Consider the following 56871-nt stretch of genomic DNA (forward strand, 5'->3'; position numbering starts at 1 on the left):
CACCACCGGCGAGCTCGACCGGATCTGCCATGACTACATCGTCAACGAGCAGCAGGCCACGCCCGCACCGCTGAACTACCGCGGGTTCCCCAAATCGGTGTGCACCTCGGTCAACCACGTGGTCTGCCACGGGATCCCCGGGGATCGCACACTCAAGAACGGCGATATCGTCAACATCGACGTCACGGTGATCAAGGACGGGTTCCACGGCGACACCAGCCGCATGTTCACCGTCGGCAAGCCGAGCATCCAGGCGCAGCGGGTGATCGACGTCGCCCGCACCGGGATGTACCTGGGCATCCAGCAGGTGCGCCCCGGCGCGACCCTGGGCGACATCGGCCACGCGATCCAGAGTTACGCCGAGAAGCAGCGCTGCTCGGTGGTGCGCGAGTTCTGCGGCCACGGCATCGGGCGCGGCTTCCACGAGGATCCGCAGGTGCTGCACTACGGCAAGCCCGGGACCGGGATGGTGCTGGAGCCCGGCATGTGCTTCACCATCGAACCCATGGTCAACGCCGGCAAGCGCCACACGAAAGTCCTGGCCGACGGCTGGACCGCGGTCACCAAGGACCGCAGTCCCTCGGCCCAGTGGGAACACACCCTGCTGGTGACCGAGGACGGCTACGAGATCCTGACCCTGCGCAAGGATGAGACCCCGCCGCAGGAAGTGGCCGCCTGACATCCATCCCGACACCGCCCCGGAGGCGCGCATGGCCAACACGGAACCCGCCCTGACCGACAGCAGCGCGGACTACCGGGAGCTCAGCCGCCACCCCGGTGACATCGCGCGGTTCCGCGAATATCGCCGCGGGATCGTGGAACAGCAGTACCGGGGCTTCCATGAAGGGGTGGCGATCGAGGATCTGATCTTCGGCCACGCCCGCCGGATCGACGACCTCCTGCGCCTGATCTGGGCCCAGTTCGGCCTCGCCGCCGATCCGAACCTGTGTCTGGTGGCGGTCGGCGGCTACGGCCGGGGCGAACTGCACCCGGCCTCCGACATCGACATCCAGATCCTGGTGACGGGCGAACATGACGCCACGCGCTCCGAACGCATCGGCGAGTTCGTCACCTTCCTCTGGGACATCGGCATCGAGGTCGGCCACAGCGTACGCAGCATCGAGGACTGCACCCGCGAGGCCCGCGACGACATCACGGTGGTCACCAACCTGATCGAATCGCGCTATTTGAGCGGAAGCCTGACCCTTTTCAACGATTTTCGCGCCGCGATCGAAGCCGATCGCGTATGGGATTCGCGCAGCTTCTACGCCGCCAAGCTGGCCGAACAGCAGGCCCGCCATCGCCGCTTCGGCGAAACCGCCTATCGTCTGGAACCCAACGTCAAGGAAGGCCCCGGAGGACTGCGCGACATCCAGATGATCGGCTGGGTGACCAAGCGCCACTTCGGCGCGGAACGGATCGAGGAGCTGGTCTCGCTCGGCTTTCTGCGCGAGGGCGAGTTCCAGGAAATGGTGGAGGGGCAGAACTTCCTGTGGCGGGTGCGGTTTGCCCTGCACATGCTCACCGGCCGGCGCGAGGACCGCCTGCTGTTCGACCTGCAGCGTCAGCTCGCCAGCACCTTCGGCTTCGTCGACCAGAACCACAACCGGGCGGTCGAGCAGTTCATGCAGCGCTACTTCCGCACGATCAACGACCTGGAGCGCCTGAACGAACTGCTGCTGCAGCATTTCAACGAGGCGATCCTGGATGACCCGGAACAGCTCCAGCAGCCCGAACGCATCCATCCCCGCTTTCAGGTCCGCGGCGGCTATCTGGAGGTCGCCCACGACCAGGTCTTCATGATCTACCCGCCGGCCCTGCTGGAAGTCTTCCGTATCCTCCAGCAGCACCCGGAGATCCAGGGCATCCGCGCCTCCACGGTGCGCCTGATCCGCGCCCACCGGCACCTGATTGACGGCCACTTCCGCCGCAACCGCCTCAACCGCGAGCTGTTCATGGCGATCCTGCGCGCCCCGCGCGGCATCACCAGCCAGCTCCGGCGCATGAACCGCTACGGCGTGCTGGGCAACTACCTGCCCGCCTTCGGCCGCATCATCGGGCGCATGCAGTACGACCTGTTCCACGTCTACACGGTCGACGAACACACCCTGAACGTGGTGCGCAACGCACGCCGCCTGGCGCTGCCCGAATTCGCCCACGAACACCCGCTGGCCAGCGAGATCCACTCCGGCCTGGAACGCCCCGAACGCCTGGTGCTGGCCGCGCTGTTCCACGACATCGCCAAGGGCCGCGGCGGCGATCACTCGGAGCTGGGCGCACAGGACGCGCTGCACTTCTGCCAGCAGCACGGGCTGTCGGACGAGGACGCCGCGCTGGTCGCCTGGCTGGTGCGCTCGCACCTGCTGATGTCCCTGACCGCCCAGCGCCGCGACATCTCCGACCCCGACGTGGTGATGGAATTCGCCCGCGAGGTGCGCTCGCCGGAGCGCCTCGATTTCCTCTATCTGCTGACCATCGCCGACATCCGCGGGACCAACCCGGAGATGTGGAACAGCTGGAAGGATTCCCTGCTGCAGACCCTGTACCACGCCACCCGCAACGTCCTCGACCGCGGGCTGGACCGGCCGCCGGACATGGAGGAACAGATCCGCCAGACCCGCCGCGAGACCCTGGAACTGCTGGCGCCGCAGGGCATTGGCGGGGAAGATGCCGCGGTGCTGTGGGGCCGCCTGGACGACGAATACTTCCTGCGCCATTCGCCCGACGAGATCGCCTGGCACACCCAGGCCCTGCTGAACAACGACCTCGAGGACCTGCCCCTGGTGCTGGTGCGCCCGCGCACCTCGCGCGGCAGCACCGAGGTCTTCGTCTATGCCGAGGACCACCCGCGCCTGTTCGCGCGGACCACCGCCGCCCTCGCCCAGCTGGGGCTGGACATCGTCGACGCCCGCATCATCAGTACCGCCGACGGTCACACCCTGGACACCTTCCTGGTGCTGGAGAACGCCGGGCAGACCGTCGAATCCGGCTACCGCACCCAGGAGATCTGCGCGACCCTCAACCGGGCGCTGCGCGAAGGCGCGGGCGGCGCAGCCCCGGTGCAGCGCCAGCTGCCGCGGCGGCTGAAGCATTTCGACGTCGACACCCGGGTGGAATTCGAGGAAGGTTCGCCGGGCGGTGCCACACGCATGCGCATCCGCGCGCTGGACCGCCCCGGCCTGCTGTCCACCGTCGGCCATGTGCTGGCCGAGCACGACACCGACATCCGCACCGCGCGCATCGCCACCGCCGGGGAACAGGTCGAGGACAGCTTCACCCTCACCGGCAGCGACCGCCGGCCGCTCACCGCGGCCGAACGCGAGCGCCTGCGCGCGGCCCTGCTGGAAGCTATCCGGGAGTCGGAGCCCCCGGGTCCGAATGCGGGCCCGAATGCAGCGGACGCGGGACCGGCATGACCCCCGCCTCCGCGGCGCCCGCCTCGCCCAGCAGGCGCGACTCGAAATCCGTCAGCACGCTGAACTCCACCCGCCGCGAGGCCTCGCGGTCCTCGCGTCCGCGCTCATCCAGCACCCGGCGCGAGGACGACATGCCGACCGCCGCGACGCGCTCGCGGAACCAGTCCTCGCCGCGCACGCGCTCCAGCCCCCAGGCGTATTCCAGCACCGAACGCGTACGCCGCTGACTCAGGTCCATGTTGGCGAAGTAGGCCTCGCGCGCGTCCTCCGCCCCGGCCCATTCGCTGGACGTATGGCCCTCGATGCGCACCTCGCGGATGACCCCGGCGAACGGCCGCAGGCGCTCGGCGTAGCGCGGCATGAAATCCTCCAGGATGACCTCGAAGCGCGGCCGGATCGCCGCCGAACTCTGCTCGAACAGCACCTCCGGCTCGCGGAAGCTGAGCGTCAGATCCTCGCGGTCCAGCTCCGCGTTCCAGCGCTCCAGGTCCTCCTCGAATTCGTCCAGCAACGCGGCGTGGATCGCATCGCGCAGGGCCAGCGCCTCGCTGCGGGTTTCTTCGTGGGCCGCCTGCGAACGCTCCACCTGCACCATGTGCAGCACCGCAATGAACAGGAAGATCATCATCAGTGCGGCCATCAGATCGGCCACCGCCAGCCATTGCGAACCCTGCTCGGAAGGCGTTTCCCCCGCAGCCCGCGCCCGCCGCGCAAACAGCCGCCGCAGGATCACGAGCGCCCCCCGGCGGCCGCCATGCTGCGCCCTTCGGTCGCGGACCAGCGCGCCTGCGCGGCCTGTCCCGCCTCAATCGCGTTCTCCAGGCTCTCCAGCATGCCCTCCAGACGCGCGTCCATCGCCGGGAAGGCCTCGGTCGCACGATCCCGCAGTGCCGCGATGGATCCCAGCAGGGCCTCCAGCTCCACCGTCTCGCGGCGCAGGCTGGACAGCGTCGCATCCTGGTCCTCCACGTGCCGCGTGATGCGGAAGGCCTGATCGGTCAGCTTCTCCAGACTGGCGCCGGAGTGCTCCATGCCCTCGCGTGCCTGATCAAACGCCCGCCGCAGTTCCTCCATCTGGTCGCGGTACTGCCCCTGCCATTCCAGCAGGCGACCCACCGAGGCATCCAGGCGGCGGAAATTCTCGCCGAACTGTTCGCCCAGGCGCGTGTTGAAGTCGCGGATTACCTGCTCCAGCGCCGCCACCAGATGGCCGCTGCTCATCTCGCTCATGCGCTCCGCCAGCCCGTCCAGTGCCTCCAGGGTCTCGCGATGCTGGCGCTGCTGACGTTCCTCCAGGCCGCGGTCCATGGCCTCCAGGCGCTGTGCCACCGCCTGCATCGCATCGCGCTGTTCGCGCAACAGATCCGGCACCAGGGCCGGCTCCTGCGGCAACCCATTGCCACCCGCGGCGGCCGCGCCCCCGGCCGCGTCCGGATCATCCGCGGCGGCGGGCTCGGGCCGCAGCACCTGCAGCAGGCGCAACAGGGCCGCCAGCGCAATGCCAACGATGCTGGTAACGAACGCCAGCTTCAGCCCTTCCAGCAGCGCCGGCACCGAGGCCTCGACCCGCGCCGCATCGAAGTCCAGCAACCCGATCGCCACCCCGAGGAAGGTCCCGAGGATCCCCAGCGTGGTCAGCAGTGCCGGGGCCGCCGCCTGCAGCCGCGTCATCCGGCCCAGCGCCATGCCCGCCAGCGCCAGGCCGGCGAGGACCAGCAGGCCGAGGGAAAACGCTCCGATCACGGTCATCGGCGTCAGCGCCTCCAGCGTCCCCAGCAGGGCGCTCGCCAGTCCGTTCAACCACTGTGTCATGCTTGCTCCTGTCCGGGTGTCGGCGCCCGGGAAACGCCCGCGGCGCCATGGCCATGCCGACTCCCCGGATCAGGAAGCAATATCAGGGCCACCCGTCGCAGGCCCCGCGCGCACGGACGTCGTCCCGACAAACGTCGACCTTCCGACACCGTCGGAGGCGCCCGCGGCTCCATCCCGAGCCCGCACCGTCAACAATCCGTCATGCCGTGGGGAGCCGATCGCCGGCGGACGGCAAAGCGCCGCCAGAAACGCTACCCTGAGGACAGATTTGCCCCGAGAGGGCCCCATGCCAGGCCGCACCAACCTGCCCCTGATCCTGACCCTGGTCCTGCTGCTCGGGAGCATGGCCGCCGCACTCCCCGCAACCGCGCAGACGGCGGAGGGCCCCGCGGCGGATGCCGAACCCGTGACCCTGGGCATCCTTCCGTTCGCCAGTCCCAAGAGCCTGTTTCAGCGCTATGCACCGTTGCGGGACTGGCTGTCGCAGACCCTCGACCGCGAAGTGCGCATCGAGACCGCACGCAATTTCGAAACCTTCCTCGGGCGAACCGATGCGGGCCGTTACGATCTGGTGCTCACCGGGTCCCACCTGGCCCGGCGCGCCCGCACGCACGGCGACTACCGCCCGCTGGTCGCGGCCACCCACCGCCTCTCCGCGCGGATCGTGACGCCGGTCGATTCCCCGATCGACTCCGTGCAGGACCTGGCCGGGCACACCATCGCCGCCCCGCCGCGCCTGAGCATGGGCACCGTGGCCGTGCGTTATCTGCTGGATCTGCCACTGGCGGACAATCCGCCGGAGTACCTCTATTATTCCCATCACGAGACCGCCCTGGATGCGCTGCAGCGCGGGCTTGCGGATGCTGCGATCATGGTGGTGGATGACGAGGCGGGTTCCGCGCGTCCTGAAACGCGTGACCCGGACCGGGAACGCCTGATCTCCCTGCGGGACGGGCAGCTGGTGCGCATGCTGATGCGCACGCCGCGTTTCCCGGGTGCGGTCATCCTGGCGCGCGAGGACCGCCTGCCGGCCACCGTTGACCTGGCCGGACAGCTGACCGCGCTGAGCGACACGCCGGAGGGGCGCGAGCGCCTGGGGCGCATCGGCCATCGGGGCTTTGAAGCCTTCGACACGGACGCCATCCCGGACATGATGCCGCTGCCGGATCCGGGCTTTGTCCTTCCCGACAGCGACGACCCGGCGGTTACGGACCACTGAATCCGCCACCACTCGAACCACAACGGGGGACACCATGGACAGCATGCTCGACGACACCGGAAAACTGGTCCTGCGCCTCGCGCTGGGGATCCTCATCCTGCTGCACGGGATCGACAAGATCCTCGGCGAGATCGGCGGCATCGAATCCATGGTCGTGGACGCCGGCCTGCCCGCGTTCGTGGCCTGGGGCGTCTACATCGGCGAAGTCCTGGCCCCGGTGCTGGTGATCCTCGGGCTGTATTCGCGCATCGGCGCGCTGCTGATCGCGATCAACATGGTGGTCGCCATCGCCCTGGCCCATGCCCACGAACTGACCGACCTGACCGCCCACGGCGGCTGGGCCCTGGAACTGCAGGGCATGTTCCTGTTCGCGGCGGTCGCCCTGGCGCTGACCGGCCCCGGGCGCTACTCGGTCAACCGGAGCTGAGACCTCTTGGCGGGCGGCCTGCTCTGCACGCGTGATCGGGCATGATGCCATGCGCCTGAATTTCGCCGCGCAGATCGCCATCGGCACGGTCGCCATCCAGGCCGTGATGGTCATCGTGCTGATGGCCAGCGGAACCTCGCTTATCCGCGACAACCAGGCCGAGGTGCTGGAACGCTTCGCCGACCAGCAGGGCCGTCTGCTGAGTTCGGCCGTCGGGCCCGGTCTGGCCTACGCCGACCCCGGCATGCTGCAGGAGCTGCTGGACGACCTGGAGCAGGACACGACCCTGCGTTACGCGGTGGTCGAAGACGCGGACGGCCGACGCATGGCCGATGTGGGTTCGGTGCCCGCCAGCCTTCCCGAACACGACGGCCTGCGCCAGCAACCCGGCACCCTGGAAATGGGCATCCCGGTGGATCTGGCCGGGCAGCACCTCGGGACGATCCACGTCGAGTACTCCACCGACGATATCGACGCCCTCGCCACCGACCTGCTGCACCGCAACATCGCCCTGGCCCTGGGCGTGCTGGCCCTGTCCATGGCCGCGGGGACCCTCTTCGCGCTGATCGTGACCCGCCGGCTGCGGCTGCTCAACCTGGGTGGCCAGGCCCTGCAGCGCGGCAATCTCGAATATCGCCTGAAGGTCACCTCCAACGACGAATTCGGCGATCTCGCCCGCACGTTCAACAACGTCGCCGCCCACCTGGAAAACACCCAGAGCGAGATCCAGCAGCAGAACCTCCGGCTCAACCGTTCGGTGGCGCGCCTGGAGTCCATGCTGGGCGGCGCCGACGCCATCCTGTGGGAATCGCACCCGGATACCGGATACTGGGAGTTCGTCGCCGGCGACACCCGCGAACTGCTGGGCTACCCGGTCGAGCGCCTGGCCCGGCCGGGGCTGCGGGTCCGCCGCATCCATCCGGAGGACCTGCCCCGCGTCCGGGAGGCCACGCGCGACCCCGCGGAACGGCCGCGGCCGGTGGACTACCGCTTCCGCCACCGCAACGGCCACTGGATGTGGCTGCGCGACATCCTGTCCTGGGCGGCCGACGACCGCGGCGAGCCGGTACTGCGCGGCCTGACCCTCAACATCACCGCCCATCGCCAGGCCGCCGACGCCCTGCACGAGACCGAGTCGCGCTACGAGGAGGTCGTCAACAACATCTCGGAGGTGATCTTCCGCACCGACGCCGAGGGCCGCTGGACCCTGCTCAACCCGGCCTGGGAGAAGCTGACCGGCTTCAGCGTGGACGAGAGCCTCGGCCGCAGCCTGTGCGAATTCGTGGCCACCGAGCACCAAGCGGAGGCCGACCAGGTCTGCCGCACCCTGATGCAGGGCGAGCAGGACCGCGACTTTGCCGAAGAGATCCGCCTGCGCACCCGCGAAGGCAATGCCCGCTGGGTCAGCGTGTTCGCCAGCACCCGGCGGGACGAACGTGGTCGCGTGATCGCGCTGTTCGGCACCATCATGGACATCAGTGACCGCAAGCGGGCCGAAGAAGAAGTGCGGCGCCTCGCCTTCTTCGACAACCTCACCCACCTGCCGAACCGCACGCTGCTGCACGACCGTCTGCGTCAGTCCCTGGCGCATGCGCACCGGACCGGCCTGCACGGCGCGGCACTGTTCCTCGACCTCGACAACTTCAAGGACATCAACGACACCCTCGGCCACGCGGTGGGCGACGAACTGCTGCAGCAGGTCGCCGCCCGCCTGAGCACCATCACCCGCGAGGCCGACACGCTGGCACGCCTGGGCGGCGACGAATTCGTCCTCGTGCTCAACGACCTCAACGCCGACCAGGATCGCGCTGCCACCCAGGCCGAGGCGGTGGGGCGCAAGCTGATCGAGCTGATGCGCGAGCCGTTCCCGATCGGCGGTCAGGACCGCCACGTGAGCCCCAGCATCGGCGCGACCCTGTTCAGCGGCGACCACCTCGGCGTGCAGGAGGTACTCAAGCAGGCGGACCTGGCGATGTACCGGGCCAAGAACGCCGGGCGCAACACCGTGCGCTTCTACGACCCCGAGCTGCACCGCGCGGTGGAAGCCCGTTTCCAGCTCGAGACCGAGCTGCGCGAAGCCCTGCGCAGGGACGAGTTCGAGGTCCACTGCCAGCTGCAGGTCAACAGCGACGACCGCCCGGTCGGGGCCGAACTGCTGCTGCGCTGGGCGCACCCGGAACGCGGCTGGGTCTCGCCCGGCGAGTTCATCCCGGTCGCGGAGCAGACCGGGCTGATCGTGCCCATCGGCCAGCGCGTGCTGGAGGAGGCCTGCCGGCGCCTGGCGCAGTGGAAACACGACCCCGCCCTGCGCGACCTGACCCTGTCGGTGAACGTGAGCGCGCGCCAGTTCCGCCACGGTACGTTCGTCGCCGAACTCGCCGGCCTGCTGGAGGCCACCGGCGCGCCGGGCCCCCGGCTGAAGCTCGAGATCACCGAGAGCATGCTGCTGGAAGACATCGACCACGCGATCGACAACATGCAGCGGCTGCGCGAGCTGGGCATCGGCTTCGCCCTGGACGACTTCGGCACCGGCTACTCGTCGCTGGCCTATCTCAAGCAACTGCCGCTGTCCCAGCTCAAGATCGACCAGTCCTTCGTGCGCGACGTCCTCGACGACCCCAATGACGCCGCCATCGCCGAGATGGTGGTCAACCTCGCCCACACCCTCCGCCTGGACGTGATCGCCGAAGGCGTGGAGACCGAAGACCAGCGCGCGTTCCTGATGCACCTGGGCTGCTGGCACTTCCAGGGCTTTCTGTACGGGCGTCCCGCAACCATCGAAACCGTCGAGGCCCTCGCCGGCACCGGCGAGCCGCTGGCCCCGGCCTCCGGCGAAAACGATTCGTAAAAATCGAACAATCAATCGCCAAAATGGCGATTTTCATTCGGCTGGTCAGGATCTAACCTTGGGCAAATATCCCGCAAGAAAGGACCCGCCATGACCACCCGAGTACTCGTGCTGTACTACTCCACCTGGGGCCACATCGAGCAGATGGCCGAAGCCGAGGCGCGGGGCGCCCGCGGCGTCGCCGACACCGAGGTCACCATCAAGCGCGTGCCCGAACTGATGCCCGAGGATGTCGCCCGCAACGCCGGCGCCCGGCTCGACCAGCCGGCCCCCGTGGCCCGTCCCGAGGAGCTGGCCGACTGCGACGCCATCATCATCGGCACACCCACGCGCTACGGCCGCATGGCCGCCCAGATGGCGAACTTCCTGGATCAGACCGGCTCGCTGTGGTTCAACGACCGCCTGGTGGGCAAGATCGGCAGCGTGTTCAGCTCCACCGCCAGCCAGCACGGCGGCCAGGAGACCACCCTGATCTCCACCATCGTAAACCTGATGCACTTCGGCATGACCATCGTCGGCCTGCCGTACACCGAAAAGCGCCTGCTGGAAATGGGCCAGATCAGCGGCGGCACCCCCTACGGCGCCACCACCCTGGCCGACGGCGACGGCAGCCGCCAGCCCACCGAGGCCGAACTCGGCATGGCCGAATCCCAGGGCCGCCACGTCGCCGAAGTCGCCCGCGCCCAGAAACTGGGCCAGTCCGCCGGCTGACCCCCCTCTGGCCGACCCGGCACCAGACCGGGCCCGGCCCGTAGGAGGCCAGCCCCCTGGCCGATCGGGCCCCGACAACCCACCAGGCCAGAATCGGCCGGAGGGCCGGCCTCCTACACCACGCGACTGTATTTCACCGGGGCGGCCTCCGGCCGGTCCAGCCAGGCATCGAAGGCCATGGCCACGTTGCGCAGCAGCATGCGCCCGCGTGGCAGCACGTCGAGCTCGCGCTCGCCCACGCGCACCAGCTCGTCCTGTTCCATCTCGGCCAGCCGTTCCAGCTCGGCGGAGAAATAGTCGCGGAAATCAATCCCGTGGCGGGCCTCCACCCGGCCGAAATCCAGATGCGAATGACACATGATGTCGGTGATCACCTCGCGCCGCAGGCGGTCGTCATCCGACAGCACGATGCCGCGGAACACCGGCAGGCGACCGGCGTCAAGGCGCGCGTAGTACTGCTCCAGCTCGCGCACGTTCTGGCTGTAGGTATCACCGATGCGCCCGATCGCGGTCGGCCCCATCGCCACCAGGTCGCAGTCGGCACGCGTGGAGTAGCCCTGGAAATTGCGCTGCAGCGTGCCGGCGCGCTGGGCGCGGGCCAGCTCGTCGTCCGGCAGGGCAAAATGATCCATGCCGATGTACACATAACCGGCATCGGTCAGCATGCCGATGGTCGTCTCCAGGATCGCCAGCTTCTCTGCCGCCGAGGGCAGCTCGTCCTCGTTGATCTGGCGCTGCACCTTGAAGCGCTCCGGCAGATGCGCGTAGTTGTAGATCGCCAGCCGCTCCGGCCGCAGCTCGAGGGTTTGCTCCAGGGTCCGCCGCGTGGTCTCCACCGTCTGCTTCGGCAGCCCGTAGATCAGGTCCACGTTGGTCGAGCCGAAGCCGCAGGCCCGCGCCTGTTCGATCGCCCCGGCGGTCACCTCGAATGGCTGGACGCGGTTGACCGCCTGCTGCACATCGGGGTCGAAGTCCTGCACCCCCAGGCTGATGCGGTTGAAGCCGCGCTCGGCCAGCAGCGGCAGCGTGCCTTCGCGCAGCGCCCGCGGGTCGATCTCGATGGAGAACTCGCGCTCCGGCCCGTCCGAGAGGTTGAAGTTGCGACCCAGCGAATCCATCACCCGATCCAGATCGGCATCGCTCAGGTAGGTGGGCGTGCCACCACCGAAATGCAGCTGTTCCACCGGGCGCTCCGGGTGGAACAGCCTCCCCTGCAGCGCAATTTCCTGATCCAGATAGTCCAGATAGCTGCGCGCCCGCTCGTAATTGCCGGTCACCACCTTGTTGCAGGCGCAGTAGAAACACACCGTGTCGCAGAACGGCACGTGCACATACAGCGACAGCGGGCGCGTGACACCATCGGCCTGCGAACGCTCGGCCTGCACCGCATAGGTGGTGTCGTCGAACCCCTCGTGGAACTGCGGCGCGGTGGGATAGGACGTGTAGCGCGGGCCACTGACGTCGTAGCGTTGCAGCATCTCGCGGTCGAAGATCAGGCTCTGTTCCATCGGGGGCTCCTGTGGGCGAACGTTCCCATGATACCCCCGAGCCGCACGGCGGGGCTTGAGGCAGGTCACCCAACCCGCCTTATGCTAGCCTCTGCGCGCACATCCGGCCCGGCCCCGAGAAACCATGTCACCCGACGAATACTGCGAAGAAAAGGCCGCAAAGAGCGGCTCCTCGTTCTACTACGCCTTCCGCTTCCTCGAAGACGACCGCCGTCGCGCGATCACCGCGCTGTACGCCTTCTGCCGCGAGGTGGACGACGTGGTCGACGAGACCAGCGAGGAGGCCGTGGCCCGCGCCAAGCTGGACTGGTGGCGCGGCGAGATCGAACGGCTGTACGACGGCGACCCGCAGCACCCCATCACCCGCGCGCTGCAGCCGCATCTGGCCCCGTTCGATCTGGGTCGCGAGTACTTCGACGAGATCATCGACGGCATGCAGATGGATCTCGACTACGACAGCTACCCCGATTTCACCACGCTGTCGCTGTACTGCTACCGCGTGGCCAGCGTGGTCGGCATCCTCTCCGCGCACATCTTCGGCTTCACCGAGCGCGGCACGCTCAAGTACGCCCATGACCTCGGCATGGCCCTGCAGCTGACCAACATCCTGCGTGACGTGCACGAGGACGCGATGCGCGGGCGGGTGTACATCCCGATGGACGAACTGCAGAAACACGGCGTGCGCCCGGAGGAGTTCCAGCGCAACCTCACCGACGACCGCCACCGCGCGCTGTTCGCGGAGCAGGCCGAACGCGCCCGGCGCTATTACGACAAGGCCGAGGCCGAACTGCCGGCAGCGGACCGCTACGCCCAGCGCCCGGGCCTGATCATGGCCGCGATCTACCGCCGCCTGCTGGACGAGATCGCCGATGACGGCTACCGCGTGCTGGAGCACCGGGTTCACCTGACCCCGCTGCGCAAGCTGTGGATCGCCTGGCGCACCTACCGCCGCCTGCGCCGCGAACGCCGGCGCGGCTGAGCCCGCGTGTCCGTCGCGTCCGACGCCCGTCCGGTGGCGGTGGTCGGGGCCGGCTGGGCCGGCCTCACCGCCGCGCTCGCGCTGGCGCGCGCCGGCCACCCGGTGCACCTGCTGGACAGCGCAGCGGTGGCCGGCGGCCGCGCCCGCAGCCTGACCCTGGACGGGACTACACTGGACAACGGCCAGCACATCCTGGTGGGCGCCTGCGAAGCGGCGCTGGCACAGATCCGCTCGGTGGGCGTCGACCCGGAGCAGGCCTTCCACGCCCTGCCCTTCGGTCTGGAACTGCGCGCCGCCGACGGCACCGAGGCCCTGCGCCTGAACCCCGCCTCGCCGCGCCTGCCGGCGCTGGGTCGCGCGCTGTACGCCACCCTGAAAACCGAACCGCTGCGCGTACGGCTGCGCGCCACCCTGGGTGCGGTCGGCCTGCTGCACGGCCCGCTGCATCAGGACCGACCGGTACGCGCCTGGCTGCAGTACCACCACCAGCCGCCCGCGCTGATCGAACGCCTGTGGGAGCCGCTGTGCCTGGCGATCATGAACACCCCGCTGCGCAGCGCCTCGGCGCAGCTGTTCCGCGAGGTGCTGCGTCAGGCCCTGACCCACGGGCCGGAGGCCGCACGCCTGATGCTGCCGGCGCAGCCGCTGGGCACGATCTACCCGGAGCCGGCGCTGGCCGAACTGCGGGAACGCGGCGCCAGCATCGACCTCGGACGGCGCATCCGACGAATCGAACTGCCCGGCGCCCCCGGGTCGGGGGCTTCGCCGGTCATGCTGGAGGATCGCGGTGGCCGGCGCATCGAGGCACGCGCCGTGATCCTGGCCACCGCCCCGGCCGCCGCCGCCGGGCTGCTCCCCGAGGCCGCCGACCCGGGCGATCTGCGCAAGCGCATCCGCGGCATGGGCGGGCACAGCATCTGCACCGTGTACCTGCGCTACCCGCGTGCGGTGGATGAACTGCCGCCCCTGCTGGGGCTGCTGGGGCAGTATGGCCAGTGGGCGGTGCCGCGCCGGGTCGCCGGGCATCCGGAATGGGTGGCCGTGGTTACCTCGGCCGCCGACGATGCCGCACCGATGGACGCCGACACCCGCTGCGCGACGGTGGCCGACGAACTCGCACGCTGCGTGCCCGGACTGGACACCCCGGTCGCGCGTCACGCGGTCTGCGAACGCCGCGCCACCTTCGACGCGCGCTGCGGGGTCGACGCCCGCCGCCCACAGCCACGCACGCCCCGCCCGGGCGTGGTCCTGGCCGGGGACTATCTGATCCCCGGCCTGCCATCCACCCTCGAAGCCGCGGTGCGCTCCGGTTTAGAATCGGCGCATCTGCTCATGGAGGACCTCTCTTGACCGACACCCCGCTCGACATCCCGAAGCTGATCGACTATCGGCCCGAACCCGGCGCCTTTGCCGACCGCGTGATCCTGGTGACCGGCGCGGCCGACGGCACCGGGCGCCAGATCGCCGAGGCCTGCGCCGCCGCCGGTGCCGTGGTGGTCCTGCTGGACAAGGACATCAAGGGCCTGGAGCGCGTGTACGATGCCATCGAGGCCGCCGGACACCCGCAGCCGGCGATCTACCCGCTCAACCACGAGGGGGCCACGGTCAAGGATTACGGCGAGATGGCCGAGAGCATCCGCGACTCGCTCGGCCGGCTCGACGGCGTGGTCCTCAATGCCGGGTGGGCCGGCACCCTCACCCCGCTGAAGCAGTACGACCCGGAACTGTGGTTCAAGGTCGTCAACGCCAACCTGAACGGGCCGTTCTTCCTGGTGCAGGCCGTCATTCCCCTGCTGGAAGCCAGCCCGACCGGCAGTCTGGTGATCTCCACCCAGGACGCCAGCCGCGCCTACTGGGGCGCCTTCGGCATGGCCAAGGCGGCGCAGGACAGCCTGCTGGAGATCCTGCACCGCGAACACCGTCACGAAGGCGGCTTCATCCACGTCAACGGCGTGGACACCGGCCCGGTGCGCACCCGCTTCCGCCGCGCGCACTACCCCGGCGAAGACCCGGCCAGCCTGCCGGCGCCCGAGGACACCGTGGGCCCGTATCTCTACTTCCTCGACCCCGGCGACCCGGCCGTCACCGGCCACAACCTGCGCCTCGAAGGCCACCTCCCGATCCGCCCCCTGCCCCCGGATTACGACGGCTGATTCCGGCCCCCATCGGCCGGAGGGCCGGCCTCCTACCGCTCCCCAACCCGCCCGTAGGAGGCCAGCCCCCTGGCCGACCCAGCACCAGACCCGGCCCGTAGGAGGCCAGCCCCCTGGCCGATCCGGCACCAGACCCGGCCCGTAGGAGGCCAGCCCCCTGGCCGATCCGGCACCAGACCCGGCCCGTGGGAGGCCAGCCCCCTGGCCGATCCGGCACCAGACCCGGCCCAATCGGCCGGGTGGCCGGCCTCCTACCGTTTGCCCGGCCCCTTCTTCGGGCCGCCCTTGCGGCCCGGCTTGCGGCCGGTCGGGGCCGGCCGTGCAGCCTTCTCCACGCCCAGGTGCTGGGTACGCACCTCGCCGCCGCGCTGCCGGAGCGCCTTGCCGCCGCGGGTCACGCGCCCGCCGGCGGCCGGTCGCGCCCCGCCGCCCTTGCTGCCCCCCTTGCCCGCGGTACCCGCCGGCTGCCAGGTGGGGATCAGGTGGTGCTTGCCGTTGCCGATCAGGTCGCGCCGACCCATGCGCTTCAGCGCATCACGCAGCAGCGGCCAGTTATCCGGGTCGTGATAGCGCAAAAACGCCTTGTGCAGCCGCCGCGCCCGCGCCCCGCGGGCCACGGAAAGCCGTGAATCCGCCCGGCGCCGCACACCCCGCAGCGGGTTGCGCCCGGTGTGCCACATCGCGGTGGCCAGGGCCATGGGGCTGGGCAGGAAGGCCTGCACCTGGTCGGCACGGAAGCCATTGCGCTTGAGCCACAGCGCGAGGTTGAGCATGTCCTCGTCGGTGGTGCCCGGATGCGCAGCGATGAAGTACGGGATCAGGTACTGCTCCTTGCCCGCCGCCTTCGAATACTTGTCGAACATCGCCTTGAAGCGGTCGTAGGTACCCATCCCCGGCTTCATCATGTGACCGAGCGGGCCCTCCTCGGTGTGCTCCGGGGCGATCTTCAGATACCCGCCGACATGGTGCGTCACCAGCTCCTTCACGTACTCCGGCGACTCGATCGCCAGGTCGTAGCGCAGGCCCGAGGCGATCAGCACCTTCTTCACCCCCGGCAGCTCGCGCGCCTTGCGATACAGACGGATCAGCGGGGCATGGTCGGTGTTCAGATTGGAGCAGATCCCGGGATACACGCAGGACAGGCGCCGGCAGTTCTTCTCGATCTCCGGATCCTTGCAGGCCAGGCGGTACATGTTCGCGGTGGGTCCGCCCAGATCCGAGACCACGCCGGTAAAGCCCTCCACGCGATCGCGCATCTCCTCGATCTCGCGCAGGATGCTGTCCTCCGAGCGGCTCTGGATGATGCGCCCCTCGTGCTCGGTGATGGAACAGAAGGTGCAGCCGCCAAAGCAGCCGCGCATGATGTTCACCGAGAAGCGGATCATCTCCCAGGCCGGGATGCGCGCATCGCCGTAGGACGGATGCGGGGCGCGGGCGTAGGGCAGATCGAACACCGCGTCCATCTCCGGGGTCGACAGCGGCACCGGCGGCGGGTTGAGCCACAGCTCCTTGTCGCCGTGGCGCTGCACCAGCGCCCGCGCGTTGCCCGGGTTGGTCTCCAGGTGCATCACCCGCGAGGCATGGGCGTACAGCACCGCGTCGCCCTTCACCTGCTCGAAGGCCGGCAGGCGGATCACGGTGCGGCTGCGCGGCGTGCCCTTCGGGATCTCGCGGTGGAAGCGCACGACCTGCGCTTCGGCATCGCTCCCGGATCCCGTGCCCGATTCCTGCCCGCTCGCACAGGCCTGCGCCGAAGTCTCCGCATAAGGATCCGGGTTCGCATCCACCGGCCCCGGGGTATCCACCTCGGAGGAGTCCAGCACCACGTGATCGCCCGGCACCCGGTCGCGCAGGAACGCGGTACCGCGCAGGTCGTTGATCTCGCGCGGATGCTCGCCCCCGGCCACGCGATGCGCCAGCTCCACCAGCGCGCGCTCGGCGTTGCCGAACAGCAGGATGTCCGCGCGCGAATCCAGCAGCACCGAGCGGCGCACCTTGTCCTGCCAGTAGTCGTAATGGGCGATGCGCCGCAGGCTCGCCTCGATCCCGCCGATCACCACCGGCACGTCGCGGAAGGCCTCGCGCACCCGCTGGCTGTACACGATCACCGCGCGGTCGGGGCGCCTGCCGTGCACGTCACCGGGGGTATAGGCGTCGTTGGAGCGCTTCTTCCGTTCCGCGGTGTAGTGGTTGACCATCGAGTCCATGTTCCCGGCGGTCACGCCGAAGAACAGATTCGGCCGCCCCAGCGCGCGGAACGGCTCGGCCGAGGTCCAGTCGGGCTGGGCGATGATGCCGACGCGAAAGCCCTGCGCCTCCAGCAGCCGGCCGATGATGGCCATGCCGAAGCTGGGATGGTCGACATAGGCATCCCCGGTGACCAGCACGATGTCGCAGGAATCCCAGCCGAGCTGGTCCATCTCCTCGCGCGTGGTCGGCAGGAACGGCGCCGTGCCGAAGCGTTTGGCCCAGTACGGACGGCGGTCGAACAGACCGGGCACGGTCTCGTCGGCGATAACGGGTACGGAAGCGGACATGCGGCCTCGTTCCGGGGATTCCGGAGCACTGCGATCGGGTAATTACCCATTACACGCGCGCGCGGCCCGGGCTTCAACCCGACCCGCGCGCGGCAGGGGCTTCAGACGTGCTGCGCGTCGCGCACGCCGGCGTACTGCACCCCGGCCAGACGGGCCAGATCGCGATCGAAGGTCGACAGATCGTTGGGGCCGAAATCCTCCAGCCGCGCATGACCGCAGGCCCGCGCCAGCACCCGCGCCAGTTCGGTGCCATCGGTCAGGAACCGGCCCAGACGCGCCGCCCCGGTCTCCACATCCAGGCGCGCACGCAGCCGCGGATCCTGGGTGGCCACGCCGGTCGGGCACTGGTTGGTGTGGCAGATGCGCGCCCCCACACAGCCGATCGCCTGCAGCGCGGCGTTGCCCAGGGCCACGCCGTCGGCGCCCAGCGCCAGGGCCTTGACCCAGTCCGCCGGGGTGCGCAGCCCGCCGGTCACCAGCAGCGTCACGCGGCCCGAGGCCCCGGTGGCATCCATGTGCCGGCGTGCACGCGCCACCGCCGGGATGGTTGGCACCCCCATGTGGTCGCGCAGCAGCGCCGGCGCGGCGCCGGTGCCCCCGCCGCGACCATCGAGGATGATGTAGTCGGCACCGGCCTCCAGGGCAAAATCGATGTCCGCCTCGATGTGGTGCGCGGCCAGCTTGAACCCGACCGGGATGCCGCCGGAGCGCTGGCGCACGTCGTCCGCGAAGCGGCGGAAATCTTCCGGCGTGCGCAGCCCCGGATCGGCGGGTGGCGACACCGCGTCCCGTCCGGCCTCGATCCCGCGCGCGGCCGCGATCTCGTCGGTCACCTTGGAACCGGGGAGCACGCCGCCCACGCCGGTCTTGGCCGCCTGCCCGGCCTTGAAATGGAAGGCCTGCACCCGCTCGGGCACCGTGTCGTCGTAGCCGAAATGCGCCGGACCCAGCTCGAACAGATAGCGCGAGGCGGCCTCCGCCTCCTCCGGCAGCATGCCGCCCTCGCCGGAACACACCCCGGTGCCGGCGAGCTCCGCGCCGCGTGCCAGCGCCAGACGCGCCTCGCGCGACAGCGAGCCGTAGCTCATGTCGGTCACCAGCCAGGGCATGGACAGCCGCAGCGGCCGCTGCGCCTGCGGCCCGATCACCAGCTCGGTGGCCACCTCCGCCCCGGCCTCCAGCGGCCGGCTCGCCAGCTGGGCCGCCAGCAGCTGCAGCGCATCCCAGCCCGGCAGGTCGTCGCGCGGCACGCCCATCGCCACCGTCGGTCCGTGGGCACCCAGCCCGTCCAGGCCGTCGCGCGCCAGCGCATGGATGAACTCGACATGCGGCTCGGTCGCGGTCGCGCGCGGATCGGGCGGCGCGTCGGATCCGCCGTTCCCGGCGTTCCCGCCCGGCTCCGACGCCGGTTCCGACGCCGGTTCCGGCGCCTCCCCGACCTGCGCGTCCAGGCCGGCGTGCGTACCGTCACAATAGGGCAGATTGCCCGACTGCTTGCACTGGCACAGAAACGCCTCGCCATCCTCCTGCGCGGTAAACGCCAGCGGGCCCAGGCCCGTCCCCGCGTGGGAACCGTCACAGAACGGCTGGTTCGCCGAACGCCCGCAGCGGCAGAAGTAGTACTCCTTCCCCTTCTCCAGCTCCACGCCACGCGGTTCCAGTGCCGCAATCACGGGTCGGCTCATCGTATCCTCCTGTCGGGTGCCGTCTCACCCGACATGAACCCACAAACCCGCACCCCGGCGCAAACCGCCCGACCCGGCCGCCCCGTCTGGGCGCGATGACGCCCGGGGGCGTATCATGAGGAATCGTGCCATCTGCCCCCGGGAGCCCCGCATGAACCAGGTCGACCACCGCAACACCCGCCGCGACTACACCCGCGCCGAGCTGCGCCGCAGCGACCTGACCCCGGAGCCCGCACAGCTGCTGGCCCGCTGGCTGGAAGAAGCGCGCGAGGCCGGCAACCCCGATCCCACCGCCATGACCCTGGCCACCGCCGACGCCGACGGCCAGCCCTCGGCGCGCATCGTCCTCTTCAAGCATTTCGAGGGCGAAGGCCTTTGCTGGTACACCGACTCGCGCAGCCACAAGGGCCGCGACCTCGCCGAGAACCCCCGCGCCGCGCTGCTGTTCTACTGGCCCGAGACCGAACGCCAGATCCGCGTCGAGGGCAGCGTCAGCGCCCTGCCCGCCGAACTCGCGGACGACTACTTCAGCCAGCGGCCGGGCGGCAGCCGGCTGGCCGCCGCCGCCTCCCTGCAGAGCCAGCCGGTGGATGACCGAGCCACCCTGGAGCAGCGCGTGAAGGACCTGGAAAAGCAGTACCCCGACGGCAACGTCCCCCGCGACCCGGCCTGGATCGGCTACCGCCTCGCACCCGAGCTCTTCGAATTCTGGCAGGGCCGCGCCAGTCGCCTGCACGACCGCTTCACCTACCATCACAACGGCGAACACTGGGAAATCACCCGCCTGATGCCCTGAACCGCCGATCCTGAAGCGCGCCATGCGGGCGGTCCGCATGCGGGAGCCGGGTTCCCTCGCCGATTATCCACGGCAACCCTACCGCCCCCGCCTCCGAATCTGCTAGGATGCGCAGCGCTACTGGCGACGGTCGCAACAACCGACCGGGCCGGAGCACGGAGAGGTGCCGGAGTGGTCGAACGGGGCGGTCTCGAAAACCGTTGTACGCGCGAGCGTACCGAGGGTTCGAATCCCTCCCTCTCCGCCAGATTCAGCTAAAGGGGCCCGCGTGGCCCCTTTTCTATGCATACCCCCATGGCCGGAGGGATTCGAACCCGAGGAATGGAAAAGCCGGGTTCGACGGGCGACGCGCCAGCGAAGCCCGAACATCGCCGCAGGCGATGGCCCGAAGGGCGAGCCACAACGTGGCGAGTAATCCCTCCCTCTCCGCCAGAATTCCGCAGGAGCGTGCTTGCACGCGAAAAAGGGGCCCGCGCGGCCCCTTTTCTATGCGCATCCCCCCGCAGGCGCCCGTGAACATGCCCGTAGGAGGCCGGCCCTCCGGCCGATTCCCCGTCCGGCCAATCCCTGCGCCTGATCGGCCAGAGGCTGGCCTCCTACCTGCGGGCGTTCCGCCCCCTTGACCGGACGTCGCCGGAGCCTTAAATTACGCCTCTTCCGGGGCGGTTAGCTCAGCGGTAGAGCACTGCCTTCACACGGCAGGGGTCGCTGGTTCGAACCCAGCACCGCCCACCAGATTTCCCGGAGAAGCGGCCCGTGGCATTGCCCGGGCCGCTTTTTCGTGTGGGGTAGTGTCCGCCTGAGGCGCCGGCCCTGTAGGAGGCCAGCCCCTGGCCGATTGTAGGAGGCCAGCCCCCTGGCCGATCGGGCTCGGGATACACCACATCGGCCAGAGGGCTGGCCTCCTACGGAATTCTGGCGGAGAGGGAGGGATTCGAACCCTCGAGGGGCTTGCACCCCTGCCGGTTTTCAAGACCGGTGCAATCAACCACTCTGCCACCTCTCCGGCGCCGCACATTCTCCGCGACCACCCCGCGCCTGGCAACTCGCCGGAAAACCGGCCCGGGCCTCCTTTCATATATACGGACCACAATGCGTCGTATAGAAAGAGTTTGATAGAAGAAAATAACGATCTTCCGTAAAATCACGGCCCTGTCCTTCCCGGCCGAATCCGCCTCCCGCGATTCGGCGCCGGCGCCGAGCCTCCTGACGCGACGCCGGACGAAGACGCCGCGGCCCCGGCCGCCGGCACGAACTTCAGTGACCGCCCCGGGGACCGGCGACGGGGCGCAACCCGAGGCCGACCATCATGAATTCGATGCTGCTCAATCTGTTTCCCTTCCTGCGCTGGCGTCCCACCAAGGACACCATCAACGCGGATCTGATTGCCGGCATCTCGGTCGCCCTCGTCCTCATCCCGCAGTCCATGGCCTACGCCCAGCTGGCCGGGCTGCCGCCGGTCTACGGGCTGTACGCCTCCCTGCTGCCGGTGATGATTGCCGCCCTCTGGGGCTCCTCGAACCAGCTGGCGACCGGGCCGGTAGCGGTGGTCTCGCTGCTCACGGCCTCGGCCCTGATCCCGTTCGCCGCCGAGGGCTCGTCCGAGTTCATTGCCCTGGCGATCATACTGGCCTTCATGGTCGGCGTGGTGCAGCTGGTACTGGGACTGTTCCGGCTGGGCTCGATCGTCAGTTTCATCTCGCATCCGGTCATCGTCGGCTTCACCAACGCCGCAGCCATCATCATCGCCCTCTCGCAGCTCAACAAGATCCTGGGCGTCCCGGTCGACACCAGCGGCCATTTCATGGTCGGCCTGTGGGGCGTGGTGCAGCAGATCGGCGACGTGCACCTGCCGACGCTGGCCTTCGGCCTGGGCGCGATCGCGCTGATGGTCGCCATGAAGCGCGTGGTCCCGAAGATCCCCGGCGTCCTTGTCGCCGTGGTCGTCACCATCCTCATCAGCTGGGCCATCGGCTACGAGCAGAAGGCCGAAGTGGCGGCCGACCGGGTCGCACCGGCCGACGTGGTCGCCCTGGCCGAAGAGGTCGACTCCCGTTCCGGCGCGCTGGCCGACATCGAACAGCGCATCCGCGAGCTGGAGGCCGAGGTCGACGAGGTCGAACGTGCCGAGGCGGTACGCATCCGTCACGAGATCGATACCCTCGGCCTGGAGCGCGACGAACAGCGCAGCGAACTGCGCGATCTGCGCGACCAGCTCGGCGCGATCAGCCTGCGTCGCGTCCCCGGCGAAGACGACGCCCCGGCCCGCTTCATCCGCGAGGGCCACCTGACCGATGCGGAACGCGAACGGGCCGACGGCACCGACTGGCGCATCGAAGAGGTCGACAACGACACCATCCACCTGGACGGGGGCGGCAAGGTCGTCGGCAGCGTGCCCCAGGGCCTGCCTGCTCCCACCCTGCCGGAGCTGAGCCTGGGCAACATCACCATGCTGCTCACCAGCGCCTTCGTCATCGCCCTGGTCGGCTTTACCGAGGCCATCGCCATCGCCAAGGCCATGGCCGCGCGCACCGGCCAGCGGCTGGACCCCAGCAAGGAACTGATCGGGCAGGGCCTGGCGAACATTTCCGGGGGCTTCACCCAGGGCTATCCGGTGTCGGGGTCGTTCTCGCGCTCGGCGGTCAACCTCAATTCCGGGGCCAAAACCGGCCTGTCGTCGGTCTTTACGGCGGTGATCATCGGCATCGCCCTGCTGTTCCTGACCCCGCTGATCTACCACCTGCCGGAGGCCGTCCTCGCCGCCATCATCATGATGGCCGTCGCCGGGCTGGTGAACTTCAAGGCGATCAAGCACGCCTGGGTGGCCAACAAGCACGACGGCATCGCCGCCATCGTCACCTTCCTGGCGACCCTGGCCATGGCCCCCAACCTGGATTACGGCATCCTCACCGGGGCGGGCCTCGCGATCATCCTGTATCTCTACCGTTCGATGCAGCCGCGCGTGAGCGAACTGGCCCGCTACGAGGACGGCACCCTGCGCGAGGCGCGCCGCTACGGCCTGCAGACCGACGAAAAGATCGCGCTGATGCGCTTCGACGGTTCGCTGTACTTCGCCAACGTGCCCTACTTCGAAGACGCGGTCCTGGACCTGGCCGCCAGCCATCCGCAGGCGAAATACATCATCATCGTCGGCAAGGGGATCAACGAGATCGACGCCTCCGGCGAGGAGACCGTGCACCAGCTGGTACACCGCCTGAAGGCCCGCGGCGTCACCCTGGTGTTCGCCGGCGTGAAGGCCCAGGTGCTGGAGGTGATGGAACGCACCGGCCTGGACGAGCTGATCGGCAAGGACAACATCTTCCGCAGCACCGACCGGGCCGTCGAAGTCTGCCGTGAACGCGTGGGCGAAACGCGAGTCGAAGAACAGACCGGCCAGGAGGGCAGGAGCTGACCCGGGCCCGGCCCGGAGTCCGGCGCGGGTGGCTGCACGGCGCGGCCCTCGGCTGTACACTGACCGCATATTGAACCCAAGGAGGAAACGACCGTGTCCAGAGACCAGATCGTCCGCTCGAAACAGAACCCGTCCAGCACGGGCTCCATCAGCGAGACCATTTCCACCAACAAGGTCATCCGCCAGACCTACACCCTGCTGGCCCTGACCCTGGCCTTCAGCGCGGTCACCGCCTTTGTCGCCATGGCCATCGGTGCCCCGCCGGTCCACTGGATCGTGATGCTTGGCGTGCTGATCGGCGGCCCGTTCGCCATCCACTTCACGCGCAACTCGGTCTGGGGCCTGGTGCTGACCTTTGCCTTCACCGGGACGCTCGGGTTCTTCCTCGGCCCGATCCTGTCGATGTACCTGGGGCTGCCTAACGGCCCGCAGATCGTCGGCAACGCATTCACCGCCACCGCCGTGGCCTTCGTGGCCCTGTCCGGCTATGCGCTGGCCACCAAGAAGGACTTCAGCTTCCTCGGCGGCTTCATCGTGGTCGGCCTGATCGTGGCGCTGCTGGCGATCGTCGCCAACATCTTCCTGGCGATCCCGGCGCTGTCGCTGGCCATCTCCGCGGCCGTGGTGCTGCTGCTGTCGGCGGCCATCCTGTTCGACACCAGCCGCATGATCCACGACCAGGAGACCAACTACGTGGTGATGACGGTGTCGCTGTACGCCAACCTGTACGTGATGTTCCTGCACATGCTGAACCTGTTCCACGCCTTTATGGGCGATAACTGACGCGCCGGTCGAGCCCGGACCCTCCCGGACTCGCCAGCACGCGGGCCCCGCTCCGGCGGGGCCCTTTTTGTTGGTCCCTGCCCTCCGCCCGATCGCAACGCTGAAGCCATGGCCGAACCGAACCTGCCCTCCGCCCCCCGCGCCGTCTTCCTCGACACGGCCACCGTCGACCGCGACGACCTGGACTTCGCCCCGCTGGACCTCGCCGCCCCGGGCTGGGTGCGCCGGGAACGCACGCCCGCCGACCCCGACGCCATCAGCGAATGCCTGGACGGGGCCGACATCGCCATCACGAACAAGGTGGTCCTCGACCGCGGCGTGCTCGGACGCAGCCCGCGACTCAAGCTGATCTGTGCGGCCGCCACCGGTTTCAACAACATCGACGTGGCGGCAGCGCGCGAGCTCGGCATCGCCGTGACCAACGCCCGCGACTACGCCACCGACTCGGTGGCCCAGCACGTGATGGCCCTGCTGCTGACCCTGGTCACCCGGCTGGACGACTACCGCGCCGACATCCGCGCCGGGCGCTGGAGCGAGTCCGACCAGTTCTGCCTGCTCGACCACCCCATCCGCACGCTCTCGGGGATGCGCATGGGGATCGTCGGGCGCGGCGTCCTCGGGCAGGCCACCGCGCGCCTGGCCGAGGCCTTTGGCGTGCAGGTGCGCTACGCCCGCAGCCTGCGCGACGCGGAACCCGCCGCGGATCCTGCCGCGGACACCGTGCGCGTCCCCCTGCCGGAGCTGCTGGAGACCAGCGACGTGATCTCGCTGCACTGCCCGCTGACCGACGCCACCCGCAACCTGATCGACGAAGACGCCCTGGACCGCCTGGGCCCCGATGGCCTGCTGATCAACACCGCCCGCGGCGGCCTGGTGGAGCCGCGGGCCCTGGCCGAAGCCCTGCGCGAGAAACGCATCGCCGGCGCCGGCATCGACGTGCTCGAGCCGGAACCGCCGCCGCCCGATCATCCCCTGCTCGCCCCCGACCTGCCGCGCCTGGTGCTGACCCCGCACACCGCCTGGGCCGCGCGCTCGGCACGACAGGCGGTGCTGGAGGAGATCGCCGCCAACATCCGCGCCTTCGCCGCCGGCGAGACGCGCAACCGCGTTGACTGAACGCGCACCGGGAGCCCGCATGGCCGCCAGCGACCCCACCCCCGAACAGCGCATCGCGACCCTGGAAGAACGCCTGGCCTATCTGGAATTCAGCCAGGAGGAACAGGCCCGGGTACAGGCCGAACTGCAGCAGGAGAACCAGGCCCTGACCCGGCAGATTGAATGGCTCCACGGCCGCCTGCGGGCGCTGGAAGCCGCCGCCAGTGATGGCAGCGCAGGCGGGCAGGACACCCCCGAACCCCCGCCGCCGCATTACTGACCGCGGCCCCCGTCGATGACCCTCGAACTGCGCCCGGTCCCGGAAGACGATCCGCGCGCCCGGGAGCGCACCCGGACCCTGCAGCGCCGACTGGAAGCCGCCGGCTACGTCCATGGCGGCGACGCGGCGCTGACCCTGGAAGTGGAAGCGGACCGCCTGAGCCTGGTTCTGCAACGCGGAAAGACGCCCCTGCGCCTGACCCCGGACTTCGTGCGCGGCCGGCAGGGCTACCGCCACGCCCGCGCGGCCCACGAGACCCTGGTGCGCGCGGTGGGGCGCGTCGGCGAGCACGCGCACATCGTCGATGCCTCCGCCGGGCTCGGTCGCGATGCCCTGCTGCTGGCCGCGCGGGGATGGCGGGTGAGCGCCTTCGAGCGGCATCCGGTCGTCGCCCTGTTGCTGGAAGATGCCCTGCAGCGCGCCGCGCACGCCGGCGACCCGGCCCTGGCCGCAAGCGCCGCCCGCGTGCACCTGTTCCCGCAGGCATTCGCCGCCGACGCCCTGCCCGCGCCCGCCGATGCGGCGGTGTTCGACCCGATGTTCCCGCAGCGGCGCAAGAACGCCGCGGTCAAGAAAGACATGCAGATCCTGCAGGCGCTGATGGAGGCCCCGGACCCGCATCCGGGCCAGGCATCCCGGGCGGAAGACACTGAAGAACACGATGCCGCAAGCGATACGGAAAGCGACGCGGCCGCCACGCTCGCCGCGCTGATCCCCGCCACCCGAGGGCGCGTGGTGGTCAAGCGCCCCGCCGGGGCCGCCCCTCTGCCCGGCACCACGCCGGTCTCCGCCATCCAGGGCCGCGCAGTACGCTTCGACCTCTACCGCGCCTGATCGGCCAGGGGGCTGGCCTCCTACAGGCCGAACCCTGCCCCCCGTAGGAGGCCGGCCCTCCGGCCGATTCCCCGTCCGGCCAATCCCTGCGCCCGATCGGCCAGGGGGCTGGCCTCCTACAGGCCGAACCCTACCCCCCGTAGGAGGCCGGCCCTCCGGCCGATTCCCCGTCCGGCCAATCCCTGCGCCCGATCGGCCAGAGGCTGGCCTCCTACAGGTCGAACCCTGCCCCCGTAGGAGGCCGGCCCTCCGGCCGATTCCCCGTCCGGCCCATCTCCCGCGCCGGATCGGCCAGAGGCTGGCCTCCTACAGGCCGAACCCTGCCCCCCCGTAGGAGGCCGGCCCTCCGGCCGATTCCCCGTCCGGTCCATCCCTGCGCCGGATCGGCCAGGGGGCTGGCCTCCTACGGGTCGAACCCGACCTCCGGGATCAGGAGCCGCCGAGGATCAGCCGTTCCCCGTCACCGTGCAGCCGGTATTGCGGGATCTCCAGGTTGCGCGCCCCGGGCTGGTCGCGGAACACCCGCCCCGCGGCGTCGTAACGCCCGCCGCGACAGCGGTCCTCGAAGCCGCCCGGCCAGCCGTCGGCCTGTTCCGGATGCACCAGGTCCAGCTCGCAGCCCAGATCCGCGCTTTCGCCGTAGACCACCAGCCAGTCCGGCGTGAAGCTGCGCTCGGGCAACGCCAGCCCCTCCGGCTGACGCCCGCGCCGCGCCTGCGGATCGCGCAGGGCCTCCGCCTCGACCGCCTCCAGCGACTCCAGCAGCGCCGCATCGCGATGCACCACCAGCACGTGCCGTCCGTTCCAGCGCAGCCGCTTCACCTCGCCCGCCTCGATCTCCGCCAGATCCAGGCTCCGCGGCTCCGGCCCCGAACCGCCCGGCAGCGACACGAACTGCGCGGAGAACGCCAGCGCCAGCGCGACCACGCCACCCAGCGCCATCAGCTTCAGTAGCACCCGCAACCGCAGTCGCCGCAGTGCGGTTTCCGGATCCGGCGAAGAACGGAGCACGATGACGTTACCTCCACAACAAAAGATTGCCAGAACCCACTGCAAACGGTGCCCCGGCCCTTCACGGGGACGGGTCAGCGGCATACACTACCGGCATGCCTACCTCCAATCGAGAATCCATCCGCAACGACCGGCGCTACGTCGGTCTCCACAACGACCTCTACGGCGGCATGACGCCGATCGGCAACATCATCCGGGATGCCTGGGTGTTCGGCATCCTGCCGGAAGAGCAGACCTGCGACGGCTGGGAGATCGGCCAGATCCAGGCCCTGCAGAGCCAGGTCAACGCCAAGTGGGACGAGTACGGCCTGCGCCCCTCGGCCCTGCCGGAAGAGCTGCGCGAGCGCCACGAACGCATCCACAACGAGGCGATCGAGCGCGCCCGCGAACACGGCTGGGTCCCCGGCCGCGACATCGACAGCGACATGGACGACAACGGCTGAGCCGCGCGCGCCCGTCATGATCCGCACCCTGATCGTCATCGGCGCGCTGCTCGCCGCGGTAGCCGTGGTCCTGGGGGCCTTCGGCGCCCACGCCCTGGAACAGCGCCTGTCCGAACGCGCCCTCAACACCTGGCACACCGGCGTGCAGTACCACTTCATCCACGCCCTCGGCCTGCTGCTGATCGCCGCGCTGTGGAGCCAGCTGGCCACCGGCTGGGCCACCGCCGCGGCCGTGGCCTTTGTCACCGGCATCCTGCTGTTCGCCGGCAGCCTGTACGGCCTGGCCCTGGGCGCCCCGCGCATGCTGGGAGCGGTCGCCCCCGTCGGCGGTACCCTGTTCATCCTCGGCTGGGTCGGCGTCGCCATCGCCGCGTGGCGCGCAGGTGGATAGGCAACCGCTCCGCGGCGTCCCTATAATCCGCGCCATAGCCGTTACAGCCCATTCCGAGCGGGAGATCCCATGAGCCAGCCTTCCTTTGCCGTCTTCGCCGAACAGACCCTGGACGACTTCTACGCCCGCCTGAGCGACCACCCCGACCTCGGGGACCTGGATATCGACCTGATCGACGGCGTGCTGACGCTGGAGTTCGAGGACGGCGCGCAGATGATCCTCAACCGCCAGGAAGCGGCCGAGCAGATCTGGCTGTCCTCACCGGAAGGCCCGGCGCATTTCGGCTACGACGAGGCCTCCGGCCAGTGGCAGAACGACCGCACCGGCGAGACCCTGGAAACCACCCTCGCCCGGGTGCTGGGCGGCAAGCTGGGCACGTCGATCGAACTCTGACCCGCCCGCCGCGCCGGAACCGGCGTCCTCAGGAACCGTCCCGATCCCCGCCCCGAGGTCCTTCCCCGGTTTCCCCGGTGGCACCGCGGCGGGACGGCTCCGCGGACTCCTCGCCCGGCTCGCCCGAGTCACCCGGCTGGCCAACGTCCCCGTCGATCGCCCTCAGGTGATTCTCCACCTCCGAGAGCACCGCGTGGGCGCCGTCTTCCTCCAGCGCCAGGTCCAGCGCCTTCAGCGGCTCCGCCGTCCCCGTCTCGCCGCGCAGCCCGGTGCGCGCCAGCCCCAGCGACACCAGCCGGAACTGGCGAAAGAACAGATATGCCAGCGTCGCCAGGATCAGCGCGACCCAGGGCTGCTCGTTGAAAGCCATCCAGGCCGCCACGCCATACGCCAGAAAGGTGATCACGAAGATCACCACGGCGACCTTGTGCGCCCGTGCCACGATGCGCTCGAAGACATCGCGGTGCTCGAGGATGAAGTCGGGTTCGAAGTGCATGGTCACCTCAGGCGGCCGGGGCCGTCGGCGGTTCGATCACCTCGGTGCCGCCCAGCCACGGGCGCAGGCGCTCGGGGATGCGCACGGAGCCGTCGGCCTGCTGATGATTCTCCAGCAGCGCCACCAGCGCGCGGCCCACCGCCACGCCGGAGCCGTTCAGCGTATGCACCAGCTCCGGGCGCTCGCCCGCCTTCGGCCGGTAGCGCGCCTGCATGCGCCGCGCCTGGAACGCCTCGAAGTTCGAGCAGGACGAGATCTCGCGGTAGGCCTGCTGCCCCGGCAGCCAGACCTCCAGATCGTACGTACGTGCGGCGGAAAAGCCCATGTCGCCGGCCGACAGCAGCATCACCCGGTAGGGGATCTCCAGCGCCTGCAGCACCTTCTCGGCATCACCCAGCAGGCCTTCCAGCGCCGCGTCCGATTCCTCCGGCCGGACCACCTGCACCAGCTCCACCTTCTCGAACTGGTGCTGCCGGATCAGGCCGCGCACGTCGCGGCCGTAGCTCCCCGCCTCCGAGCGGAAACAGGGGGTATGCGCCACCATCTTCAGCGGCAGCTCCTCCGCCTCCAGGATCTGCTCGCGCACCAGGTTGGTCAGCGGCACCTCCGCCGTGGGGATCAGCCGGAACTTCTGCTCGCAGTCCACCGAGAACAGGTCATCGTCAAACTTGGGCAGCTGCCCCGTGCCCACCAGTGTCTCCGGGTTGGCCAGGTACGGGACGTAGGTCTCCTCGTAACCATGTTCGCGGGTATGCAGATCCAGCATGAACTGCGTCAGCGCGCGGTGCAGCCGCGCCATCTCCCCGCGCATAACCACAAAGCGCGCGCCCGCCACCCGGGCCGCCCCCTCGAAGTCCAGGCGCGCCCCCGGCTCGCCCAGCTGGATATGATCGCGGCAGTCGAAATCGAAGCGGGTCGGCTCGCCCCAGCGGCGCACCTCTTCGTTCGCGGACTCGTCCAGGCCCTCGGGCACGCCCGCCTGCGGGAGGTTGGGCACATGCAGCAGCAGATCGTGCAGCTCGGCCTGAATGCCCTCCAGCTCGTCCTCGCAGCCCTTCAGCTCGTCGCCCATGCGCGAGACCTCCGCCTTCAGCGGTTCGATGTCCTCGCCACGCGCCTTCGCCTGCCCGATCGCCTTCGACCGCGAATTGCGCTCCGCCTGCAGCTCCTGCGTGCGCACCTGCAGCTCCTTGCGGCGCGCCTCCAGGCGCTCGAACCGCTCACGGTCCAGGGTAAAACCGCGCCGCGCCAGCGCGGCCTCGGTAGCGTCCAGATCCTGACGCAGACTGCGGATATCCAGCATGGGTTAAGCCGTCGACCAGTAGTAGTGGAAACCGCGCAGTTTAAGCCAAACACCCCGCCCCGTGCAGGCCGACACCGCGCAACCCCCCTCCCCAGTGGAGGCCGGCCCCCCTGGCCGATCGGCCCGAACCAGGCACCGGATCGGGCTGCAGGAGCGGCCTCGGCCGCGAACCGCACAGCCCCATCGGCCAGAGGGCTGGCCTCCTACACCGACAGGAGCGGCCTCGGCCGCGAACCGCACCGGGCCCGACTACCCGGGGCTTCCCGGGCGAACCACTCCAGCACATCCGCCAGATGCCAGAGCGCCGACCGGCCCTCGTGCAAAGGCAACGGGAAACTGTCCCGGTGGGTCTGCACCAGCTTGCGCATGTTCTGCCGGGAAAAGCCGAACAGGTCGAGGGTACCGATGATGCCGGCCGCAACGGCACTGAAAGGCGCAATCGCAACCGCCGCCGCCAAACCCGCCACCGCAATCACCAGACCGTAGCGCTGTCCCCGACGGTCCTTTGCAATGGCGCCTTCCAGACCGCGTTCCCGCATCCGATGGGCATGCGCCTGCTCATCCACGGCCATCTGCACGATTGCGCGGCGTGTGACATCGTCGAAACGATTCAGAAGATCGGGGTGCGGCAACGGCCCGCTGTACGACTCGTGGCGCGTCGCCGCCATCACCAGCTCCGGAGATTCGGCGGCAAGAAATCCCGCAAGCCGACGCTGCTCGTCCAACGACAGGGCACCGGCCTCCAGCCGGTCCACCAGTTCCTCCAATGTGCCGCCCTGGCTATCGGGCGTATCCGCCCCGTTGTCAGGCCGGCCCTCCGGTGGCCTTTCGCTCATCTTTCTTCTCCATTCCCTGGTCGGTCTGCGCGCGATTGATCCCTTCACGCAACCGTTCACCAACGTTGCCCCAATGACCGGCAACTCGTTGCTGCAACGAACCGGAAGGCATAAAGTCCGAGTAGTCATGCGCCGGCCACACTTCCATCACCGAACCGGCCGCAAGCCACACCCTACGGGCATCTCGCTTTTTCATTTCCACCTGCACCGCCTCCGTGTTTAGCCCCGCCGATACCTGCGTCTATCTTGGCTCACCACAACAGCACGCACAAATTCATGGCCCGGGAGGTCGCCCGGCTTCCGGGAGCCCGTCTGCGACGACACACAGAGCGGCCTCGGAAAACCTCGGGTAACAACGCGAGCGTGTACAGCGATCAGTGTTTCCTTAAGGGGATGCCCCGTCCGGGGCTTCAGTGCACCCAGTCTTCGTAGCGCAGGCCTTCGATACGGCAGAACTCGCGAGTATTGTTGGTGACCAGTATGCAATCGGTCGCCATGGCGTGAGCCGCAATGGCGGCGTCATTGCCACCGATGGGCATACCCGCCGCAGCCAATCGGCTGCGAACCTCAATGGCCCTGTCGATCGCAGCAGCATCCCACGGCAGGATCCCGTCCAGGCGCTGAACGAATGCCGTAATGATTTCTCCCAGACGAGGCGAAGCCTTCTTGCCGATCTGGCCATACCGCATCTCGGCATAGGTCACGGCGGAGATCACGATCCGGTGGCCCTGCTCCACCTCACTTTCAAGCCGCTTCAACACCACCAGGGGCCGTTCACGGATGATGAACGAACAGATGCAGGTGTCGAGCATGTACTCCCTCACAGCGTGAAGCGCCCCTCGTCCTCGACAACCTCCGGCCGCTCCCGAAGGAAATCGGCATCGGCCTTGCCGACCTCGGCGAAAGAGAGCCAGTCGGGACGCGCCGGGCGCAGCGTGATCGAATCACCGTGCTTGATGATCTCCAGCTCCGTCACCCCCTGGAACTCCAGGTCCCGAGGAAGCCGCACGGCCTGATTCCTGCCATTTTGGAAGATGGATACGGTTCGCATACAAAGCCCCTCACGAAAAACGATCCTCGTGAAACGGTAGGCCAAAAGCGGGCATATGTCCACATATGCCCGCGTCACAAAACCACGGGTTCCCTGCAGGAAGCCAGCTCCACGGCTGCCCCAATACGTCAAAGCCGCCTTCAGCGCGGCCCACCTGTTGCCGCAGCACATCCCGTCCCTGCCCGGCCACAATCTCCCGGCTTGCTGCATCCACCAACAGATGGACAAGAACATAATACGCTGCAGAGACCGCCCGTCGAAAACTGGCCTGGCGTGGCCGTCTCGGTTCGTGGGTCGCGAGCTGTCGGGCCTGGTTGAGCAAATCCCTTTGCAAAGACATCCGTCGCTCCCGTCAGCGATTCCACTCACTCGACTCTCTCACACGAACGTACGCCCAGAGGCCCGGTACCTGGCTTGATAAATACTCCCGTATGCGTTGCCGCAACGCCGCCAGTGCGGGCTGCACCTCATCCTGCGGCGGAAATTCCAGCTCCAGGACAATCCAGGCCCAAAGGGCCATGTCGTCGTCGGCGTCCGGGCCCTCAGTCAGCTCGATTGCCCGCACCCACTCCGGCCTTTCAAGCCGGTCGACGCCCTCGCGCAAATCCTCGAGCGACACCGTGCTGGCCAATAAAGTCATATCGGATACTCTTGGGGGCCGATCATGGAGACTCAGGCGACCCGAACCTTCCGGGGTCTGGCGCATCAACACGGACAATCCGTGCGACGGGCTTGCCAGCCCGTGCAATCACGACCGGCTCCCCCCCCGGCTCACCTTTTCCAGCAGGCGAGAGAGATGCGTCTTGGCCTCGTGGATATTGACGGTTTCGTTCATGCAGCGCCCCGCTGGATATAGCTAAACCAGCCTAACCTTTCCGGAGGGGCACCACCACAAGGGCGGCCGCGCCCCCGAAGCCGGATCAATAGCCGGCTTCGGGGTCAACCGGCGTGACCGGTGGCTGCCCTGCCTGCAGGGCGCGGGCATTGCGGGCGAAGACTTCGAGGGCCCGTTCCATGTAGTGCGGCGAGGTCCCCGAGACATGGGGCGTCAGCAGCACGTCCGGTCGCGCCCACAGGGGCGACTCCGGAGGCAGTGGCTGCTCCTCGAACACATCCAGTGCGGCGCCGCGCAGCCGCCCGGCATCCAGGGCCGCGACCACGGCACCGTCATCCACCACGCCGCCCCGCGAGATGTCGATGAGCACCGCGCGGGCCGGCAGCCGGGCGAGGAAGGCAGCATCAACGAGATGACGGGTTGCACCCGTGAACGGCAGGCAGACCACCAGGTAATCCACCTCCCCGAGCCATGCGTCGGCCTCTTCGAGCGAGATCACCCGCTCCGCGGCCTCCGATGCGCGGGGCCGACGCTGCACCCCGATGATCCGCATATCGAAGGCACGGGCGCGGCGGGCCACCATTTCCCCGATATGGCCCATCCCCAGGATCATCACCGCGCGGCCGGTCAGCTCGTCCAGCCAGGCGCGCTCCCAGCGATGTTCCCGGGACTGTTCCACAAAACGGTCGAAGCCCTTGGCGAAGTGCAGCATCGCCCCCAGCGCGTATTCGCTCATCGGTGCGCCGTGGACCCCGCTGCTGCGGGTCAGGGCCACCCCCTCCTTGTTGAAGGGCATGTCCCAGATCTTCTCGACCCCCGCCGAGAGGAAATGGATCCAACGGTAACCACCCAGCCGATCCAGCGCCTGCACAAGCCACGGCAGCGTGGGGGTAATCACCGCATCAAAGTTCGCTCCCCGCGGAACCTCGTCCGGCCGACCGGCCATTACGATCTCCGCCTCGGGCAGTGACCGTTCCAGATGAAGCCGCACCGCCTCCGCCTGACCCTGCAGCACGTCGGCCTTCTGCAGCAGCAGAACCCGCCGGATGTTCATGCGTCCGCCAGTGCAAACACCCGCTCGCGCAGACGGGCGCGATTGCGCTCGAAGAAATCGGCTCCCTCGCAGCGCAAGGCGCTCTCACACTCGCGCAAACGCAGCAGCTCCTCGCGCAGCCGTTCCGGGTCCGCCCGCTCCTCTCCGGGTCCCCCGGTACCACGAAAGCTCCGCGAAAGAATCACCCAGTCCGACCCCAGGCGCACGTGCTCAGCGAGTATCCACTCCGCCGGCACATCGCCATTCCCGATACGGCCAACCCCGCCAAACCCGAACGGCACGCCAGCCTCACGGCACATCCGCGCCGGTTCCTCCAGCATGCCCCCCGCCAGGGGCTCGAACAGGAAATCGAGGCCGGCCGCCAGGGTGAGATCGTTGAGGCCAACATGCACCTGATCCCGCGCGCCAAGCTGCCCCACATATAGCGGCAACCTGGCCAACGCGGCAGGGGTCTCCACGAGGACCGTGACCGGAACGCGACCATCCACCTGCCGCAGAAAATCGTCGACCTCGCCAGCAGACACGAACATCGGCAGCATCAGCCGCTGCGCCCCCGCCTCGATCGCCGCCTCCACCTCATGTGCAGTCTCCGGTCCGGGCGGGTTCACGCGGACCATCACCTCCGCCCGGTCGACACTCCCGGCCACCCGTTCCACGTCTTCCAGCGTATGGTTGGCCCGATGCGCGTTCAGATGCCCCTGACGCTCCTGCTTCCCGCGGCTTTCCATGTCCACAAATACCCGGTCCACCCCGGAACGCTCCGCCGCACGCGCGGTTTCCGGATCACCGGTGATAAGCATAAAACGCAACGCATCTCCCCTTATCGATCGTCCCGATCTCCGTCCTGCTGCAAGGAATCGCGGTAGGCCCGCCAGTTCTGCCCCGGCGTGCCATACACCCCGCGACCGGTTGCAACCACGTAGACCGTGCGCAGAATCAGCCACAGGTCGTACACAACCCCGCGCCGCAGGATGTACTGGGCATCCGCCTCCAGCTGCTGCAGCCAACCCAGGGTCCGCCGACCGCGAACCTGTGCCAGCCCCGTCAGGCCCGGCCGCACTTCGAATCGAATCATGAACTGGCGCGGCACCACTTCCACCTGTTCCGGTAACACCGGCCGGGGCCCCACCACGCTCATGTCGCCACGAAAGATGTTCCACAGCTGCGGCAGCTCATCCAGACTGGTGGCCCGCAAGAAACGCCCCACCCGCGTGATCCGCGGATCCTCACCCTCGCTCACCACCTGTTCACTGTGCTGGTCGATCGCATCGGGATCCCGGTCCACCATCGTCCGGAACTTCAGCACCCGAAAAGGCTTCTGATCCCGCCCGATCCGCTGCTGCCGGAACAACACGGGCCCCCTCGTGTCCAGCTTGATGGCCACTGCGATCCCCAGCAGCAACGGCGACAGCAGCACCAGCGCCAGACCACTGGACAGCAGGTCAAACAGGCGCTTCAGAGCATCGCTCATACCAGCTCCATGGCCCGCAGTATCTTCTGATTTACCTTACGGACATCATACTTATCCTTCGCCAATTCGCGTGAGGCGGCTCCCATACGGCCGATCAGGTCGGGCTTTTCCAGGAACTCTTCCATCTCACGCGCCAGGGACGAGGAGTCCCGCGGGGGCACGAGGAAACCGTTCCTGCCGTGTTCCACGGTTTCCCGGCAGCCCGGCGCGTCCGTAGTAATGATCGGGCGGCCGATGCTCATCGCCTCCAGGACCGAACGCGGGGTCCCCTCACGGTAGGAAGGCAAGACAAACACCGACGATGCCGCCAGCCACCCACGAACATCCTTCACACCGCCCACGAATTCCACCACCCCCTCGGCCTTCCATCGCTCGACCTCGGCGGCGTCTACCGCATGAGGCAGGTCCGGATCGTGCGGGCCCACGGCCACGAATCGCGCTCCCGGCCACCGGGCGTGTACGTGACGTGCGGCCTCCACGAATTCCGCCACGCCCTTCTCGGTCAACAAACGCCCGATGAACAGGAACACGGGCGGCCCTTCCGGCAGCTCGTGCGGCGCGAACCGCTCGGTATCCACCCCGGAGCCGTTCACCAGAACCGCCCTCTCCGGGTCCCGAAGAATCCGGCGCTGAATAAATTCTTCGCGGTCATCGGGATTCTGGAAAAACACGCGGGAAGAGCGAGCAACCCCGTACCTGTACAGCCGCGTACTGATCGCCCGGATCACCCGAGTCTTCGGCGAGAAGGTGGTGAAGGCATGGCCCAGCCCCGTAATCATCGCGTAAAACCGCTTCACCCCCGCCAGGCGAGCCGCCAGAGCACCATAAACGACCGGCTTGACCGTGTACCCGAACACCGCTTCGGGCTGCGTCGCCCGCATAATGCGACGCAAGGCCCGCACGGTCCTCAGGTCCGCGAACGGATTCAAGCTGGTACGCGCCATCGGAAACTTGTGGATCTCGATCCCGAGCTCCTCCACTTCCGGCAGGTAATCCTTCTCCGGCACCGCGGCGCCAACCGTAAGCCCCCTTGATGTCACCTCGCGGATCAGAGCCCCCCGGTTGGCAATCAAAGAGCGCGCATTCCCTGCAACAATCAAAAGGTTCAAATCTCCCCCAAGCCCATCATCCGGGCAGATATATGCTGAAGCCTATAGGTCAGTGGCGCCTCCTGACACCCCCCAATACATACTATAGCTTTGGAGTAGTTTCGCGCGCGAGCGCGCTCCTACAGGCGTAGATCCGCCGCCTCCGCCGGCAGGGCCGACTTCACGTCAAATACCACGGCATTCTCGCGGCCCAGGCGGCGCACGCCCTCGCCGCCCAACGCCACGACCTCGCGGTGCGGCACGGCCAGCACCACCGCATCGTACGCCCCGGCCTCCGGCTCGGCCTCCAGCAGGTCCAGGGCGTATTCCTCGCGCGCCTCGGCGGTATCCACCCACGGGTCCCACACGTCCACCTGTGCGTTGTAGCCCTGCAGGTCCGCGATGATGTCCACCACACGGGTGTTGCGAACATCCGGGCAGTTCTCCTTGAACGCCAGCCCCATCACCAGAATACGCGAGCCCACCACCGGGAAGCCCTTGCGGATCATCGCCTTCACCAGGCGGTCGGCAATATGGCCGCCCATGCCGTCGTTCACGCGCCGCCCGGCCAGAATCATCTCGGGATGGTGGCCCACTGCCTGGGCCTTGTGCGTCAGGTAGTACGGGTCCACCCCGATGCAGTGCCCGCCCACCAGCCCCGGCCGGAACGGCAGAAAGTTCCACTTGGTGCCCGCCGCCGCCAACACCGCCTCGGTATCCAGCCCCAGCCGATCGAACAGCAGCGACAGCTCGTTCACCAGCGCAATGTTCACGTCCCGCTGAGTGTTCTCGATCACCTTGGCCGCCTCGGCCACGCGGATGCTCGGCGCCCGGTGCGTGCCCGCGCGGATGATGCGCGCGTACAGCTCGTCCACAAACCGCGCCACCTCCGGCGTAGAGCCCGAGGTCACCTTTACGATGTCCGGAATACGGTGCGCCTTGTCCCCCGGGTTCACCCGCTCGGGGCTATAGCCCAGGAAGAAACCCTCGTTCAGCACCAGGCCGGATTCCGCCGCCAGCACCGGCGCGCAGTCCTCCTCGGTGGCCCCCGGATACACCGTGGACTCAAAGATCACCACGTCGCCATCCTTCAGCGCCCGCCCCACCGTGCGGCTGGCTGCCAGCAGCGGCCCCAGATCCGGCCGCCGGTGCGCATCAATCGGCGTGGGCACCGTCACGATGAACACATTGCAGCCCGCCAGCGCCGCCGGGTCCGCCGTCATCTCCAGCTGCGCGGCCGCCGCCAGCTCCTCCGGCCCCACCTCCCGCGTGCGGTCATGCCCCCGGTTCAGCTCCGCCACCCGCTGCGCGTCGATATCGAACCCCAGCGTGGGCAGCACCCGCCCGAACTCCGCCGCCAGCGGCAGGCCCACGTAGCCCAGGCCGATCACTCCGATGCGTACATCCTCAAAGTCCTTCATATCCATTCCTTAGCCTCTGAATCCACCCCATGCGCCGTAGGAGCCTGCTCGCAGGCGAAACTACTTCCCCCCTTCATTCCCCACCGCCGCAACTCTCAGCAATCAACCGCCCGTATTCCGAACCCCATTGCTGGGTACCAAAGTGCTCCACCGCATACTCGGCGGCGCGTTGCCCCACCTCATCCAACTGCTTTCGATTCTCGAGGCACCACCCGATCCTGTCCGCCCAGCTTTCCGCGCTGTCCATCCCCAGAATCCACCCGGTCTCCCCTTCCGTAACGACTTCCGGCATCCCCCCGGCCTCACTTGCCAGCACAGGCAGGCCGATAGCCATCGCTTCCTGCACCGTGTTGGGCACGCCCTCGTCACGAGAGGGCATCGCCAATACGTCCGCGCCCGCCATCAGTTCGTGGACATCCGAGCGCCAACCCAGGAACTCCACTTCCTCCTCGAGCCCCGCGGCGGTTACCTTCTCCTTCAGGGACCCGGCATAGTCCTCTTCGAACACCCCGCCGGCCAACTGCACTCGAATCGGTCCATTCGGGCGTGCCTGCCGTACTCGGACGAGCGCATCAATCAATAGCTGCTGATTCTTCCGGTCACAGATGGTGCCGACCTGCAGAATCACGAAAGGATCGCCCTCCCGGCACTCCCTCGCCATTCGCTTGGCCCGGAACGGTTCCAGAGATGGCAGGTCGATCCCGGGAATGATCGTCTTGAACTTTTGCCGGTACCGCCCGGCCAGCCCCGGGCCAAAAATCGCATCCGGCGCAGCCGAATACTGGAATACCACGCGTTTGGCCGCCCACAGCCCCAGCCGATGCAGCCAGCGCACCGGACCCCGAGAAGGCAACTCGTAATCCACGTCCCAGACCAGAGGCCGCCCGCTCAAAAGCGCACCCAGCCCCGCGAATGCAATACCCTTGCTGCTACGAATCCACACGACATCGGCACCGTGCTTGGGAATCTTCCACGCGATGCCCAGGTTTTGCACCAGCAGGCTGAACAACGCCTTGAGGCGGAATATGGCATTGCCCCCGAACAACGCACCGTGACGTTCGCGGAGCACTCCGACCGGCTCCACTGCTACCGTTTTCAGCCCCAGTTCCTCCGCTGCCCGGAACAGCTCGCTGTCCCGCTGCGTGGCGATACACATGTCGATGCCTTGCTCACGCAGGACGGAGGCAAGGGTCAGCAAGCGCCGGGGCGCACCCGTGAGCCCGCCCGGGGTCGGCATGTAGGCAAACACCCTCATTGGCCGCCTTCCATTCCAGCGGGGCGTGGAACAGATGCCTCCCCCAGCCGTACCCGTTCCACCACGCGAACGAACAGGTAAAATCCGAGCACAGGAACCAACGCGTGAACAAAGTTGTATATTTGGTTGCTACCCGGCGCTAAGAATACAATTAGGTAAATATAAATAGGAATGATGAGGGGGTGGTCGGCGTTAGCACGATAAACCGACCCCGCAAACCGCAAAACTCCACCAAAAAGCAGAAAAGCGAGCAGAATACCTGCATAGGAGAAGTTCCAATAGGCCTCACCGACAACACCTGTCGGTATACCCGTAAGCGGATTCCCATAAATATAGGTGGCATTCAGTTTTCCGGCTGCATCTGGCGTGTCCCCCGGCCATAATCTGCTCGGGATGACGACAAAGGGAATCGAAAGGTAGGACTCGCCAAAAAGATGGTCAACACGCTCGGGCACGCTCCCCAGAACGGCAATCTGCCCATTATTGGTTGTGCTGCGCCTCACCATTTCTTCATAGCCCGCCTCGGCGCTGGACCAAAACTCGGCCTGAAACTCTACATCGGCTAGGGTGTCTGCCCCACGGGTGGCGGCGCGGAATTCGCCCAACAGACCGATAAGCACGATGGCGATGCCCGCCGCCACCCAAAGCGCCCGATACGGTATCGCCCTGTGCCGCAGCCCCCAAGTGAGGGCGATCAGAATGAGTGGCCATATCGCGCTGCCACGCGAACCGGTAGCCACAAAAACCAGAAAGGCGGCAAACAGCGCCACCAGCCAGAATACTGGTCTCTTTGCCGCATCCTGGTCGAACGCCAACCAGACGACCGGAGCGACCGTGCCCACGCCCGCCAGGTAGTGCCAATGGCCCCCAATCTCCGCCGCGATGCGCTGATCCGAGGCAATGCCCCGCTGGAGCATGAGATTACCCAGGCTGCCCGCCTCCATGGCAAGGATGGCCACCGCAGCCGTCGGGAGCACCATCCATAGGACGGCCGCTTTGGCCAACCGCCTTGGCTGTGAAGGCTGGCGCAGACTAGGTACCCGGATATTACGAAACAGACCATAGCCAACGTACAGGGCAACCAATGCAAGCGCCTCCAGAAGAAACGACTGCGCCGCAACCAATTCCAGCTCCGTCCGGCTCATGCCCGCCAAGGCTCGGTGAAACTCCAGCCCCGTTGCGCCCAGGACGGCATCGCCCGTAAGCAGCGACCGCAATCCGGTCCAGGTCGCGTAGAAGAACAGGGGGTGAAACAGCCCCGGTGTACGCAAAAAGGCTCCGAACAGCGGCAAGGCCAGCACGCCCACATAGACAAGGAACGCGCCAAAAAGCAGCGGATGGGACCCGCTCTCGCTCCCGAACGAAACAATCCCGCTGAGCACCACAATCAGCAGCAGCCCGCCAATAAATGCGCCGCGTTCCAGCGGCAGTAGCGCCAGATACGGGCTATCGGGCCGCCTGCCCCGGATCATGGCTGCACCTTTACTTCGGCAGCGTTCGGCTCCGAGTTTCCGGCGCGATCTGCCGCTTCGGCGACGAACCGGTCCCTCAGGGCACGCTCATCCGCAAACGCCGCCTCCAGCTCCGCACGAAACTCCGGCGAAAGCGTCTCCTTCGCCTGGGCCCGTTCATTCAGCCGCCCGAGACCGAACCCTTTGTTGATACCCAGCGCAACACGTATGCGCCCACCCAGCCGAAGCGCCTTCTGCACCAAACGGCTCCGGTGGCCCCTGGCCTCGTTCGCCGGTGGAAAATGCTCACGCCCATCGTCATCCACCCCGATATGGTTCAACACCCGCCGATACTCCCGCGACGGATCTGCCTGCATCCATTCCAGCGGCACATGTAGCACACGCTCCGCCGGTACCTGCGCATACAGCCGCTGCAACAACGAGCCCAGGCTGCAGGCCGCGAAATACTGCAGAAATGCCGGCTCAGTACAGTCCTTGGGCAAATGCCGCCCGGCCGCCCGGTCCTGCTGCAGCCGCCAAGCCGCCTCGAACGTCGGCTGGTCCTCGTGCAGAACCCGCCGGTTGTGGTGGTAGAGTGAATGAGCCATCGCCACCGGATCCCGCGTCATCACGACATACCGGGCCCTCGGGCGTTCCCGTTCGATATTCGCAACGGCCTCCTTCGAAAACAGATACCAAGTCGATGCCTCTCCGATTGCCCGGTGTACTTCCGTCACCCCTTCAAAGAGCCCTGCGTAACGATCCGCCGATAGAATAGTCCGATTGCCGAGGTCAGTGCTGTAATAGTGCGGTTCCTTGATCGGCGCCATACATACCTGCGGGTGTTGATCCAGCCAACGCGCAAGAGAAGTGGTGCCACATTTGGGCGCCCCAATTACGCAAAAAAACCGAAAGCCCCTCATGTGGTAACCCCTTGACTATTTACAACCCAAGCGCACACGATCAACCTAGCCTACTAAACATGTCCACCCATGCCCGACCAATTACGTTTTTGTCATAATATCGACGCACAATATCCCGACCCATACCCCCCTGCTCGCCCCTTTCTTCCGGGCTCAAAGCCAAGGCTAACAACGACTCCACCCAATCCTCCTTGGTGACCGCGGGATACCCGATATTACTAAGCCCAAAAAGCTCTCCATTCATGCCTACCGGAGAAGCCACAACAGGCTTTCCACACGCCATATACTGAAGCATCTTATATGCGCACTTCCCTTTCTCTCGAACCGAATCATAAAGCGGCATTATCCCGATATCCATGTTATTTATGCTTAAGACTTCGCTTTCTTTGGACCAAGAGGTGAAAACGACATTTTCCGCCCTAAGAGAAGGCAACCTCGGCTCTCTGTCCGACACCACACTCAGCTTGTCCTTAGGACGAATGTCGAAGTACTCCTTTAGCGCACACTCTATACTTTCCAGCTGTCTTAACGTTGCAGCGCTTCCAATCCAACCAATAACCAATCTGTCTGGATCAGTCGCCGCCCGCTCATCAGGCCTAAATCGTTCCGAATCAATTGCAGTAGGCAAAATCCAGACCTCCCTGGCATATTCGGCATACCAGTCGCGCAGATACCGATTACCCACAACAACAACATCTACCTGCTTAGCCAATGCTCTACATGCGCCTCCCCCCGGATACACCGCGTGGACCGAGTCGTCCACATCTAAAACGGTAGGGCGCTTGCAGAACCGCTCCAGTGTCCGCGCCCGGCTCCACATCGGCTTCTGAAAGAGACACGCATCATATTTTCCTTGAAAGCATAGAGATTTCGTTCGACGCCCCGCATCCGCGAGCGCCACTCCCCCTCGACTCAATAACCCTTTACCGGCACCAGCCGACCTCTTGTAGTCTTCATCTATGTAAATCCCATGATCCTGCAACACCGGGATCAGCTGCCTGATACGGAAGCGGGCAGACGGGGTATTTCGGCCGGCAGTATAGGCTTTAACCTTCATACCAAACACCCCGCCTTGGAACAAAAACGATCTTGATTGCGACCACAAGCCTCACCCTTGCTTTGCGTCGATCAACGCACCATTAGCGATAGCACTCGGCATGCATAAACCTAACACCAAGACGATCTTTGTCCGAGACAATCGGCTTTCCTTCGATCGAGCACTCTGGCCACTCGATACCCAAATCAGGATCATCCCAACGGATGCAGCGCTCATGCTCTGGCGCGTAGTAGTCGGTGCACTTGTACTGAAACTCAGCCACGTCGCTGGTGACGTAGAAGCCGTGGCCGAAACCCGGCGGCACCCACAGCTGGCGGTGGTTCTCCGCGGTCAGCTCCACCCCTACCCATCGTCCGAAGGTCGGCGAGGAACGGCGCAGATCCACGGCCACATCGAACACCGCCCCTACCGTCACGCGTACCAACTTCCCCTGCGGTTGACGAATCTGGTAGTGTAAGCCGCGCAGGGTCCCCTGCACGGAGCGACTGTGGTTATCCTGCACAAAGTCGAGGTCGAGCCCGGCCTCGGCGAAGGTGCGCCGCGACCACGATTCCATGAAGAAGCCACGCGCATCGCCAAACACGGCAGGCTCGATGATCCGCACGTCCGGGATACTGGTTTCAATCACCTTCACAACACTTCCCCATCAAAATATCGTCTCCTCCAGCAGACCGAGCAGGTAGCGCCCGTACTGCGTCTTGGCCAGTGGTTCGGCCAGGCGGCGCAACTGCTCGGCGTCAATACACCCCATCCGGTAGGCCGTCTCCTCCGGCGAGGCGACCTTCAGCCCCTGGCGCTTTTCGATGGTCTCGATAAAGGTCGCCGCCTCGATCAGCGACTCGTGGGTGCCGGTGTCGAGCCACGCCATGCCACGGCCCATGACTTCCACCTTGAGCTCACCCCGCTCCAGGTAGGCGCGGTTCACATCGGTGATCTCCAACTCGCCACGGGCCGAAGGCCGCACCTCACGCGCGATTTCGGCCACCTGAGCATCGTAGAAATAGAGCCCGGTCACGGCGTAGCGTGAGCGGGGCTGCTCCGGCTTCTCCTCCAGGCTGGTGGCTCGACCGTCGGGGTCAAACCCCACCACCCCATAGCGTTCCGGGTCGGTAACCGGGTAGGCAAACACCGTGGCCCCCGAATCCTGAGCCGCTGCCGACTGCACCAGACCGCGTAGATCGTGCCCATGAAAGATGTTGTCCCCCAGAATCAAAGCAGAGGGCTCGCCCGCAACGAACGACTCACCAATGATGAACGCCTCGGCCAGCCCATTGGGCGCCTCCTGTACCGCGTATTCCAGCGCGATACCCCACTGGCTGCCGTCACCCAGCAGCTTGCGGAACAGCGGCAGATCCTCCGGGGTGGAGATCAGCAGGATCTCGCGGATGCCCGCCATCATCAGCGTGCAGAGCGGGTAATAGACCATCGGCTTGTCGAACACGGGTAGCAATTGCTTCGACACCGCGTGGGTCACCGGATAGAGCCGGGTACCGCTTCCCCCGGCCAGGATGATCCCCTTGCGCTTCATCCGCCCCCCCTTGGACCGTCACAGGCCAGGATCTCGTCCAGCGCACGGTCCACACCGACGGTCCAGTCGGGCAGATGCAACCCGAAGGTCGCCCGCAGGCGTTCCGTGTTCAGCCGGGAGTTGTAGGGCCGCTGAGCCGCAGTCGGAAACGCCTCGCTGGTGACCGACGTAATCGCCTCATCGGCGACGCAAACCGGCCACCCCGCCACCCGCGCACGCGCGATCACGCGTCGTGCAAAGCCATGCCAGGTGGTCTCGCCCCCGGCGGCCAGATGAAAAAGGCCGCCGTCGCCCCCCCGCTCGACGCACTGTCGCAACGCCAAAGCGGTAACATCGGCGATCAGCTCCGCTCCAGTCGGTGCGCCGTACTGATCATCAACAACCGTCAGGGCTTCCCGCTCCTTGGCCAGGCGCAGCATGGTCCGGATGAAATTACCGCCCCGAGCGGCATAGACCCAGCTGGTGCGGAAGATCAGATGGCGACAGCCACTTTGCCGAATGGCCTCCTCCCCCTCCCACTTGGTGCGCCCATAGACATTGATGGGCGCGGCGGCATCAGCCTCCGTCCAGGGGCGTTGACCACTGCCATCGAAGACGTAATCAGTCGAATAGTGGACCAGCCAGGCGCCAAGGGCTCGGGCCTCGGCGGCCAGGACCGCCGGCGCGGTGGCATTGATGGCCTCGGCCCGCTCGGGCTCGGTCTCGGCCTGATCCACCGCTGTATAGGCGGCGGCGTTGACGATGACATCGGGCGCCAGTCGGCGTACGGTCGCGGCCAGTGCCTCCGGCTGGCTCAGATCGCCACACAGGCCCTCGCCACCGTGGCGACTCAGGGCCGTGACCTCTCCCAACGGGGCCAGGGAACGCTGCAACTCCCAGCCGACCTGCCCGGTGCCGCCCAGCAGCAGTATCCGCATCAGGACTCTCCCCGCATACCGTAGTTCGTCTTGATCCAGTCGCGGTAGGCACCGGAGCGCACCCGCTCCACCCACTCGGTATTGTCCAGATACCACTGCACCGTCTTTCTCAGACCCGATTCGAACGTTTCCTGGGGCTGCCAGCCGAGTTCGGTGGCGATGCGGGTATCATCAATGGCGTAACGGCGATCGTGGCCGGGGCGGTCGGCCACGAACCGGATCAGGCGCTCATACGGTCCCTCCGGATCCGGCTTGAGCTCATCAAGGATGGCACACACGGACCGGACCACCTCAAGGTTGGTTCGCTCACACCGCCCCCCAATGTTGTAGGTGCGGCCATCCCCACCATGCTCTAGCACATGTCGAAGGGCGCGAGCATGGTCCTCGACATACAGCCAGTCTCGAATATTCTCGCCCCTTCCATACACCGGCAGCGGCTTGCCCTCGACGGCGTTCAGTATCATCAACGGAATCAGCTTTTCAGGAAACTGATAGGGGCCGTAGTTATTCGAGCAGTTGGAAATCACAACGGGCAGACCATAGGTCCGGTGCCAAGCACGCACCAGATGATCACTCGCCGCCTTGCTTGCCGAATAGGGAGAACTGGGCGCATACGGCGTCTCCTCCGTAAACGCCGGATCCTCCGGCCCAAGCTCGCCATAGACCTCGTCGGTAGAAACGTGATGGACGCGGAACCGCTCCTTCGCCTCGTTTGCAAGCCCGGCCCAATACTCCCTCGCTACCTCCAAAAGATTATGGGTTCCCTTCACATTCGTATCGATGAACACCTCGGGATCGCTGATCGATCGATCCACATGGGACTCGGCCGCCAGATGCATAACCTTGTCAGGCCGATGCTCACGGAACACGCGCTCAAGCGCTGCACGATTTCTGATGTCCACGTGCTCGAAGACATGGCGCCTGCTGCTCCGGCAGCCACCTATAGAATCCATGTTTCCGGCGTATGTCAGCGCATCCACGTTTAGAACAGTCATCGGATGCTGCCCGACGAGTTGACGCACTAGCTCGGACCCAATAAACCCTAAACCACCAGTGACAAGGACCTTGATATGCCTTCTCCTAACAAAAACTAATATTACCACGAACCCCAACTCGATTCCGGCACTGACGCCTTGTGCGACCGCACCTTAATCCTCCGGGGGTTCCTTTCTAAGATTCCTGTAAACCGATCCAGTTTTAAGGGCGTCCAGATGCACCATGAGGATAGCCACGGGAACCCACGGCAAACCCAACGCCAGAGCCATACCCAATCGGTGCGCCCCATTATTCATCCAAATCAAATCGCCATCTCGGCCCACGGCAATACCTATGCCGCCCTTCTCCCGAAACGAGCTCACTGAAAGCTCCCGCTGTGGAAGTAGCGGCTGCCCTGAATCCAGCCTTCGCTTCAGCTCATCAAGACGCGCACAACGAGCCCACACGTCCTCCAGAGACCTGCAGCCATCCTGCTCACCACGGAATTCAATATTCGCAAGCATCCATTCGATCTCACCAACTTCACTCCATGAATAGTTCTCTGAGTACCGAAGGAACGATCTCTCTATTAATCGATTCTCTCTTACCGGAACAACCTGTTGATCCCAGTTTCCCCGGGCGAAGAACCAACGTCTGCATTTACGTATAGCACCGACATCTAAGTCAGCGTCGTATTTGAGAGCTTTTTTCGCAAGACGAGGATAGTATTTGGTCGCGTACTTAATGCGCCTGGGGTCGCACCAAGCCAATTCGTACGGCCGCGGGGAACGCCACCCCCCCAGACCGATGCAACGCGCCTCCACTGCAAAGCGGTGAGCAATTGAAAACGCTCCCCGTGTCATCTCTCGCATTGCTTTACTCATACCTTGGATGCCGATAAATGAAGCCAAAGGTCAAGGCAGGAATAGCAGATCTACCGAAAACGGGCTAGCTAGAGCCTGCACTGTCGATACATTCATCGTAAGCCTTGGAAGCAAAGCTGCCCCGCTCGAGCTTCACTAACCGACTACACTGCTCCACCGTGCTGAGACGGTGTGCAATCATAATGATCGTCTTCTGCCCAGAAAGCAGATCGACGGATGTTATGACAGTAGCTTCAGTCTCATTGTCCAGCGCACTAGTTGCCTCATCGAATACAAGAACCGGCGGGTCGTGGTAAAGCGCGCGCGCGATTCCGATCCGCTGGCGCTGGCCGCCGGAGAGCCGCACACCGCGCTCGCCGACAACGGTGCCGTAGCCCTGCGGCATGTCGCTGACGATGAATTCGTGCACCTGGGCCATCCGGGCGCAGCGCTCGACCTGTTCGTGATCGATCTGGTTGGGCGGCACGCCCAGGGCGATGTTTTCTGCCACGGTGGAGTCGGTCAGGAAGATATCCTGCGGCACGTAGCCAAGCGCCTGCTGCCACGCGCGCAGGTTGTCGTCGGTGATGGGCTGGCCGTCCACCACGATGGCGCCTTCGGTGGGGCGCAACAGGCCGAGGAGCACGTCCACCAGGGTGGTCTTGCCGGCGCCGGAGGTGCCGATGATGCCCACGGAGCTGCCCACGGGGATTTCCAGGTCGATTCCCTGCAGGGCCGGGCGCTCGGCGTTCGGGTAGGTGTAGTGGATGTTCTGCAGGGTGATGGTCTGCTTGGGCTCCAGCGGCTGCGGGGCGCGCTTGTACAGCTCGGCCAGGGCGGAGCGCTGGTGCAGGTCGTTGTAGACGCCATCCACCGCGGCAGCGCCGAAGCGGAGTTTGGCCATGCCGGCATAGATGCGCTGGGCGGCCGGCAGCATGCGGTAGCCGGCAAAGGCGTAGAGCCCGAGGATGGGCAGGATGTCGCCCAGGGCGCCGCTGTCGGTGCCGCCCTGGGTGGCCAGCAGCACCAGCGTGAGCGCGATGACGCCGCCGAAGCCGACCGCCTCGATGACGAACTTGGGGATCTCGCCGAGGGTCTGGTTAGTGGCCTGGTGGCGGGCCTGTCGGGCCGAGGGGCCGTCGAACCGGGAGAGGTAAGCGTGTTCTCGGCCGAGCAGCTTGATGTCCTTGATGCCGCCCAGGGCCTCGCTGGCGGCGGTGAAGCGCTCCTGGTTGGCGCGGGCGCGGTCGCGCCCCACGCGGCCGAGGATGCCGCGCACGGCACCAAAGATGAGCGCATACATGCCGCCGATCACCACGGCCACGCCCAGTGCCAGCCACGGGTCCACCACGATCAGCAGGATGACCAGCGCGAGGATGACCACGCTGTAGGCGACCATCTGCATGCCGGGGCGGAAGACCTGCTGCACGAGCTGGTCCACCTCGGAGAGGATGTTCTTAGCCATGTCGCCGCTGTGGCGGTCGAGGAAGAAGGCGTAGGGCTGGCGCAGGTAGGTCTCCAGCAGCCGCTTGCCGATGCTGTGGCGGCGCATCTCGATGAAGCGGTTCATCGCGTAGTGCGTGAGCGAGCGGAAGAAGGCGGAGAACAGGATGAGCCCGAAGGCGGCCGCGCCCAGCGCGAGGATGAAGGCATCCACCGAGGTGAAGCCGAGGCCTTCATACACGGTGTTGAGCACCGGGTTGGTCTGCACCACTTCGGGGTTGCCCAGCACGCTCAGAAACGGCATGACCGAGGCGACGCCGGCGGTTTCCAGCACGGCCATGACGATGACCATGCCGAGCACGAGGCCGCCGCGGCGTTTTTCCTTGCGGCTGAGCAGGCCCAGGGCTTTGCGGTAGGTGTCGAGCATGGGGTGGCCGGTTGGGTGGTTTCTGGTTGATTTTCTTGTGGGAGGCCAGCCCTCTGGCCGATCTGGCATGGCCGGTCGGTGCCCGATGCCCCACCGGGGGATCGGCCGGAGGGCCGGCCTCCTACGCGGGGGTGTTCACCGCTTGAACGAACTGCGGATTGGGCCACGAATCGTGGGGCAAATCAAGCCCGCAGGGTCGCGGCCGAGGCCGCTCCTGCGGCGGCCTGCGCGGTCCGTGGGAGCCTGCTCGCAGGCGAACCGGAAGGGGCCAGTGCTTTGCGGTAGGTACTGAACATGGGGTAACTGGGCGGCCTCAGGGTCGGGTGCTGGGTTCGGGATGCGGGGTTATTGGGTATCTGCCGGAACAGCAAACTGAACCGTCGGGATGACGACCCGCGGCAACTCCATGCGGGCGCATTGATTGCTTACAAATTCACGCCAGTATGGCCATACGTGGTAGCTGGCATTCCTCTGTGCAAAGGCTTCGAGCGCTTCCGCACCCGGGTCGGTATCGGTGTCGTATTCGGCAACAAATGTCGCCTCGATCTGCGCCAGCACACCATCGCTTTCTGCCTCACCGGCTTCGTGTTTCTCCCGGTCTTCGCCTTCCCGGGCGGGAGAAGCTGGCAACAAGCGCAGTCCCAGCCCGATGAACACCCGGAAGACGTAATACGATGTCTCTGCTTCGCGGACTTCCATGAGATAGCTGCGGTCCACATGGTGCTTGAACTGCGGCTGGTATGCCTCGACGGGTGAAAACCGCGGGTCATGATCTTCCGCCAGCCAGGCACTGGACTGGCGCACGCTTACCCCGTGGATTCGCAGGCAATCGATGGCTGCTTGGATCGGGGAATCCGTCATACAGCTGGCGCCATCCACTTATCGGCTTTGCTGGAGTCGCTCGCGCCGATGTCATGGATGATTTGCGGGCGAGCCGTTCCAGCCTTGCCGCCGGGCCGGGCAATGGCGGGTTCTGCATGCCACTCGGCGGGAACCGTACGGGTGGGCGTCTGCACTCCGACGTAGTAGCTCAATACGGCGACGATCTGCTGGTTGAGGCTCACACCTTCGTCTTCGGCCAGGGAGACCAGTGCGCGGTGCAGTGTTCTGGGCACGCGCAGTGTAATGCGCCCACTGAAGTCATCCGCAGGCGGCAAAGGCTGCGGCAGCGCGCGTCCGCTTTCCTTAAGCGCTGCCTCGGTGGTCTCGATGGTATCGATCGCGAGCTCGTAGGCCTCGTCGTGGGTGTCGGCGTATTCGACAACGTCCGGCAGCTCTCGTACCCGGGCCTCGAAGCAGGCTTCTCCCTCCTCGATGACCCGGCGTATCGTGATCCCGTAGTCCTGTGCGTTCATGACGTCTCTTCCTTCAGCCATTGGCTCAATTCCGGCTCCCGCTCCTCGAGCATCTTGCGGATGTTCCGGACATAAGCTGGCTTGATTTCAGGGTTTTTCCCGTGTCCGCATGTGTAGGAGGTCGAGTAGAAACTCGGCAGCCCGGCATGGGTGACCACCTTGTGGCCTGCTTTCTTCCCGTCGCGGACCTCGAAGCCCAGGGTTTCGAGCAACCGTCGCAATTCATCGCATCGCAGGGAACCGCCCGCACCCTGGAGCTGCTGCAGTACATCCTTTACGTTAGCAGACATCTGACACCATATGCAGTGTCACCCCTATCTTGGGGTGGAGAAGCGGGAAACAGGCTGAGCCCGAAGTCCGCCGCGGCGTTTTTCCTTGCGGCTGAGCAGGGCCAGGGCTTTGCGGTAGGTGCTGAGCATGGGGTGGCCGGTTGGGTGGTTGTCGGTTGATTTGCCCGTAGGAGGCCAGCCCCCTGGCCGATTGCCCTACCGATCTGGTTCGCCGGTGGGGCAATCGGCCAGGGTAATCGGCCAGGGCAATCGGCCAGGGGGCTGGCCTCCTACGGGCTCGTTCAGCCCTTGAACGAGATGCGGATTGGGCCACGAAAAATGGGGCGAATCAAGTGCGCGTCGGGCATGGGGCGTTGTATTGTCGGGGTTCGCTTACTGTCAGGGAAGACGATATGGAGATCGTGCATCACGGGGGCGCCGAGGGCGTGACGGGCAGTTGCCATCGGCTGCGGCTGTCGGCGCGGGATTCGTTTCTGGTGGATTGCGGGCTGTTCCAGGGGCGCGACCATGGGCCGGGCGATACGCTGGAGCGCCATGCGATCGAGTTTCCGGTGGAGGATATCCGTGCGCTGGTGGTCACGCATGTGCATATCGACCACATCGGGCGGCTGCCGTATCTGCTGGCGGCGGGTTTTGACGGGCCGATCATCTGTTCGAAGCCGTCGGCCCGGCTGCTGCCGCTGATGCTGGAGGATGCGCTGCGCGTGGGCTTTACCCGCGACCGGCAGTTGATCGAGCCGGTGCTGGAGACCATCGACGAGCGGCTGGTGGCGCTGGATTACAACGCCTGGCATGCGCTGCCGGCGGAGGATGCCGCCCTCGCCCCGCGGGTGCGGCTGCAGCGTGCGGGGCATATCCTCGGTTCGGCCTATGTGGAGTTCGATTTCCGCGAGCCGGGGGAGCGGCGTTCGCGCCGGGTGGTGTTCTCCGGCGATCTGGGAGCGCCCGGGGCGCCGCTGCTGCCGGCGCCGAAGCCGCCCCGCCGGGCGGATACGCTGGTGCTGGAGAGCACCTATGGCGACCGCCTCCACGGCGACCGCCGCGAGCGCGCGTCGCGGCTGCGGGCGGCGGTGGAGCATGCCCATGCCAACGGCGGCACGGTGATCGTGCCTGCCTTCAGCATCGGCCGCACGCAGGAGCTGCTGTATGAGCTGGAGGGGCTGATCCATCGCGGCAATCGGCGCTGGCGCGAGGTGGAGGTGGTGCTGGACTCGCCGCTGGCCGCGCGCTTTACCGAGGTCTACCGCGAGCTGAAGCCGTTCTGGGATGCCGAGGCGCACCAGCGCCTGCGCGCCGGGCGCCATCCGCTGGATTTCGAGAACCTCTATACGGTGGCCGACCACGACACCCACCTGCAGACGGTGGACTACCTGGCCCGCTCCGGCCGCCCGGCGGTGGTGATCGCCGCCAGCGGGATGGCCGCCGGCGGCCGGGTGGTGAACTACCTCAAGGCGATGCTGGAGGACGAACGCCACCACGTGCTGTTCGTCGGCTACCAGGCGGAGGGCACGCCGGGCCGCGCCATCCAGGCCGCCGGCCGTGGCGGCCACGTGGAGCTGGACGGCGAGCGCTACGCCATCCGCGCGGGCTTGGACAGCATCAGCGGCTATTCCGCCCATGCGGACCAGGCTGACCTCCTGCGCTTCGTGCGCGGCATCCGCACCGGCCCGCAGGACATCCGCCTGGTCCACGGGGAACCCCACGCCCGGGAGGCCCTGTGGGAGCTTGCTTGCAAGCGAACAGGCTGAGCCCGGGGCGAACGCCCGTCCGGTTCGCGGCCGAGGCCGCTCCTACGCGAACCGGAAGGGGTCCGGGCCGTGCCGGTCAAGTTACCCCGGCCCTCCCCGAGCGCCATTGCTCGAGCAGTGCCTTCTCCTGACGGCTCTGCAGTTGTTTTGCGGCTCCCGAGTTGGTGATCTGCCATGCCAGCAGTTCCCGGCTCACCCGGTAATCGGCGCGCAGCCGTTCGGCTGCCTCGGTGAGGTCGGCGCTTTGTTCCACGGCCCTGGCGGCCACGTCACGTGGCAGGAGCAGTTCGGCGGCAAAGGCTCGAGCCCGTTTCTCGGGGTATTCCGGTGTTCGTCCGCCGAGCACTTCCGCCACCGGGAGCGCGCCCTGCCGGTCCAGTAGCAGATGGGCAATCTCGTGGGCGAGTGTGGCGCGCTCCCCGTATTTGTGACCGGCACGCGATTCAGACGCGTGGTTGACCAGCACCAGGGGGCCATGGCGCTCGCCCCACACGGTCACGGCTTCTATCGGGCATGCTCCCAGATTGATGCCCGCAACATGTACACCCCAGCGTTTCAGCCATTCACCCGGCTCCACAGCGGCTTCGGGCGACAGGCCCAGCCAGTCACGCAGCCGGCTCGCCGCCCAGTAGCCCTGCCGATAGGGGGGCTCGGTATCATCCAGTTGCTCCCCGATCGACGCTTCAATGCGATCGAGCTCGGGCGTTGCGCGAGCGGGACAATCCACGATGCGGCGCAGCAATTCAGCCTGCTGATCGGCGTTGACAACGCTGTCGAAGGCCATCCGTGCCACGGCGCGCAGTTCCGGCCACTGCCATTCGTCGGCATCAATGCCGGCCTGCTCGAACCGTCCGGGCGCATCTTCCTCGAGCCGCGTGGTCAGCATCCACTCCCGAGCCGCGGTTCGCTGTCGGCGCTCCTGCCACCAACCCACGGCCTGACGGGCACGCGGCTGCGTGCTTTCCGCGCAGGCGGTGCACAGATGTTCGCCTGCGGCTTCCAGCACTGTCTCGACCTCGCGCCAGGGGCGAATAACCTCACGCGGCAACCCCGGAGCCGAAATCTGAGCGGTCTTCCCCTGTCGCATGATGATCAGGGAAGGCAGGAACAGCCCCCTGGGTGCCGATGCGAGGTCGTGACGCGCCAGGAATCGATGGGCTTCCAGCTCTTCGTCATCGACCTGCTCGTCTGCCATGCCGTCCCAACGGCGCTCGCACTCGGCCAGAAACTGGGAAGGGAATGCCGGCGAAACAGGTACAGGATAATCCTCCTCCAGCACCAGCCAGGGCCACCAACGCCCCAGAAATTCCAGCATGTCGACCCATGTCCACTCGAGGTACCCACCGCAGCCGTCCGGTGCTTCGCCCTCGCCCACCCACACCGGCTCACCCGCCAGGAACATGCGACAACGACCTTCGGCAAGCCCCTCGAGCGAGGCCGGCTCCAGATCCAGTTCGATCTGTAATCCGTCAGCGTATCCGAACATCATCGCAATGCTCCCCCGAACTGTCGGAGCCAGCTCTCAAGCTCTTTCGTTTTGCCCCTTTTGTCTGCTTTTTCTCGCAGCGCCTTCAGCGTTTTGCGAGTCAGAAAGGTAGGGCCCCGAAGATCACCACGCCATGGATATGCATGGTAGGAATACCCGGGCTGTGTGGGCACGGCTTCGTAGATCACTCCCCTGTAAACCGCGTGAAACCGATCGGGCCACTGGCTGTCCTCTGATTCGTAGAACGGAATCGCCTCTTTGTTGAGCAGTTCCTCGGCCAGGTCACGGGTTATGCTTTTCGGGCACTTTCCGACCGGCCCTTTGGGCGACGGCTCAAAACCCGCGTAATCATTGTGCCACAGGTGCTTGGTTCGCCCTTCTCCACGTTCGTATCGCCACCGGGGACCGTTCTCGTCAGTCACTGGCATCTCCTTGCGTCCAGAATTCCGATTCGCGGCCCAGGCCGCTCCTACGCGGCCGCCCAGCCGCGGGCGCGCATGTCGGCCAGGATGTTTTCCACCACGGCACTCAGGGTCGGCACGAATTCGTGGCCCGCCTGGAGCGCATCCGCCAGGGTGGTGGGGGCCTCGATGTATTCGTGCACCATTTGATTGCGCAGCTTGCGCATCGCGAGCCACTCATCACTGGAAGGGATCAGCCCGAGTTTTTCCGCCCGGTCGAGGTTGTCGATCGCCGCGCCGAGGCGTTCGCCGAGCGCCTCGAGGTACACGGGCAGCAGCTTGTCGCCCAGCGTATCCTGCAGACGTCCGAAGCGGCTCACGAAGGCTTCGACACGCTCGGCTTCGTCGACGTTGTCGGCCAGTGCACCCGCGCGGGCCGGAGTGAAAGGCTCGCTGAAGACGCGTTGATCGGTCGTCTCCAGATGCTGGCGTTCGCGCTGAACCACGCGACCGAGAAACCGGAGACGCTCGAGCTGTTCGGGATCGATGTTCACAGGAGCTGTCCCTGCTGTTCGGCCATGCGGTGAACGGCGCTGCGGGGCAGGTTCGGGGCGGACAGGACAACATCGACCGAGCGCCCGTCCAGCCGGCGGCTGAGCCGGGCCGAGAGACGCGCGGCAAGGACCGCGGGACGCCCGACCGGCTGTTCGAGCTCGACGAGCACGTCCACGTCCCCGCCACGTCGGGTATCGTCCAGCCGCGATCCAAACAGGCGAACGCGCGCCTCGGGCCCGCATTCGTGGCGCACGACTTCGCGGATCGCTCGTATATGTTGCGGACTCAGGCGCATGAGGCCGATTGTAGCAGGGGCATCGCGGCCGAGGCCGCTCCTGCGGTGATCCCCCATCCGCGAAGGCGGCGGGTCAGACCTGGTAGTAGTCGCGGTACCAGGCGACGAAGCTGGCGACGCCTTCTTCCACGCTGGTGGTGGGTTCGTAGCCGGTGTCGGCGCGCAGGTCTTCGACGTCGGCGTAGGTGTCGGGGACGTCGCCGGGCTGCAGGGGCAGGAGGTTCTTTTCGGCCTTATTGCCGAGGTTCTCTTCCAGCACTTCGATGTAGTGCATCAGCTCCACCGGGCGGTGTGCGCCGATGTTGTACAGGCGGTAGGGGGCGGAACTGGTGGCGGAGTCGGGCTGCGCCCCGCTCCACTCGGGGTTGGGCTGGGCCGGGCGGTCCAGGGTGCGGATCACGCCTTCGACGATGTCGTCGATGTAGGTGAAGTCGCGCCGGTGGTTGCCGTAGTTGAAGACGTCGATCGGCTCGCCGGCGAGGATCTTGCGGGTGAACATGAACAGCGCCATGTCCGGCCGGCCCCAGGGGCCATAAACCGTAAAGAAGCGCAGGCCGGTGGTCGGCAGCTGGTACAGGTGGCTGTAGGTGTGCGCCATCAGCTCGTTGGCCTTCTTGCTCGCGGCGTAGAGGCTGAGCGGGTGGTCGACGTTGTGGTGGACGGAGAACGGCATCTCCTCGTTGGCGCCGTAGACCGAGCTGGAGCTGGCGTAGACCAGGTGCTCCACGCCGTTGTGGCGGCAGCCCTCCAGGATGTTGCCGAAGCCGACCAGGTTGGTGTCGATGTAGGCGGCCGGGTTCTCCAGCGAGTAGCGCACGCCGGCCTGGGCCGCCAGGTTGACCACGCGCTGCGGCTGGTGCTCGCGGAACACCCGCTGCATCGCCTCGCGGTCGGCGATGTCCACGCGCTCCTCGGTGAAGCGCTCGTGGTCCTGGATGCGGGCCAGGCGCGCCTTCTTGAGCGAGACGTCGTAGTAGTCGTTCAGGTTGTCGACGCCGACGACCTCGTCGCCGCGCTCCAGCAGGCGCAGGGCCAGGGCGTTGCCGATGAACCCGGCCGTACCAGTAATGAGAATCTTCATGACGTGTCCTTGTTCGCCTGTTGTTCGGTTATCGCGCGCCCCGGTGGGGGCGCCGGGCCCCGGCGGGTCCGCGGCCCCCGGCCCGTAGGAGGCCGGCCCCCCGGCCGATCCGCCCCGGCGGGTTGGCGTGGCCCCGATCGGCCAGGGGGCTGGCCTCCTACGAGGTATCCCGGCCGGTAGGAGGCCGGCCCTCCGGCCGATTCACCCCCGGGGGGTTGGCCAGGCCCGATCGGCCAGGGGGCTGGCCTCCTACGAGGTATCCCGGCCGGTAGGAGGCCGGCCCTCCGGCCGATTCACCCCCGGCGGGTTGGCGAGGCCCCGATCGGCCAGGGGGCTGGCCTCCCACCGGTTACGGGTTGCGGATGAACCCCATGCCTTCCAGCTTGAGGAGGATCCGGTGGGCCGCCTCGTCCGGGGTCATCTCGCGGGTGTCGATGCGCAGCTCCGGGTGTTCCGGTTCTTCGTACGGGTCGTCGATGCCGGTGAATTCCTTGATCAGGCCCGCGCGCGCCCTGGCGTACAGGCCCTTGCGG

54 protein-coding genes, 3 tRNA genes, 1 other RNA gene and 2 pseudogenes (2 of these 60 running past the window's edge) are annotated in these 56871 nt (G+C 66.9%); 22 read left to right on the forward strand and 38 right to left on the reverse strand.

The genetic code is table 11. The features are described from left to right. A protein-coding gene (gene map, locus F790_RS0108245; RefSeq protein ID WP_018870734.1) for a type I methionyl aminopeptidase crosses the window boundary here: on the forward strand, window positions 1–679 show its 3' portion. Its footprint begins 107 nt before the window's first position; only the last 679 of its 786 coding nucleotides appear in the window; its start codon lies off the left edge, out of view; it ends in the stop codon at window positions 677–679. A 31-nt stretch (window positions 680–710) separates the two neighbouring features. Continuing rightward, on the forward strand, window positions 711–3416 hold the full coding sequence (gene glnD / locus F790_RS0108250; RefSeq protein ID WP_019591350.1) for a [protein-PII] uridylyltransferase: 2706 nt from the start codon (window positions 711–713) through the stop codon (window positions 3414–3416). Here glnD and F790_RS0108255 read toward each other — a convergent pair. Together F790_RS0108255 and F790_RS0108260 are read right to left on the reverse strand one after the other, a co-directional pair. Next, window positions 3349–4149 carry an OmpA family protein gene (locus F790_RS0108255; RefSeq protein WP_019591351.1) on the reverse strand — a complete coding sequence of 267 codons (801 nt, stop codon included), beginning with the start codon at window positions 4147–4149 and terminating at the stop codon, window positions 3349–3351. The two genes, glnD and F790_RS0108255, sit on opposite strands and share 68 nt — an antisense overlap. Then, entirely contained in the window at window positions 4146–5228 is a 1083-nt protein-coding gene (locus F790_RS0108260; RefSeq protein WP_019591352.1) for a hypothetical protein, read from the reverse strand. The genes F790_RS0108255 and F790_RS0108260 overlap by 4 nt, the downstream gene beginning before the upstream one ends. Before the next feature lie 286 nt (window positions 5229–5514). Between F790_RS0108260 and F790_RS0108265 the strand changes: the two genes are divergently transcribed. The 4 genes from F790_RS0108265 to wrbA all read left to right on the forward strand — a co-directional run bounded on the left by F790_RS0108265 (window position 5515) and on the right by wrbA (window position 10433). After that, window positions 5515–6447 (forward strand): phosphate/phosphite/phosphonate ABC transporter substrate-binding protein, encoded by a 933-nt coding sequence (locus F790_RS0108265; RefSeq protein ID WP_019591353.1) that lies wholly within the window; start codon window positions 5515–5517, stop codon window positions 6445–6447. 34 nt (window positions 6448–6481) lie between these two features. After that, window positions 6482–6874, forward strand: coding sequence for a DoxX family protein (locus tag F790_RS0108270; protein ID WP_019591354.1), 393 nt, complete (start codon window positions 6482–6484; stop codon window positions 6872–6874). Between the two features lie 49 nt (window positions 6875–6923). Then, the gene (locus F790_RS0108275) at window positions 6924–9722 is read left to right on the forward strand and encodes an EAL domain-containing protein (RefSeq protein ID WP_019591355.1); all 2799 of its coding nucleotides are present in this window, start codon (window positions 6924–6926) and stop codon (window positions 9720–9722) included. Window positions 9723–9812: 90 nt separating this feature from the next. Next, a complete protein-coding gene (gene wrbA, locus F790_RS0108280; RefSeq protein ID WP_019591356.1) occupies window positions 9813–10433 on the forward strand; it encodes an NAD(P)H:quinone oxidoreductase in 621 nt (206 codons plus the stop codon). A gap of 113 nt (window positions 10434–10546) precedes the next feature. Here the strand turns inward: wrbA and hemN are convergent, their stop codons facing one another. Further along, a complete protein-coding gene (gene hemN / locus F790_RS0108285) occupies window positions 10547–11941 on the reverse strand; it encodes an oxygen-independent coproporphyrinogen III oxidase (protein WP_019591357.1) in 1395 nt (464 codons plus the stop codon). A gap of 124 nt (window positions 11942–12065) precedes the next feature. On the opposite strand from hemN, the gene hpnD reads away from it, so the two are divergent. The 3 genes from hpnD to F790_RS0108300 are packed head-to-tail and all read left to right on the forward strand — an operon-like array spanning window position 12066 to window position 15073. Further along, complete coding sequence (gene hpnD, locus F790_RS0108290; RefSeq protein ID WP_018870743.1) at window positions 12066–12920, forward strand: presqualene diphosphate synthase HpnD; 855 nt, start codon at window positions 12066–12068, stop codon at window positions 12918–12920. Between the two features lie 6 nt (window positions 12921–12926). Then, window positions 12927–14270 carry a hydroxysqualene dehydroxylase HpnE gene (gene hpnE / locus F790_RS0108295; protein WP_019591358.1) on the forward strand — a complete coding sequence of 448 codons (1344 nt, stop codon included), beginning with the start codon at window positions 12927–12929 and terminating at the stop codon, window positions 14268–14270. Next, window positions 14267–15073, forward strand: a complete 807-nt coding sequence (locus F790_RS0108300; protein ID WP_019591359.1) for an SDR family NAD(P)-dependent oxidoreductase — start codon at window positions 14267–14269, stop codon at window positions 15071–15073. The genes hpnE and F790_RS0108300 overlap by 4 nt, the downstream gene beginning before the upstream one ends. Before the next feature lie 251 nt (window positions 15074–15324). Here F790_RS0108300 and F790_RS0108305 read toward each other — a convergent pair whose 3' ends face one another. Both F790_RS0108305 and F790_RS0108310 read right to left on the reverse strand, forming a co-directional pair. After that, a complete protein-coding gene (locus tag F790_RS0108305; protein ID WP_019591360.1) occupies window positions 15325–17610 on the reverse strand; it encodes a YgiQ family radical SAM protein in 2286 nt (761 codons plus the stop codon). Between the two features lie 101 nt (window positions 17611–17711). After that, window positions 17712–19295: a glutamate synthase-related protein gene (locus F790_RS0108310; RefSeq protein ID WP_019591361.1), complete on the reverse strand. Its 1584-nt coding sequence runs from the start codon at window positions 19293–19295 to the stop codon at window positions 17712–17714. 151 nt (window positions 19296–19446) lie between these two features. Here F790_RS0108310 and pdxH point away from each other — a divergent pair, with 151 nt between their 5' ends. From pdxH to F790_RS0108325, 4 genes are all read left to right on the forward strand, one after another. Then, entirely contained in the window at window positions 19447–20091 is a 645-nt protein-coding gene (pdxH, locus tag F790_RS0108315; protein WP_019591362.1) for a pyridoxamine 5'-phosphate oxidase, read from the forward strand. Window positions 20092–20248: 157 nt separating this feature from the next. Further along, a tRNA-Ser gene (locus F790_RS0108320) sits at window positions 20249–20338 on the forward strand. Window positions 20339–20376: 38 nt separating this feature from the next. After that, a non-coding RNA gene (locus tag F790_RS14200) (RtT sRNA) lies at window positions 20377–20523 on the forward strand. Window positions 20524–20751: 228 nt separating this feature from the next. Beyond that, a tRNA-Val gene (locus tag F790_RS0108325) sits at window positions 20752–20826 on the forward strand. Window positions 20827–21007: 181 nt separating this feature from the next. Here F790_RS0108325 and F790_RS0108330 read toward each other — a convergent pair. Beyond that, a tRNA-Ser gene (locus F790_RS0108330) sits at window positions 21008–21097 on the reverse strand. A gap of 303 nt (window positions 21098–21400) precedes the next feature. Here F790_RS0108330 and F790_RS0108335 point away from each other — a divergent pair. The 5 genes from F790_RS0108335 to F790_RS0108355 all read left to right on the forward strand — a co-directional run bounded on the left by F790_RS0108335 (window position 21401) and on the right by F790_RS0108355 (window position 26495). Continuing rightward, on the forward strand, window positions 21401–23503 hold the full coding sequence (locus F790_RS0108335; protein ID WP_019022812.1) for a SulP family inorganic anion transporter: 2103 nt from the start codon (window positions 21401–21403) through the stop codon (window positions 23501–23503). A 93-nt stretch (window positions 23504–23596) separates the two neighbouring features. Further along, the gene (locus F790_RS0108340) at window positions 23597–24286 is read left to right on the forward strand and encodes a Bax inhibitor-1/YccA family protein (protein WP_019591363.1); all 690 of its coding nucleotides are present in this window, start codon (window positions 23597–23599) and stop codon (window positions 24284–24286) included. A gap of 108 nt (window positions 24287–24394) precedes the next feature. Then, the gene (locus F790_RS0108345) at window positions 24395–25402 is read left to right on the forward strand and encodes an NAD(P)-dependent oxidoreductase (RefSeq protein WP_019591364.1); all 1008 of its coding nucleotides are present in this window, start codon (window positions 24395–24397) and stop codon (window positions 25400–25402) included. Window positions 25403–25421: 19 nt separating this feature from the next. Then, on the forward strand, window positions 25422–25661 hold the full coding sequence (locus F790_RS0108350) for a SlyX family protein (protein ID WP_019591365.1): 240 nt from the start codon (window positions 25422–25424) through the stop codon (window positions 25659–25661). Between the two features lie 15 nt (window positions 25662–25676). Continuing rightward, on the forward strand, window positions 25677–26495 hold the full coding sequence (locus tag F790_RS0108355; RefSeq protein WP_019591366.1) for a class I SAM-dependent methyltransferase: 819 nt from the start codon (window positions 25677–25679) through the stop codon (window positions 26493–26495). A gap of 429 nt (window positions 26496–26924) precedes the next feature. Here F790_RS0108355 and F790_RS0108360 read toward each other — a convergent pair whose 3' ends face one another. Then, a complete protein-coding gene (locus F790_RS0108360; protein ID WP_026332903.1) occupies window positions 26925–27506 on the reverse strand; it encodes a ubiquinol-cytochrome c reductase iron-sulfur subunit in 582 nt (193 codons plus the stop codon). A gap of 95 nt (window positions 27507–27601) precedes the next feature. Here F790_RS0108360 and F790_RS0108365 point away from each other — a divergent pair, with 95 nt between their 5' ends. The 3 genes from F790_RS0108365 to cyaY all read left to right on the forward strand — a co-directional run bounded on the left by F790_RS0108365 (window position 27602) and on the right by cyaY (window position 28733). Then, complete coding sequence (locus F790_RS0108365) at window positions 27602–27949, forward strand: hypothetical protein (RefSeq protein WP_019591368.1); 348 nt, start codon at window positions 27602–27604, stop codon at window positions 27947–27949. A gap of 16 nt (window positions 27950–27965) precedes the next feature. Then, on the forward strand, window positions 27966–28340 hold the full coding sequence (locus F790_RS0108370; RefSeq protein WP_019591369.1) for a DUF423 domain-containing protein: 375 nt from the start codon (window positions 27966–27968) through the stop codon (window positions 28338–28340). Between the two features lie 69 nt (window positions 28341–28409). Beyond that, window positions 28410–28733: an iron donor protein CyaY gene (gene cyaY, locus F790_RS0108375; RefSeq protein ID WP_019022818.1), complete on the forward strand. Its 324-nt coding sequence runs from the start codon at window positions 28410–28412 to the stop codon at window positions 28731–28733. A gap of 28 nt (window positions 28734–28761) precedes the next feature. Here the strand turns inward: cyaY and F790_RS0108380 are convergent, their stop codons facing one another. From F790_RS0108380 to F790_RS0108485, 25 genes and pseudogenes are all read right to left on the reverse strand, one after another. Continuing rightward, the gene (locus F790_RS0108380) at window positions 28762–29229 is read right to left on the reverse strand and encodes a collagen-like protein (RefSeq protein WP_019591370.1); all 468 of its coding nucleotides are present in this window, start codon (window positions 29227–29229) and stop codon (window positions 28762–28764) included. Between the two features lie 7 nt (window positions 29230–29236). Beyond that, window positions 29237–30532 (reverse strand): serine--tRNA ligase, encoded by a 1296-nt coding sequence (gene serS, locus F790_RS0108385; RefSeq protein ID WP_019590447.1) that lies wholly within the window; start codon window positions 30530–30532, stop codon window positions 29237–29239. Between the two features lie 203 nt (window positions 30533–30735). Beyond that, window positions 30736–31299: a DUF2335 domain-containing protein gene (locus F790_RS13790; protein WP_018871240.1), complete on the reverse strand. Its 564-nt coding sequence runs from the start codon at window positions 31297–31299 to the stop codon at window positions 30736–30738. A gap of 37 nt (window positions 31300–31336) precedes the next feature. Beyond that, window positions 31337–31570 (reverse strand): hypothetical protein, encoded by a 234-nt coding sequence (locus F790_RS14480; RefSeq protein WP_155984444.1) that lies wholly within the window; start codon window positions 31568–31570, stop codon window positions 31337–31339. A 208-nt stretch (window positions 31571–31778) separates the two neighbouring features. Continuing rightward, a complete protein-coding gene (locus tag F790_RS0108395) occupies window positions 31779–32180 on the reverse strand; it encodes a type II toxin-antitoxin system VapC family toxin (RefSeq protein ID WP_038036639.1) in 402 nt (133 codons plus the stop codon). Between the two features lie 8 nt (window positions 32181–32188). Further along, window positions 32189–32419, reverse strand: coding sequence for a type II toxin-antitoxin system VapB family antitoxin (gene vapB / locus F790_RS0108400; RefSeq protein WP_026332904.1), 231 nt, complete (start codon window positions 32417–32419; stop codon window positions 32189–32191). Between the two features lie 352 nt (window positions 32420–32771). Beyond that, entirely contained in the window at window positions 32772–33059 is a 288-nt protein-coding gene (locus tag F790_RS0108405; RefSeq protein ID WP_019591372.1) for a hypothetical protein, read from the reverse strand. Between the two features lie 52 nt (window positions 33060–33111). Next, window positions 33112–33254: pseudogene (locus tag F790_RS14820) on the reverse strand (type II toxin-antitoxin system Phd/YefM family antitoxin); the annotation flags it as partial. Window positions 33255–33339: 85 nt separating this feature from the next. Further along, entirely contained in the window at window positions 33340–34308 is a 969-nt protein-coding gene (locus F790_RS0108410) for a D-2-hydroxyacid dehydrogenase (RefSeq protein WP_019591373.1), read from the reverse strand. After that, entirely contained in the window at window positions 34305–35108 is an 804-nt protein-coding gene (locus tag F790_RS0108415; RefSeq protein WP_019591374.1) for an aldolase/citrate lyase family protein, read from the reverse strand. Before F790_RS0108415 ends, F790_RS0108410 begins: the two co-directional genes overlap by 4 nt. A 20-nt stretch (window positions 35109–35128) precedes the next feature. After that, complete coding sequence (locus F790_RS0108420; RefSeq protein ID WP_019591375.1) at window positions 35129–35779, reverse strand: sugar transferase; 651 nt, start codon at window positions 35777–35779, stop codon at window positions 35129–35131. After that, window positions 35776–36888 (reverse strand): annotated as a pseudogene (locus F790_RS0108425) (glycosyltransferase family 4 protein); the annotation flags it as partial. The gene F790_RS0108420 and the pseudogene F790_RS0108425, both read right to left, overlap by 4 nt. 119 nt (window positions 36889–37007) lie before the next feature. Further along, on the reverse strand, window positions 37008–38288 hold the full coding sequence (locus F790_RS0108430) for a nucleotide sugar dehydrogenase (protein WP_019591377.1): 1281 nt from the start codon (window positions 38286–38288) through the stop codon (window positions 37008–37010). A gap of 73 nt (window positions 38289–38361) precedes the next feature. Continuing rightward, on the reverse strand, window positions 38362–39543 hold the full coding sequence (locus F790_RS0108435; protein WP_019591378.1) for a glycosyltransferase family 4 protein: 1182 nt from the start codon (window positions 39541–39543) through the stop codon (window positions 38362–38364). Continuing rightward, window positions 39540–41015: an O-antigen polymerase gene (locus F790_RS0108440; RefSeq protein ID WP_019591379.1), complete on the reverse strand. Its 1476-nt coding sequence runs from the start codon at window positions 41013–41015 to the stop codon at window positions 39540–39542. The genes F790_RS0108435 and F790_RS0108440 overlap by 4 nt, the downstream gene beginning before the upstream one ends. After that, window positions 41012–41917 (reverse strand): sulfotransferase, encoded by a 906-nt coding sequence (locus tag F790_RS0108445; RefSeq protein WP_038036626.1) that lies wholly within the window; start codon window positions 41915–41917, stop codon window positions 41012–41014. The genes F790_RS0108440 and F790_RS0108445 overlap by 4 nt, the downstream gene beginning before the upstream one ends. Window positions 41918–41957: 40 nt before the next feature. Continuing rightward, entirely contained in the window at window positions 41958–42629 is a 672-nt protein-coding gene (locus F790_RS14215; protein WP_198004659.1) for a glycosyltransferase family 4 protein, read from the reverse strand. A gap of 427 nt (window positions 42630–43056) precedes the next feature. Then, window positions 43057–43608, reverse strand: a complete 552-nt coding sequence (rfbC, locus tag F790_RS0108450; protein ID WP_019591381.1) for a dTDP-4-dehydrorhamnose 3,5-epimerase — start codon at window positions 43606–43608, stop codon at window positions 43057–43059. 12 nt (window positions 43609–43620) lie between these two features. Further along, a complete protein-coding gene (gene rfbA / locus F790_RS0108455) occupies window positions 43621–44502 on the reverse strand; it encodes a glucose-1-phosphate thymidylyltransferase RfbA (RefSeq protein WP_019591382.1) in 882 nt (293 codons plus the stop codon). Then, window positions 44499–45419 carry a dTDP-4-dehydrorhamnose reductase gene (gene rfbD, locus F790_RS0108460; RefSeq protein WP_019591383.1) on the reverse strand — a complete coding sequence of 307 codons (921 nt, stop codon included), beginning with the start codon at window positions 45417–45419 and terminating at the stop codon, window positions 44499–44501. The genes rfbA and rfbD overlap by 4 nt, the downstream gene beginning before the upstream one ends. Beyond that, on the reverse strand, window positions 45419–46489 hold the full coding sequence (gene rfbB, locus F790_RS0108465; RefSeq protein ID WP_026332905.1) for a dTDP-glucose 4,6-dehydratase: 1071 nt from the start codon (window positions 46487–46489) through the stop codon (window positions 45419–45421). The genes rfbD and rfbB overlap by 1 nt, the downstream gene beginning before the upstream one ends. 853 nt (window positions 46490–47342) lie before the next feature. Continuing rightward, entirely contained in the window at window positions 47343–49127 is a 1785-nt protein-coding gene (locus tag F790_RS0108470) for an ABC transporter ATP-binding protein (protein ID WP_019591385.1), read from the reverse strand. A 345-nt stretch (window positions 49128–49472) separates the two neighbouring features. Beyond that, entirely contained in the window at window positions 49473–49988 is a 516-nt protein-coding gene (locus F790_RS0108475; protein ID WP_026332906.1) for a hypothetical protein, read from the reverse strand. Then, window positions 49985–50482 (reverse strand): toxin-antitoxin system HicB family antitoxin, encoded by a 498-nt coding sequence (locus F790_RS0108480; RefSeq protein ID WP_019591387.1) that lies wholly within the window; start codon window positions 50480–50482, stop codon window positions 49985–49987. The genes F790_RS0108475 and F790_RS0108480 overlap by 4 nt, the downstream gene beginning before the upstream one ends. Further along, entirely contained in the window at window positions 50479–50772 is a 294-nt protein-coding gene (locus F790_RS0108485; protein WP_026332908.1) for a type II toxin-antitoxin system HicA family toxin, read from the reverse strand. The genes F790_RS0108480 and F790_RS0108485 overlap by 4 nt, the downstream gene beginning before the upstream one ends. Window positions 50773–51164: 392 nt before the next feature. Here F790_RS0108485 and F790_RS0108490 point away from each other — a divergent pair, with 392 nt between their 5' ends. Further along, window positions 51165–52520 carry an MBL fold metallo-hydrolase RNA specificity domain-containing protein gene (locus F790_RS0108490; RefSeq protein ID WP_019591389.1) on the forward strand — a complete coding sequence of 452 codons (1356 nt, stop codon included), beginning with the start codon at window positions 51165–51167 and terminating at the stop codon, window positions 52518–52520. A gap of 76 nt (window positions 52521–52596) precedes the next feature. On the opposite strand, the gene F790_RS0108495 is transcribed toward F790_RS0108490, so the two are convergent. From F790_RS0108495 to F790_RS0108515, 6 genes are all read right to left on the reverse strand, one after another. Then, window positions 52597–54009, reverse strand: a complete 1413-nt coding sequence (locus F790_RS0108495) for an ImmA/IrrE family metallo-endopeptidase (RefSeq protein WP_019591390.1) — start codon at window positions 54007–54009, stop codon at window positions 52597–52599. Further along, window positions 54006–54428, reverse strand: a complete 423-nt coding sequence (locus tag F790_RS14220; protein ID WP_198004660.1) for a hypothetical protein — start codon at window positions 54426–54428, stop codon at window positions 54006–54008. The genes F790_RS0108495 and F790_RS14220 overlap by 4 nt, the downstream gene beginning before the upstream one ends. 47 nt (window positions 54429–54475) lie before the next feature. Continuing rightward, entirely contained in the window at window positions 54476–54961 is a 486-nt protein-coding gene (locus tag F790_RS0108500; RefSeq protein ID WP_019591391.1) for a hypothetical protein, read from the reverse strand. Then, window positions 54958–55257 carry a nucleotidyltransferase family protein gene (locus F790_RS0108505; protein ID WP_026332909.1) on the reverse strand — a complete coding sequence of 100 codons (300 nt, stop codon included), beginning with the start codon at window positions 55255–55257 and terminating at the stop codon, window positions 54958–54960. The genes F790_RS0108500 and F790_RS0108505 overlap by 4 nt, the downstream gene beginning before the upstream one ends. Before the next feature lie 73 nt (window positions 55258–55330). Next, entirely contained in the window at window positions 55331–56338 is a 1008-nt protein-coding gene (locus F790_RS0108510) for an NAD-dependent epimerase (RefSeq protein ID WP_019591393.1), read from the reverse strand. Between the two features lie 349 nt (window positions 56339–56687). After that, window positions 56688–56871 carry the 3' end of a bifunctional sulfate adenylyltransferase/adenylylsulfate kinase gene (locus tag F790_RS0108515; RefSeq protein WP_019591394.1) on the reverse strand. Its footprint extends 1532 nt past the window's final position, so only the last 184 of its 1716 coding nucleotides appear in the window; its start codon lies beyond the right edge, outside the window — the gene reads right to left on this strand; its stop codon occupies window positions 56688–56690.

Source organism: Thioalkalivibrio sp. ALE20 (assembly GCF_000381405.1).
Classification (GTDB): domain Bacteria; phylum Pseudomonadota; class Gammaproteobacteria; order Ectothiorhodospirales; family Ectothiorhodospiraceae; genus Thioalkalivibrio.

Bases quoted from the DNA above. Each gene is read 5' to 3' on its own strand.
- serS (WP_019590447.1), bottom strand. From the start codon at position 30,532: ATGCTGGATATCCGCAGTCTGCGTCAGGATCTGGACGCTACCGAGGCC.
- F790_RS0108430 (WP_019591377.1), bottom strand. From the start codon at position 38,288: ATGAAGGACTTTGAGGATGTACGCATCGGAGTGATCGGCCTGGGCTAC.
- F790_RS0108435 (WP_019591378.1), bottom strand. From the start codon at position 39,543: ATGAGGGTGTTTGCCTACATGCCGACCCCGGGCGGGCTCACGGGTGCG.
- F790_RS0108260 (WP_019591352.1), bottom strand. From the start codon at position 5,228: ATGACACAGTGGTTGAACGGACTGGCGAGCGCCCTGCTGGGGACGCTG.
- hpnD (WP_018870743.1), top strand. From the start codon at position 12,066: ATGTCACCCGACGAATACTGCGAAGAAAAGGCCGCAAAGAGCGGCTCC.
- F790_RS0108480 (WP_019591387.1), bottom strand. From the start codon at position 50,482: ATGAACGCACAGGACTACGGGATCACGATACGCCGGGTCATCGAGGAG.
- F790_RS0108405 (WP_019591372.1), bottom strand. From the start codon at position 33,059: ATGACTTTATTGGCCAGCACGGTGTCGCTCGAGGATTTGCGCGAGGGC.
- hemN (WP_019591357.1), bottom strand. From the start codon at position 11,941: ATGGAACAGAGCCTGATCTTCGACCGCGAGATGCTGCAACGCTACGAC.
- glnD (WP_019591350.1), top strand. From the start codon at position 711: ATGGCCAACACGGAACCCGCCCTGACCGACAGCAGCGCGGACTACCGG.
- F790_RS0108510 (WP_019591393.1), bottom strand. From the start codon at position 56,338: ATGAAGATTCTCATTACTGGTACGGCCGGGTTCATCGGCAACGCCCTG.
- F790_RS0108380 (WP_019591370.1), bottom strand. From the start codon at position 29,229: ATGCACTTCGAACCCGACTTCATCCTCGAGCACCGCGATGTCTTCGAG.
- F790_RS0108475 (WP_026332906.1), bottom strand. From the start codon at position 49,988: ATGACGGATTCCCCGATCCAAGCAGCCATCGATTGCCTGCGAATCCAC.
- F790_RS0108350 (WP_019591365.1), top strand. From the start codon at position 25,422: ATGGCCGCCAGCGACCCCACCCCCGAACAGCGCATCGCGACCCTGGAA.
- pdxH (WP_019591362.1), top strand. From the start codon at position 19,447: ATGAACCAGGTCGACCACCGCAACACCCGCCGCGACTACACCCGCGCC.
- F790_RS0108495 (WP_019591390.1), bottom strand. From the start codon at position 54,009: ATGATGTTCGGATACGCTGACGGATTACAGATCGAACTGGATCTGGAG.
- F790_RS0108310 (WP_019591361.1), bottom strand. From the start codon at position 19,295: ATGAGCCGACCCGTGATTGCGGCACTGGAACCGCGTGGCGTGGAGCTG.
- F790_RS0108415 (WP_019591374.1), bottom strand. From the start codon at position 35,108: ATGCTTATCACCGGTGATCCGGAAACCGCGCGTGCGGCGGAGCGTTCC.
- cyaY (WP_019022818.1), top strand. From the start codon at position 28,410: ATGAGCCAGCCTTCCTTTGCCGTCTTCGCCGAACAGACCCTGGACGAC.
- F790_RS0108490 (WP_019591389.1), top strand. From the start codon at position 51,165: ATGGAGATCGTGCATCACGGGGGCGCCGAGGGCGTGACGGGCAGTTGC.
- F790_RS0108305 (WP_019591360.1), bottom strand. From the start codon at position 17,610: ATGTCCGCTTCCGTACCCGTTATCGCCGACGAGACCGTGCCCGGTCTG.
- F790_RS0108440 (WP_019591379.1), bottom strand. From the start codon at position 41,015: ATGATCCGGGGCAGGCGGCCCGATAGCCCGTATCTGGCGCTACTGCCG.
- F790_RS0108270 (WP_019591354.1), top strand. From the start codon at position 6,482: ATGGACAGCATGCTCGACGACACCGGAAAACTGGTCCTGCGCCTCGCG.
- F790_RS0108395 (WP_038036639.1), bottom strand. From the start codon at position 32,180: ATGCTCGACACCTGCATCTGTTCGTTCATCATCCGTGAACGGCCCCTG.
- rfbA (WP_019591382.1), bottom strand. From the start codon at position 44,502: ATGAAGCGCAAGGGGATCATCCTGGCCGGGGGAAGCGGTACCCGGCTC.
- F790_RS0108355 (WP_019591366.1), top strand. From the start codon at position 25,677: ATGACCCTCGAACTGCGCCCGGTCCCGGAAGACGATCCGCGCGCCCGG.
- F790_RS0108335 (WP_019022812.1), top strand. From the start codon at position 21,401: ATGAATTCGATGCTGCTCAATCTGTTTCCCTTCCTGCGCTGGCGTCCC.
- F790_RS0108345 (WP_019591364.1), top strand. From the start codon at position 24,395: ATGGCCGAACCGAACCTGCCCTCCGCCCCCCGCGCCGTCTTCCTCGAC.
- F790_RS0108505 (WP_026332909.1), bottom strand. From the start codon at position 55,257: ATGCGCCTGAGTCCGCAACATATACGAGCGATCCGCGAAGTCGTGCGC.
- F790_RS0108420 (WP_019591375.1), bottom strand. From the start codon at position 35,779: ATGAGCGATGCTCTGAAGCGCCTGTTTGACCTGCTGTCCAGTGGTCTG.
- F790_RS0108265 (WP_019591353.1), top strand. From the start codon at position 5,515: ATGCCAGGCCGCACCAACCTGCCCCTGATCCTGACCCTGGTCCTGCTG.
- F790_RS0108275 (WP_019591355.1), top strand. From the start codon at position 6,924: ATGCGCCTGAATTTCGCCGCGCAGATCGCCATCGGCACGGTCGCCATC.
- F790_RS0108410 (WP_019591373.1), bottom strand. From the start codon at position 34,308: ATGAACATCCGGCGGGTTCTGCTGCTGCAGAAGGCCGACGTGCTGCAG.
- F790_RS0108365 (WP_019591368.1), top strand. From the start codon at position 27,602: ATGCCTACCTCCAATCGAGAATCCATCCGCAACGACCGGCGCTACGTC.
- rfbD (WP_019591383.1), bottom strand. From the start codon at position 45,419: ATGCGGATACTGCTGCTGGGCGGCACCGGGCAGGTCGGCTGGGAGTTG.
- wrbA (WP_019591356.1), top strand. From the start codon at position 9,813: ATGACCACCCGAGTACTCGTGCTGTACTACTCCACCTGGGGCCACATC.
- F790_RS0108485 (WP_026332908.1), bottom strand. From the start codon at position 50,772: ATGTCTGCTAACGTAAAGGATGTACTGCAGCAGCTCCAGGGTGCGGGC.
- F790_RS0108445 (WP_038036626.1), bottom strand. From the start codon at position 41,917: ATGAGGGGCTTTCGGTTTTTTTGCGTAATTGGGGCGCCCAAATGTGGC.
- vapB (WP_026332904.1), bottom strand. From the start codon at position 32,419: ATGCGAACCGTATCCATCTTCCAAAATGGCAGGAATCAGGCCGTGCGG.
- F790_RS0108470 (WP_019591385.1), bottom strand. From the start codon at position 49,127: ATGCTCGACACCTACCGCAAAGCCCTGGGCCTGCTCAGCCGCAAGGAA.
- F790_RS0108370 (WP_019591369.1), top strand. From the start codon at position 27,966: ATGATCCGCACCCTGATCGTCATCGGCGCGCTGCTCGCCGCGGTAGCC.